The following is a 53,044-nucleotide window of genomic DNA, read 5'->3' as shown; positions in this document are numbered from 1 at the left end:
ACCAGCGATGCCCATCTGGCCGCCTTGGCCATTGAGCACAACTGCACGCTCTGCTCGGCCGACAGCGACTTCCTCCGCTTTCCAGGCCTGCGCTACCGCAATCCGTTGCGCTGAGGCCCAGCCCTCACATGCCGGTGATGCAGTAGCCGGCATCCACGTAGATCACCTGGCCGGTGATGCCGGAGGCCAGCGGGCTGGCCAGGAAGGCGGCGGTACTGCCCACCTCCTCCTGGGTGACCGTGCGCTGCAGGGGAGCCTTGGCCTCCACGTTGTGGATCATGTCGAGGATGCCGCCGATGGCGCTGCTGGCCAGGGTGCGGATCGGGCCGGCGCTGATCGCATTGACGCGCACTTGCTTTTCCGGGCCCAGCTCGGCGGCCAGGTAGCGCACCGAGGCCTCCAGGGCCGCCTTGGCCACGCCCATCACGTTGTAGTTGGGGATGGCCCGCTCAGCCCCCAGATAGCTGAGCGTGATCACGCTGCCGCCTTCGTTGAACAGGGGCTTGGCCCAGCGGCAAAGCGGCGCCAGGGAGTAGGCGCTCACCTCCAGGGCCCGGGCGAAGCCCTCGGGGCTGATGGCGGAGTAGTCGCCGATCAGTTCGTCCTTGCCGGCGAAGGCCAGGCAGTGCACCAGCACATCGATCGAACCCCACTGCTGCTTCACCCGGTTGAACACGGCCTCGATCTGGGCCGGCTCCTGCACGTTGAGGGGCTCAAACAGGGTGGGTGCAAGCGGAGCGGTGAGTTCGCGCACCTTGCCTTCGAAGCGGCCTTTCTCATCCGGCAGGTAGGTGACGCCCAGCTCAGCGCCGGCGGCATGCAGCTGTTGGGCGATGCCCCAGGCGATCGACTTGTTGTTGGCAATACCCGTGACCAGGGCCTTCTTGCCGCGCAGATCGAGGAGCATGGGAGAAATGGCCAGGAGCCGAAGTGATGCGATCGGGGGATTCTCTCCCACCCGGGGATCTGCCCCGCCAGTTCGCCAGCCGCGCCGAGCTGGAAACCACCCTGCGGCAGCTGTTTCCTGAGGCCCCTGGCGGGTTGAGCCCGATCCCAGGTGGGCGCCGGGCGGCTGAAACGGCGCTCGCCGCCATCGATCCGCTGGCCTATGGCCGTAGCCGCAACCACCTCGATGGGGCTGTGACGCGCCTCTCGCCCTGGATCCGCCACGGCGTGCTCAGCCTGGTGGAGGTGCGCGAGGCGGTGTTTGCCTGGCTGGAGCGCAGCGGCCAGCCTCCGGCAGCGGCCCAAAAATTAATCAATGAGCTGGGTTGGCGCGACTATTGGCAACGGCTCTGGCGCCAGCTGGGCGATGGCATCTGGCATGACCGCGAACCGCTCAAGACCGGCCATGCCCCCGAGCGCTACGCCGCCGCGCTGCCGGCCGACCTGCTCGAGGCCCGCACCGGCCTGGCCTGCATCGACGGCTTCGCCCACGAGCTGCACGCCACCGGCTGGCTGCACAACCATGCCCGGATGTGGCTGGCCAGCTACGTGGTGCATTGGCGCCGGGTGCGCTGGCAGGCCGGCGCCCGTTGGTTTCTGCAACACCTGCTCGATGGCGACCCCGCCAGCAACAACCTCAGCTGGCAGTGGGTGGCCAGCAGCTTCAGCAGCAAGCCCTACCTGTTCAACCGCGACAACCTGGAGCGCTTCAGCTCCGGGCGCTACTGCCGCACCTGCGTTGCCGCCACAGACGGCACCTGCCCGTTTGACGCCAGCTACGAGCAGCTGCAGGCCCAGTTGCTGGCGGTCGAATCGGGTTCTGAATCGGAGATCGCGCCGTGAATCCCGTGCTCTGGATTCATGGCGAGGCCCTGGGGCCGGCCAATCCAGCTCTGCTGGCCCATCCGGGGGCGCCGGCGGTGTTTGTGTTTGATCGGCAGCTGATCGCCCAGGCGGGCCTCAGCCTCAAGCGCCTGGGCTTTCTGTATGAGTGCCTGCTGGAGCTGCCGGTGACCCTGCGCCACGGCGATGTGGCCGAGGAGGTGCTGGCCTTCGCCCGTCGCCATGGGGCCGATGGCGTGGTGACCAGCGCTGGCGTGGATCCGCGTTTCGCCCTGCTGTGTGATCGGATCGCCGCCCAGCTGCCGCTGCAGGTGCTGGAGCCCGAGCCCTTCGTGGCGTTGCCGGAGCCGGTCGATCTGCGCCGTTTCAGTCGCTACTGGCGCCGGGCTGAGCCGGTGCTGTGGGCGCGGACTGAAGCAGGCGCTCCTCCTGCTCGAGCACGGCGTTGGGATCGCTGAGCAGGTCGGGCTCCTCCAGCAGCGGATAGGTCTCCGGCTTGACCTCGCCGGCATTGCGGGGGGGCTCCACCCAGCTGAAGCTGCTGCGGGGTGCCCGCGCACGGCAGAGGGCTTCGCTCTGCTGGCGCAGGGCGCGGTGCACATCGGCGCGGGCCACGGCCTCGAAGAACTCCTGGCGCGGGGCTAGGCCCGAGCTGAACGGCGCCGTGCCGTTGCCGTTGAAGAGCCGGGCCGTATCGACGCTCCAGCGGGGCTGGCAGCGGCCGCTCTGGCGCGTGTCGGTGTCGAGCCAGATGTGCAGGCCGTAGCCATCGGGTTGGCTCACCACGGCCAGGCCGTCGTTGGGCACCACCCGCTGCAGGGGGTAGATCGCCCAGCTCGCGTGGCGGTGGGCCGGCACGCAGGCGCTCAGCAGGGCAGCGCCGAGGGCGATGGCAAGGGCAGGACGTCTCCGGAATGGGGTCAAAATTGCTGGCACATGGCGGAGCCGCAGGAATCATGGCCCTCACCCCCTCCACGATGCTGCCGCTGGGCACACCGTTGCCGCTCGAGTTGATCCGCTCTGAACTGGCCGCCGGCAGCACCCAGCAGGTGAGCGGCAGCCCTCTGGATCTTCAGGCGCTGGCGGGTCGGCCGGTGCTGGTGCTGTTTCTCTGTGCCCACTGTCCGTTTGTGAAGCAGATCGAGCCGGAGCTGACCCGGCTGGCGGGCGAGCACGCGGGAGGCGCGGGCGTCTCCGGGTTGCAGCTGATCGGCATCTCCAGCAACAGCACCCTCACCCATCCCCAGGAGGGCCCAGAGGGTCTGCGGGCTCAGGCCGCTGCCCATCACTGGAGCTTCCCGTACCTGTTCGACGCCGACCAGGCCCTGGCCCGGGCTTTTCAGGCCGCCTGCACGCCCGATCTGTTTCTGTTTGGCGCCGACCATCGCCTCGCCTATCGCGGCCAGTTGGACGACAGCCGACCTGGCAATGACCTGCCTTGCAATGGCCGCGACCTGCGGGCTGCCATCGCCGCCGTGCTGGCCGGCGATCCGGTGCCTGGGGAGCAGCGGCCGGCCATCGGCTGCAACATCAAGTGGCATCCTGAGCGCGGGCCGGTGGTGCGGGCGACTTAAGTTGCTCCGATGCAAGTGCCTCCGTTCAGCCTCAGCGAGCAGATCCATGAGCTGGGTGCGGCTCTCGATCAGGCCGTTCTGGAGGTGTTGCGCAGTGGTCAGTACATCGGTGGCGCCACGATTGGCCGCTTTGAAGATGACTTCGCGAGGGCCTGTGGCGTGCCCCACGCCATTGGCTGCAACAGCGGCACCGATGCCCTGATCCTGGCCCTGCGCGGCCTGGGCATCGGCCCCGGGGATGAGGTGATCACGGCCTCGTTCAGCTTTTTTGCCACCGCCGAAGCAATCAGCGCCGTGGGCGCCACGCCGATGTTTGTGGATGTGGAGGAGAGCAGCTACCTGATCGATCTCGATCAGCTCGAAGCGGCCATCAACCCCGCTACCAAGGCGCTGCTGCCGGTGCACCTGTTCGGCCGCCCGGTGGATATGGAGCGGGTGTGCGCCATCGCCGAGCGCCATGGCCTCCGGGTGATCGAAGATTGCGCCCAGGCCACCGGGGCCAGCTGGGCCGGTCGGCCGGTGGGCAGCTGGGGCGATGCCGGCTGCTTCAGCTTTTTCCCCACCAAGAACCTCGGCGCCGCCGGCGATGGCGGGGCGGTCACCTGCCGCGATGCCGGCCTGGCCCAGTCCATCCGCGAGCTGGCCGTGCATGGCATGCCGCGCCGCTACCTGCACACAGCCCTGGGCTACAACAGCCGCCTCGATTCCATCCAGGCTGCCGTTCTCAACGTCAAGCTGCCCCACCTGCCGCGCTGGGTGGAGCGCCGCGGCGCCATCGCCCGCCACTACCGCGATCACTTGGTGGCCCTGGGTGGGGTGGCGTTGCCGGAAGCCGGACCCGCCGGCCACAGCTGGAACCAGTTCGTGCTGCGCGTGCCCCAATGCCCCGGCGCCCGCGCCTGCGAAGGGGCTTCTGCGGCCTGCGTGCCCTCCCCTGATAGTGCCAGTTTTGGCCTGCCCGAGGCCTGCTGCCGCGACTGGCTCAAGCAGCAGCTGCAGGATGCCGGCGTCAGCACGATCATTTACTACCCCATCCCGATCCACCGTCAGCCGGCCTACGCCGATCTGGGTTATGGCGCGGGATCCCTGCCGATCACCGAACGCCTCTGCACGGAGGTGCTCAGCCTGCCGATCTTCCCCGAGCTCACTGACGAGCAGCAGCAGCGGGTGATCGCGGTGCTGCGCAGCGTCGTGGCTCAGCCCTTGATCGTGGCGTAGAGGGCCTTGAAGCGGGCCTGCTGGAGTTTGTGGTTCACCAGGGGTGCTGGGTAGCCGCGGCGTTCCAGCGGTGCAATCTCGCCGCTGATCAGGTCGCGGCTGCTCACGTGCTTGAGCTCCGGCAGCCAGGTGCGGATGTAGCTGGCGTCGGCATCGAACTTGGCCGCCTGGGTCGCCGGGTTGAAGATGCGCAGCGGCTTGGGGTCCATGCCGCTGCTGGCGCTCCACTGCCAGCCGCCGTTGTTGGCGGCCAGGTCGCCATCCACCAGGCGTGCCATGAAGGCCGCCTCGCCCCAGCGCCAGTCGCAGATCAGGTCCTTCACCAGGAAGGAGGCCACGATCATGCGGCAGCGGTTGTGCATCCAGCCGCTTTCGTTGAGCTGGCGCATGGCGGCGTCGATGATCGGCATCCCGGTGAGACCGTCGCGCCAGGCCTCAAACCAGGCGTCGTTGTTGTCCCAGGGGAAGGCGCGCCATTGGGGCCGGTAGGGGCCGCCTGCCAACTCCGGGAAGTGAAACAGCGCCTGTTGGTAAAACTCGCGCCAGGCCAGCTCCTGCTCCCACACCTGAATCGACTGGCGCTCCTCCTCGCTGCGGGCCAGCGGACGGGCCTGCTGGGCGGCGGCCCAGGCCTGGCGCGGGCTGAGCGTGCCGAACTTGAGGGCGGCGCTGAGGCCTGAGGTGCCTGCCTCGCCGGGGATGTTGCGGCCTGGTTCGTAGCTCAGCAGGGGAGTCTGGCGGCCATCCCCATCGCAGAAGGCCTGGAGCTGCTGCTGGGCAGCGTGTTCGCCGGGGCGGCAGGGGCAGAGTTCGGCGCCGGAGAAGCCGTGCTCCAGATCCGTTCGCCGCGATGGCAGTCGCGGAAGCGGTTGAGCCGTGGCTTCAGATAAGCCTGCTGTCCGGTCACAACCGCACCAAGTTCTCACTGAGCAGCTCACGAAACGCCGCCACCGTGTCCACCAGCCCCTCCGCCAGTGAAATCCGCGCCCGCCAGCCCAGGTTCGCCATCCGGCCCACATCCAACTGCTTCTTGGGCGTGCCATCGGGCTTGGTCATGTCCCAGCTGATCTGTCCCTTGAAGCCTGTGGCTGCCGCCACCTGCTCCGCCAGCTCGCGGATGGTCAAGTCCACACCCGTGCCCACGTTCAGAAACTGCAGCTCATCAGGTCCCGGCTGCCAGTGCTCCAAGGCAAACACGCAGGCCTCGCCCAGGTCGTCCACATGCAGGAATTCCCGCAGCGGCGTGCCCGTGCCCCAGCAAGTGACGCTATCCGCATGGGCCTCTGCGGCCTCATGGAAGCGACCGATCAGCGCCGGCAGCACATGGCTGTTGGTTGGATGATAGTTATCCCCCGGCCCATACAGGTTGGTGGGCATCAGGCTGATCGCATCAAAGCCGTGCTGACGGCGCAGCGCCTCGCACAGCTTGATGCCGGTGATCTTGGCGATCGCATACCACTCATTCGTGGGCTCCAGGGCACCGGTGAGCAGGGCCTCCTCGCGAATCGGCTGCTCGGCAAACTTCGGGTAGATGCAGCTGCTGCCTAGAAACAGCAGCCGCCGTACGCCGCTGCGCCAGGCCGTTTCGATTACATGGGTCTGGATCTTGAGGTTGTCCAGCAGAAAATCGGCTGGGTAGCTGCTGTTGGCCTGGATGCCGCCCACCTTCGCAGCCGCCAGCACCACCACCGTGGGCTCGTGCTCTGCAAACCAGCGCTGCACCGCCTGCGCATCGAGCAGATCCAGCTCCTGGCGGCTGGCGGTGAGGATCTGGTTGTAACCCGCCCGTTGCAGGGCGCGGCAGATCGCGCTGCCGGCCATGCCGCGGTGGCCGGCCACGAAGATGCGGTCGGCAGGGGTGATCAAGGGAATGATGGGGGTCATCGCTTCCTCCAGAGACAACGGCCCACCCGTTGCACGTGGGCCTCAAGGTCGGCTGGAAGTTCATGTTGCAGGGCCAGATCCACCCGCCAGGGCAGCAACAGGTCGTCCACGTCGGCCATCAGGCGCAAGCGGCCGCCATGGCTGAGCTGCGGGGCGTCCAGGCAGAGATCGATGTCGGAGCCCTGCTGATGCCGCCCCATCGCCCGCGAACCAAACAGCCACACCGCCTGCAGCTGCGGCTGGGATGTCAACAGCTGAATCAACCGCTGCTCGGCCTGGGCAGAGATGCCGGGGATGGACCTCATGGCGCCTCCTGCAGCAGACGCTGCTCCAGCGTGGAGCGCAGCTGCTGAAAGCAGGGCAGGTAGCAACCGATGATCTGAGCCGCAATGGCATCCGCTGTGGCGCGGTTGTAGGTGTGGCTGGTGAGATTGCGGTCTTGAAGCATCAGCATCCAGGCCTCGCCCTGCTCGATTAGGCCCAGACGGAAGGCTTCGCGCAGGGTGTCGCGCGATCCCAGCAAGGAGGCATCACCCTGGCTGCGCAGCAGATCGCGCAAGGTGTTCCAAGCCAGTTCGTAGGTGTATTCAAACGCCTTGATCAGCCCCTGCTGCTCGCGTTCATTCAACGCCGGAGGCTCCAGGAAATCCTCCAGGCGCTGCAGTGCCTTGCGGTAATTGCTGAAGCGCTGCTGCCAGCGGACGTCCTCCGCCATCAGCCCACGCCAGATGCGTTGGTGGGTGGGTTCTCCATCGAGCCCACCACGTTGAAGCCCTTCAGGCGCAGGATCGCCTCCTTGCGGGCTTCCTCCCGATCGGCCTCCACCATTTCGGCTACTAGTTCCTCCAGGGTGGTGGTTGGCGTCCAGCCCAGCTTCTCGCGGGCCTTAGTGGGATCACCCAGCAGGGTTTCGACTTCGGCTGGGCGGAAATAGCGCGGATCGATTCGCACCACCACTTCACCAGTGCTGCGCCGCCCCAGCTCTTCTATGCCGCCGCCCTGCCATTCGATTGCACCCCAGCCCAGCTCAGCGGCCGCCAGCTCAATGAAGCGGCGCACCGATTCCTGCCGGCCCGTGGCGATCACGAAATCTTCCGGGATTCCGGGCTGCTGCAGCATCCGCCACTGCATCTCCACATAGTCGCGGGCATGACCCCAGTCGCGCAGCGAATCGAGGTTGCCCATGTAGAGGCAATCCTCCAATCCCTCATTGATGCGGGCCAGGCCGCGGGTGATCTTGCGGGTCACGAAGGTTTCACCTCGCCGCGGTGATTCGTGGTTGAACAGGATGCCGTTGCAGGCATACATGCCGTAGGCCTCGCGGTAGTTCACCGTAATCCAGTAGGCATAGAGCTTGGCCACGCCGTAGGGGCTGCGCGGGTAGAAGGGCGTGGTTTCCTTCTGGGGGATCTCCTGCACCAAGCCGTAGAGCTCGGAGGTGCTGGCCTGATAGATGCGGGTTTTGGCGCTGAGCCCGAGCATCCGGACGGCCTCGAGGATCCGCAGGGTGCCGAGGGCATCGGAGTTGGCTGTGTATTCGGGAGCCTCGAAACTCACCGCCACATGGCTCTGGGCGCCGAGGTTATAGATCTCATCGGGCTGCACCTGCTGGATGATCCGGATCAGGTTGGTGCTGTCCGTCAGATCCCCGTAGTGGAGCACCAGCCGGGGGTCGCTCTCGTGCGGGTCTTGATAGAGGTGGTCGATGCGAGCGGTATTGAAGCTGCTGGCGCGCCGCTTGATGCCATGCACCGCATAGCCCTTCTCCAGTAGGAGCTCGGCGAGGTAGGAGCCGTCTTGGCCAGTAATACCCGTGATCAGCGCGGTTTTCATGAACGCGTTTTGCTGGTGATTAGTATTGCAATGAAACGTCTGTTGAGCTCTTCATCACCCCTTAGATCGTGGCGTAGAGGGCCTTGAAGCGGGCCTGCTGGAGTTTGTGGTTCACCAGTGGAGCCGGGTAGCCGCGGCGCTCCAGTGGGGCGATCTCCCCACTGATCAGGTCGCGGGTGGCCACATGGCGCAGCTCCGGCAGCCAGGTGCGGATGTAGGTGCCATCGGCATCGAATTTGGAGGCCTGGGTGGCCGGGTTGAAGATGCGCAGGGGTTTGGGGTCCATGCCACTGCTGGCGCTCCACTGCCAGCCGCCGTTGTTGGCAGCCAGATCGCCATCCACCAGGCGTGCCATGAAAGCCGCCTCGCCCCAGCGCCAGTCGCAGATCAGGTCTTTCACCAGGAAGGAGGCCACGATCATGCGGCAGCGGTTGTGCATCCAGCCGCTTTCGTTGAGTTGGCGCATGGCGGCGTCGATGATCGGCATCCCGGTGAGACCGTCGCGCCAGGCCTCAAACCAGGCGTCGTTGTTGTCCCAGGGGAAGGCGCGCCATTGGGGCCGGTAGGGGCCGCCTGCCAACTCCGGGAAGTGAAACAGCGCCTGTTGGTAAAACTCGCGCCAGGCCAGCTCCTGCTCCCACACCTGGATTGAGTGCAGCTCCTCCTCGCTGCGGGCCAGCGGACGGGCCTGCTGGGCGGCGGCCCAGGCCTGGCGGGGGCTGAGCGTGCCGAACTTGAGGGCGGCACTGAGCCCTGAGGTGCCCGCTTCGCCGGGGATGTTGCGGCCTGGTTCGTAGCTCAGCAGGGGAGTCTGGCGGCCATCCCCATCGCAGAAGGCCTGGAGCTGCTGCTGGGCAGCGTGTTCGCCGGGGCGGCAGGGGCAGAGCTCAGCACCTCCAAATCCGTGCTCTAAAAAACCGTGCTCCAGCTCGGGGCTCACCAGTGGCAGCCCTTTGAGCTGGGTGGACTCGCAATCCATCAGGGCGCTCGGCGCCGGCAGGGGATCCAGGCCACCCGAGGCTGCTGATCCGAGGGCGCTCGCCTCCTCCACCCAGCGGCGCCAACTGCGCCAGTAGGGCCCGTACACCCGGTAAGGGTCGCCAGCGCCGGTTTTGATGGCCTCCGGTGCCACCAGGAGCTGGTCCCAATCGGCCAGCACCTTGCGCCCATCCGCCTGCAGCGCCCGCGCCACCCGCCGGTCGCGCTCGCGGCCGAAGGGTTCCACGTCCCGGTTCCAGGCCACCACTTCTGCGCCCAGGCCAGCGGCCAGGCGGGGTAATAGCTCGGCGGGGTCGCCGTTCAGGATCACCAGCCGGCTGCCGGCCTTCTGCCAGGCTTGCTGCAGCTCCCGCAGGCTCTCAGACAGAAACCACAGCCGCGCAGGCGCCATGCTCGGCTCCGACAGGATGGCGGGATCCAGCACGAACACCCCCGTCACCGCTGGAGTAGCGGTGACGGCCGCCGCCAGGCCCCGGTTGTCGGCCAGGCGCAGATCGCGGCGATGCCAAAACAGCCAGCGCTCCGGAGCCATTAGATCCCCAGCAGTTGCTTGGCCCGCAGCCAGGCGGTGACGCTCTTGCCATCGAGGTATTCGTCGCCGCTGGCCAGGGCCGCATCCAGTTCGTCGGGCTCCATCAGCAGCACCTCCAGGTCCTCATCGTCGTCGCCGGCGGGGGGCTCGGCCAGGGGGCTGAGGTCGCGGGCCAGAAACAGGTGGATCACCTCGTCGGAGTAGCCCGGGCAGGGCAGCATCGCGCCCAGGGGATCCCAGCGGCTGGCGCTGTAGCCGGCCTCCTCCTGCAGCTCCCGCTGCATGGTGCTGAGGGGGTCTTCGCCGTCATCGAGGGTGCCGGCAGGAAATTCCAGCAGGCGGGTGGCCACGGCGAAGCGGTATTGGCGCAGCACCACCACCCGGCCGTCCTCGAGCACGGGCACCGCCAGGGAGGCGCCGGGATGGCGGATCAGGCCGAAGCTGCCCACCACGCCCATCGGCAGCTCGACGCGGTTGACCTCGAAGCGGATCTTGCGGGCGTCCAGGGCGGCAGTGGTTTCCAGGTGGCGCGCAGGCTCGGGAGCGGGGAGGGGCGCCATGGGCGAGCGGTGGCTGCAGCAGTGCCATCAGCATCGCGCAGGGATAGCGCGCGGGGTGGTTTTCGCTGGCCGTATTGGCGGGTCGCCGTCTGATCCAGCCCTGCCCGGTCGGGATTTTGTCCTGTCCTGGCCTGTCCGAAATATGGTCACACTTGTGACTACATGGCTAACACTCGGAACAAGCGGTTCCTGGTAGCCCATGGATGCAGAGGTTATGGATGCACCAGTTCAAGTCAGCCTGCGGGATGCCAAGGCCCAGCTCTCGCGCTTGGCGGATGCTGCCCATCAGGGCGAAACCGTGCTCCTCACCAAACACGGTCGGCCCTGGGCGCGGTTGGTGCCTCTGGAGGCTGGCCCGGTGCCGCGGCGGTGCCCTGGGCGGTTGCTGCGGGAGGGGCTCGAGGTGGATCCCTACGGCCTGGTGCCCGGCGCCCGGTTTGCCCGGCCATGACCCCGCGATCGCCAGCTTCAGGCTTTCTGCTCGATACCCATGCGCTGCAGTGGTGGTGGTGTTCGCCCCGATTGCTTTCGGAGCCCGTGCTGGAGGTGCTGCGCGATCCCGCCCAGCGGGTGGTGGTGAGTGCGGCCAGTTGGTTTGAGTTGGCGGAGGCCCATCGGGCAGGTCAGCTGCCGGGTTTGGAGGTGGCCCTGGAGCGCTTTCCCCAGTTGCTGGAGGCCGATGGCCTGGGTTACCTGCCGGTGTGGCCCAATCACCTGCAACGGGCTGGCAGGGCTGCCCAGTCTCCGGTTGATCCAGGCTGCGTGGATCGGGTGGATGCCCTGTTGGTGGCCCAGGCCGAGCTGGAGAACCTGCTGCTGATCAGCCTGGACGCGGGTCTGCTTCGGCTGGGGGCTCGTCTGTTCTGGTGAGCCAAGCGGCTCCCAGCTGCTCGGGCCAGCCGGGTTGGCCGGCCAGGGCTACAGCCGTGCAGTTGGGGCCTGGGGCCGTGGCCTCCAGGGCCGCACCCAGGGCCGCCAGTGGGGCCAGCACGAAGTCCCGTTCCTGCCAGCGGGGATGGGGCAGCTGCAAGCGGGGGGTGTGGCAGCGCAGATCCCCCCACCAGAGCAGGTCGAGGTCGAGGCTGCGGGGTCCCCAGCGTTCCTGGCGCTCCCGGCCGAAGTGTTGCTCCAGTTCCTGCAAGTGCCCCAGCAGGTCCTCGGCAGCATCTGCGGTGGCCTCTGGGGCGGCGTCGGCAGTCACGCTTGCGCCCTCCACCAGCACGACGGCATTGACGTAGTTGGGTTGGCCGGGGGGGCCACCCACAGCTTGGGTTTCAAACAGCGGAGACCAGCGGAAGGCAGTCGTCTCTCCTGGGCGCCGCAGATCCTGGCTCCATCCCCGCACGCTCGCTTCCAGCAAAGGCCGCACCGCGATCAGGGTGGCGATTGGGTTGCCGCAGCGGCTGGGCAGGTTGGCGCCGAGGGCGATGGCCAGGCTCGGCGTGGCACCGCCGCCGGTCTGATCAGCGAGACTGGCTCTCACGTGAATCGGCTCTGGGCCCCTCCATGGTTGCAAGCGAATCGGTTGCAAGCGGATCGCCCACCACCAGTGATGCCGCGGCCCGTGCCTTCCCCCTGGCGGCGATCACCGGCCACGGCACCCTCAAGCTGGCCCTGCTGCTGGCTGCGGTCGATCCCGGCCTGGGCGGGGTCGTGATCGCCGGAGGGCGTGGCACCGGCAAGTCGGTGCTGGCCAGGGGTTTGCACGCCCTGCTGCCGCCGATCGATGTGCTCGATGTGGGCGGTACGGCCCTCAACATCGATCCCCAGCGCCCCGACGACTGGGACGCCGCCACCTGTGCACGCCTCACCGAGCTGGGCGCCGACCCCACCGGCGCCGATGCCAACGCCCTGCTGCCCACCACAGTGGTACCGGCGCCGTTCGTGCAGGTGCCTCTGGGCATCACCGAAGACCGGCTGGTGGGCTCCGTGGATGTGACCGCCTCGCTGGCCAGCGGCCAGGCGGTGTTCCAGCCGGGCTTGCTGGCGGAAGCCCACCGGGGCGTGCTCTATGTGGACGAGCTCAACCTGCTCGACGACAACATCACCAACCTGCTCCTGGCGGCGGTGGGCTCGGGCGAAAACCGGATCGAGCGGGAGGGCCTGAGCCTGTCGCACCCCTGCCGCTGCCTCCTGATCGCCACCTACAACCCCGAGGAGGGGGCCGTGCGCGATCACCTGCTGGATCGCTTCGCCATCGCGCTGTCAGCCAACCAGGTGCTGGAGCTGGATCAGCGGGTGGAGATCACCCGCAGCGCCATGGCCCAGGCCGAATCGAGCCAGGCCTTCCGGCAGAAGTGGCAGGACGACACCGATGCCCTGGCCACCCAGCTGCTGCTGGCGCGTCAGTGGCTGCCCGATGTGCACATCTCCCGCGAGCAGATGGCCTACCTGGTGAACGAGGCCCTGCGGGGCGGTGTGGAGGGACACCGCAGTGAGCTCTATGCGGTGCGGGTGGCCAGGGCCCATGCGGCCCTCAGCGGCCGCGATCGGGTCGAGGCCGACGACCTCCAGGTGGCGGTGCGGCTGGTGATCGCGCCGCGGGCGCTGCAGCTGCCGCCCCCCGATCCCGATCAGCCGATGGAGCCGCCGCCACCCCCCCCACCGCAGGGCGAGCAGCCGCCGGAGGAGCCGGAGCCGCCCGAAAATGAGCAGGATCCGGACGAACCGGACCAGGACGACACCGAGGACGAACAAGAGGACGAACAAGAGGACGACACCCCCGAAGACCAGGCGCCTCCCCAGGTGCCGGAGGAGTTTTTGCTGGATCCCGAGGCCATCGCCATCGACCCCGACCTGCTGCTGTTCTCCTCGGCCAAGGCCAAGACCGGCGGCAGCGGCAGCCGGGCGGTGGTGTTTAGCGATTCGCGCGGCCGCTACGTCAAGCCGATGCTGCCGAGGGGCCCGGTGAAGCGCATCGCTGTGGATGCCACGCTTCGGGCTGCGGCGCCTTATCAGAAATCCCGCCGTGAGCGCGAACCGCACCGCACCGTGATCGTCCAGGACGGCGACCTGCGGGCCAAGCAGCTGCAGCGCAAGGCTGGTGCCCTGGTGATCTTCCTGGTGGATGCCAGCGGCTCGATGGCCCTCAACCGCATGCAGAGCGCCAAGGGGGCCGTGATCCGGTTGCTCACCGAGGCCTATGAAAACCGTGATGAGGTGGCCTTGATCCCCTTCCGCGGTGAGCAGGCCGAGGTGCTGCTGCCCCCCACCCGTTCGATCACCGCCGCCCGCCGGCGGCTGGAATCCATGCCCTGTGGCGGTGGTTCACCCCTGGCCCACGGCCTTTCCCAGGCCGCCCGCGTGGGGGCCAACGCTCTGGCCACCGGTGATCTGGGCCAGGTGGTCGTGGTGGCGATCACCGATGGCCGCGGCAACGTGCCCCTCAGCCGCTCCCTGGGGCAACCGCAGCTGGAGGGCGAGGAGCCGGTGGACCTCAAGGAGGAGGTGAAGCAGGTGGCCAGCAAGTACCGGGCCCTGGGCATCAAGCTGCTGGTGATCGACACCGAGCGCAAGTTCATCGGCAGCGGCATGGGCAAGGACCTGGCCGAGGCCGCCGGTGGCAAATACGTACAACTGCCCAAGGCCAGCGATCAGGCCATCGCCGCCATCGCCATGGAGGCGATCAGCGGGGTGTAGTGGCCTTCTCTCGTGCCGCTTTGTCGCGGGCGGCACCGGTCTGGGCGGGGTAGAGCTCTTCGAAGAATTTGCCCAGCCCCACGGCCACGCTGCGGATGCCGTCCATGAAGCGGGGGTCGTCGGTCAGCTTGGTCACATCACCGCCCACGGCATTCCATTTGGCGGTGAGCTGCTCGGCATTGCTGACGGTGGACTGGAGCTCGTGCAGGGTTTTCGGGTTGTCGAGGGCGGCGATGACGCGGCGCAGGTGGGCGGTGCTGCTGTTCAGATTGGTGATGGTCGGTTGGGCCGCTTTCACCGTGGTTTCCAGCTCCCGGGCCAGGGCCTGGCCGTCCTTCATGAAGTCCGAGGTGTCCTTGGCGGTGCGGTCGAAGCTGCTGGTGGCAGTCGACACCTTGCTCAGCAGCTGCATCTGGTCGGCTTGCACCAGCAGCTTGTGCATCAGGGTGGTGACGCTGGTGAGGCTCGGCCCCTGCAGTCCTGTGATCGTGGAGCCATTGCACAGGGCCAGGCTGGGATTGCAGGCCTTGGAGCGCGGATTCGGAGCGCTCGGAGGCATCGGTTTGCCGCTGCTGACCAGGGACACCTGCGCGTCCCCGCCCAGGAGGGACGCCTCGCCGATCTGGGCGAAGGCCGGCCGAGCCAGCTTGAGGTCGGGATGGTTGATTTCCAGCTCGGCGACCACGGCCTGCGGGGTGACCCGCACCTTCCGCACGCTGCCAACCAGCACTCCTCGATAGACGACCGGTGAGCGCTCGGCCAAGCCCGCGGCTTCATCGAAGTTGGCCTTCACGGTCCAGTTCTGACGGCCCAGGGAGATGCCGCGTAGCCAGAAGGACAGTCCCATGGCACTGGCAATGGCCGCCAGCAGGGAGAAGCCAACGATCGCCTCACGAATACTGCGGCGCATGGACCTAAGACTCCGCCGGCTGCATCGGTCCGCGCAGGCTACCGCTCCTGAACTGCACCACGTAAGGATCGCTGCAATGGCGGTAGTCCTCAACCGTGCCACTCCAGCGAAACTGTCCGTCGTAAAGCAGCACCACCCGCTCGGCTGAGCGTTCGATGGTGCTGTGCACGTGGCTGACCACCACCGACGTGGCCTGCGCCACATCGGTGGTGCGCACGATCAGATCTTCAATCCGGGTGCAGGCCACCGGATCGAGGCCGGCGGTGGGTTCATCGAACAACAGCAGCGGCATCTGATCGCTGGCTTTGCGCGGATCGTTGATCAGGGCCCTAGCAAAGCTGACCCGTTTCTGCATGCCGCCGCTGAGCTCCCCGGGCAGTTGCTCTTCGGTGCCATGCAGCCCGACGGCATCGAGGGCGGCGCCCACCCGGTCGCGAATCTCCCGTTCGCTGAGGCGGCCGAAGCGATACAGCAGGAAGCCGACGTTTTCGCGCACGGTCAGCGAACCCAGCAGAGCAGGGTTCTGAAACACCAGGCGCACATCGGGAGGGTTGCGCTGATCAAGGCGCAGGTAGGTCTGGGGAACGCCGTAGAGGCTGAGCTGGCCGCTGCTGGGCAACTGCAGCCCGGCCAGCAGCCGCAGGATCGTGGATTTGCCGGCTCCAGACGGACCCACCACCACCAGGCGTTCCCCCGGCGCGATCTGCAGGTTCACCCCGTCCAGCACCCGCCGGCTGCCCCAGCGCACGCTGAGGTTGTCCATCACAGCCAGCGGCGGGGCCTGGAGCGGTGCTGAGGAAGCCAGGGGCGGCGCGGCAAAGCTGGATCCCATCCTGACCCTTTCCGCCCGCGAACAGCCTCCGTAAAGTTCAGCCAGTTGCGGCAGCGTCCTCCCTCGCCCTTTGCCCCCCCCCGCTCCAGCCTCCCGATTGCGGCCCTCCCGCCGACCGCTGCCGAAACCGGGCTGGTTGGGCCGCGGCGATCTGCGCCAGAAGGATCTGATGAGCCGCTCCAGGCGGGCGGCCCGCTGGTTGCAGCCCGGGTTGGTGGTGAAGCGTTGGGTGCTCACCTCCGGCCTGGGCTTGCTGGTGGCCCTGCTGGGGGCAGCGGTGTGGGCCGATCTGCAGCCGATCTACTGGATGCTCTCGAGCATCCAGTGGCTGCTGGCCCAGGTCACCGGGGTGCTGCCCCGCAAGATCACCGGCCCCCTGGTGCTGCTGGTTGGAGCCCTCTTGATCTGGCTCGGCCAGAGCCGCAGTTTTGGCTCGATCCAGCAGGCCCTGGCCCCGGAAAAGGACACCTTGCTGGTGGATGCCCTGCTGGCCCAGCGGCGCCTCAACCGGGGGCCCAGCATCGTTGCGATCGGGGGTGGCACCGGCCTCTCCACCCTGCTCAGCGGCCTGAAGCGCTACAGCAGCAACCTCACCGCCATCGTCACGGTGGCGGATGACGGCGGCAGCAGTGGGGTGCTGCGCCGGGAGCTCGGGGTGCAGCCGCCCGGCGACATCCGCAACTGCCTGGCCGCCCTGGCCAGGGAGGAGCCTCTGCTCACGCGTTTGTTCCAATACCGCTTCAAGGCTGGCAGCGGGCTGGAGGGGCACAGCTTCGGCAATCTGTTTCTCTCGGCATTGACGGCGATCACCGGCAACCTGGAGTCGGCGATCACGGCCAGCAGCCGGGTGCTGGCCGTGCAGGGGCAGGTGGTGCCAGCCACCAATGCCGACGTGCGCCTCTGGGCGGAGCTCGAAAACGGTGAGCGCATTGAAGGTGAATCGAAGATTGGCCATGCCGCCAGCCCGATCGTGCGGTTGGGTTGCATCCCGGAGCGGCCCCCAGCCCTGCCCAGGGCCCTGGAGGCCATTGCCAACGCCGATCTGATCGTGCTGGGCCCCGGCAGCCTTTACACCTCGCTGCTGCCCAACCTGTTGGTGCCCGCATTGGTCGAGGCCATCCGCCGCAGCAAGGCCCCCCGCCTCTACATCTGCAATCTGATGACCCAACCCGGTGAAACCGATGGGCTCGACGTGGAGGGGCATGTGCGGGCCATCGAGGCCCAGCTCGCCAGCCTCGGCGTGGATGAACGCCTGTTCACGGCGGTGTTGGCCCAGGAGGATCTGGGTGATTCCGCCCTCGTGGCCCACTACCGCCATCAGGGGGCCGAGCCCGTGACCTGCGACGCGCGCCAGCTGCGCCGCCAGGGGTACGACGTCACCCTGGCCCCACTTCAGGGGGCCAAGCCCACCGCCACCCTGCGCCACGACCCCCGTAGCGTTGCCCTGGCGGTCATGCGCTTCTTCCGCAAGCACCAGCGCGGCGCCTGAACAAACGCCTTCAGTAAGCGTCCTGCATTTCGTAAAAGTCGGGCTGCACGTAGTCCTTGCGCAGCGGGAAGCCCTTCCAGTCTTCGGGCATCAGCAAGCGCTTGGGGTGGGGGTGGCCGGCGAATTGGATGCCGTACATGTCGAAGGTTTCCCGTTCCTGCCAGTCGGCGCCACGAAACAGCCCGTAGAGGGTGGGAATGGTGAGCTCGCCGTTGCGCTCCAGGAACACCTTGAGCCGCACCTCTTCAGGGCTTTGATCGGCAGCCACCACGCCGGCGCTGGAGTGATCGGCCAGGGCTGCCAGTTTCACCAGGTGGTAGAAGCACACCAGCCGGCCGCCCGGCCCTTCGTCGTAGCCGCCCTGGCATTGCAAGTAGTCGAAGCCCTGGGTTTTGAGGGCGGTGGCGATCACGGGCAGAAACGCCGCTTCCACCCCGATCATCTCGACGCCCAGGTGGTCGCTGCCGAGGGCCAGCTGCTCAAAACCCTGGCTGGCCAGCCACTGGCCCACGGGGCCCGGTGTTGGGCTGTCAAGCGCTCCGCTGTCGCTGGCGTCGGTCTGGGGGGTGGGGGTGTCTGCAGGCATGGCGGGCGCGCTCAGGCGTTGGCTTGGGCAGGGATGGCGGTTGCCGGGGCGGGCATGGGCAGGGCGCTGGCAGCCGCCAGGGCCTGCTTCTGGGTTTCGGCCGCCAGATACTGACCGTTAACGATGGGGGCCACGGCCTTCATCTGGTGAGAGACGGTGCAGTAACGGTGTATCTGCTGCACGTTGCCACGCTCTGCCAGGGCCTCATTGCCCACCTTCTTGCGCAGCTTGATCACAGCATCGAAGATCGCCTCAGGCCGCGGCGGGCAGCCGGGCAGGTAGAGGTCCACCGGGATCAGCTTGTCCACGCCGCGCACGGCTGTGGTGGAGTCGGCGGAAAACATGCCGCCGGTGATCGTGCAGGCCCCCATGGCGATCACATACTTGGGCTCTGGCATCTGTTCGTAGAGACGCACCAGGGCTGGCCCCATCTTCATCGTCACGGTGCCTGCCACGATCAGCAGGTCGGCTTGGCGCGGGCTGGAGCGCGGCACCAGGCCGAAGCGGTCGAAGTCGAAGCGAGAGCCGAGCAGCGCCGCAAATTCGATGAAGCAGCAAGCGGTGCCGTAGAGCAGCGGCCAGAGGCTGCTGAGCCGAGACCAGTTGTGCAGATCGTCGAGGGTGGTGAGGATCACGTTCTCGGACAGATCCGAGGTGACCGTGGGAGCACCCACCGGATTGCAGCTGGCAGCGCGCAGATCCTTGAGGGCGTCGATGGAGAGGCTTTCGATTGATGGGGTGTTGGTCACGGGATCAGCTCCACTCGAGGGCGCCCTTGCGCCAGGCATAGGCCAGCGCCACCACCAGGATGGCAATAAAGACGAGGGCTTCGATGAAGGCCAGCAGGCCGAGCCGGTGGAACGCCACGGCCCAGGGATACAGGAACACGGTCTCAACGTCGAAGATGACGAAGACCAGGGCAAACATGTAGTAGCGGATGTTGAACTGAATCCAAGCGCCGCCGATCGGCTCCATGCCGGACTCATAGGTGAGCTCCCGCTCGCCCATGCGGCTCTTCGGCGAGAGCAGCTTGTTGGCCACCAACGCCAACACGGGCACCACTGCTGAGATCAGCAGGAAGCCCAGAAAGGCGTCGTAGCCGGAGAGCACAAACACGCGAGCCAGGCCAAGCTGTAGCGCAGTCTGGCATCCGCGCCCGCAGCCCCGTCGATAAACTGCACCCACCACCTGAGGCCCAGGGATGAGCTCCACGTCCACACCTGAGCTCACGCCTGAGCCCCCACCCGAGCCCGCAACCGAGCCCACACCCGAGGCCCAGAGCGAAACCGGTGGCGCACCGGAGCCAGATCCGGTGGCCAAAGTTGATTCGGCCACCGAGCTGGACGTTGATCCAGCCACCCACCGTTTCGAGTGCCGCAGCTGCGGTTTCGTTTATGACCCGGCTGAAGGGGTGCGCAAGCTCGCGATTGAGCCCGGCACGCCCTTTGTGGAGCTGGATCCGATCGCGTTCCGCTGCCCGGTGTGCCGCAGTCGGGTCGGGGCCTTCAAGGACATTGGCCCGCGCAACAAGCCCAGTGGCTTCGAGGAGAACCTCAATTTCGGCCTGGGCGTCAACCGGCTCACCCCCGGCCAGAAGAATGTGTTGATCTTCGGGGGCTTTGCTTTGGCTTTCGCCTTCTTCCTCTCCCTCTACTCCCTGCGCTGATGACTGGCTCACCCTTGCCCCGTCTGCTCCAGGCCGTGCTGCGGCCCCTGCTCAGCCTGGTGCTGGTGGTGGGCCTTGGCTTCGGTCTCTCCGGTTGTGTCACCACGGGATTGCCCGTGGCCGCGTCCAGCCCTTGGCAGCCGGTGCCCTTGGCCACCAAGGCCAACCCTCTCGATGTGGCCTTCACCGACGACCGCCATGGCTTCCTGGTGGGCAGCAACCGTCTGATTCTGGAAACCAACGACGGTGGTGCCAGTTGGGAGGAGCGGGCCCTGGATCTGCCGGAGGAGGAAAACTTCCGTCTGATCAGCATCGACTTCCGCGGCGACGAGGGTTGGATCGCCGGTCAGCCCGGGCTGCTGCTCCACACCACCGACGGTGGTCAGAACTGGAGCCGCCTGTTTCTCGACACCAAGCTGCCCGGTGAGCCTTACCTGATCACGGGTCTGGGCACCAACCAGGCAGAGCTGGCCACCAATGTTGGTGCCGTTTATGAAACCCGTGATGGCGGCATCAACTGGCAGTCCGAGGTGGAGGATGCCGCCGGTGCCGTGCGGGAGCTGCGCCGCTTCAACGATGGCCGCTACGTGAGCGTCAGCAGCCTGGGCAATTTCTTTTCCACCTGGGATCCCGGCCAGGGCACCTGGCAACCCCACCAGCGCATGAGCAGCCAGCGGCTGCAGTCGATGGGCTTCCAGCCCGATGGCTCGCTGTGGATGCTGGCCCGCGGCGCCCAGATCCGTTTCAATCCCGACGCCAGCAATGTGGAGGACTGGGGCAAGGCCGTGATCCCCATCACCAACGGCTACGGCTACCTCGACATGGCCTGGGCGCCTGATGGCTCGATCTGGACCGGTGGCGGCAGCGGCACCCTGCTGGTGTCCGGCGACGGTGGCAAGAGCTGGCAGAAGGACCCAGTGGGCGCCCAGCAGCCCTCCAACTTCACTCGCATCAGCTTCAGTCCCGATGGCAAGGGCTTCGTGCTGGGCGAGCGGGGCTCCCTGCTGCGCTGGGTGGGCTGAGGCCGATGGCCTGCCGCCTGCTCGGTCGCCAACTTCTGTAACCAAGCGCGCTTCCGCCTCCCATCCACCCAAGCCCGACCCCTAGGATCTCTGGGCTGAACGCTTGTCGCTATGGCTGCCGGCTCAACAGGAGAACGCCCGTTCTTCGAAATCATCACGAGCATTCGTTACTGGGTGATCCATGCGGTCACCCTGCCCTCCATTTTCTTGGCCGGCTTTCTGTTCGTGTCCACGGGCCTGGCTTATGACGCCTTTGGCACGCCCCGCCCCGATGCCTACTTCCAGGCCCAAGAAAGCAAGGCTCCAGTCGTGAGCCAGCGTTATGAGGGCAAGAGCCAGCTTGATCTGCGCCTGCAATAAGCCATGACCCAGACACCCATTTCCACCACGCCGCGCAACTACCCGATCTTCACGGTCCGGTGGTTGTCGGTTCATGCTCTCGGCATCCCCACGGTCTTCTTCCTGGGCGCCCTGGCGGCCATGCAATTCGTTCGCCGCTGAGCCGGTCACTCCCTATCAGCCATGCAACGCTCCCCCAATCCCAACAACCTGCCGGTTGAACTCAACCGCACCAGTTTGTTTCTCGGGCTGCTGTTCGTGTTCACGATCGGCATTCTGTTCTCGAGCTACTTCTTCAACTAAGTCCTCTTCACGTCACCAGGAGAGCCCCCGATGAGCGGCAAGAAATCCAACCTGCCTGACGGCCGGATTCCGGATCGCCTCCCCGACGGTCGCCCGGCTGTGGCCTGGCGCTCCCGCTGGACCGAAGGGGTGTTGCCCCTGTGGCTCGTGGCCACCGCCGGCGGCATGGCTGTGATCTTTGTGGTGGGTCTGTTCTTCTACGGCTCCTACGTGGGTGTCGGTTCCGCCTGAGTCCGGGCAGGTTTGTTTAGGGGTGCCCCCGTTGGCTCGTCTTGTGGCGGCCTTCGGGGGTTTTTGATGGAACGGCTCTGCGGAGCGTGGTACTGCGAAGACGCTGGGGTCACCGGTTTGGCGAAGAAGCGAACCCTGCTCAACAATCGGCTCCTGGCCACGGTCGCGGGGTTCCTTCTCAATGCCTATGGGGAGGTGTTTCGCCTCAGCTCACGGATCCAGATCCAGGCCCATCCCGAGGTGGATCGGCTGGTCAAGGAGCAGGGCATCGCCGTGATTTACGCCCTCTGGCATCGCCATGCCTTTTTTGTGCCGCTGTTGCGCAGCTATGGCGGCAGGTCTATGGCGGTGCTGCTGAGCACCCATCGGGATGCCCAGATCGTTGCGGTGGCGGTGCGGCTGCGGGGCCTCGCGGTGGTGTCCGGCTCATCGACCCGCGGCGGCCTCAAGGCCTACCGCCTGCTGCGGCGCTTGCTGGAGCAGCGCCAGTCGGTCTGCATCACACCGGACGGGCCCAAGGGGCCGCCGGAGTCGGTGAAGAGCGGGGTGATCCACTTGGCCCAGCAATCGGGCTGCGCGATCGTGCCGGTGTCGGTGTTCTGTTCCCGCGCCCATCGGCTGCGCTCCTGGGATCGCTCGGTGTTGCCCCTGCCCTTCGCGCGGGTGGTGCTGCAGTTGGGCGAGCCTCTATTTCCGCCATCGGGCTTGGCGGAGGGGCAGGCCCTGTTGGCGGGGCGGTTGCACGCGACCGCTGCGCTGGTCGGTGAGGGATCGCCATGACTGGTCGCGGCTGGTTGCTGCTTGGCGGTTATCGGCTGCTGGCCCTGGCGCTCACCCCCGTCTGGCTGGCCCTGTTGCTGATGCGGCTGGTGCAGGGCAAGGAGGATCCACGGCGGCTGGTCGAGCGCCTGGGCTGGCCGACGCGGCGGCGGCCTCCGGGGCCCTTGGTGTGGTTTCACTGCGCCAGCGTCGGCGAGCTCAACAGCCTGCTGCCGGTCTTGCGGCAGCTGGGCCCCCTGCCGGTTGTGTTGGTCACCACGGTGACGCGCACCTCGGCGGCCCTCGCGGCCCGGGTGTTGCCCGCCGGGGTGATCCACCAATACGTGCCCATCGACCACTGGCTGGCGATGCTGCTGTTTCGCAGCTATTGGCGCCCCCGGCTTGGCGTGCTGGCGGAGGCGGAGCTCTGGCCTGAGCTCATGCTGGCGATGCCCCATCTCCTGTTGATCAACGCCCGCATGAGCGAGCGCTCCTATCAGCGCCACCGCCGCCATCCCTGGTATGCCGCGTGGTTGCTGGCTGCTGTGGAGATGTGCCTGGCCCAATCGCAGGCTGATGCGGAGCGGTTTAGGCGCCTGGGTGTTTGCGATGCCCGTGCCCTGGGATCCACCAAGCTCGATGCCGAACCGCTGCCGGTTAATGCGGTCCATCTGAGCCGATTGCGCCAGGCTTTTGCCGGCCGCCTGGTGTTGCTGCTGGCCAGCAGTCACCCCGGCGAAGAGCAGCAGTGGTTGGAGGCGTGGGCTGGCTGCGACGCTGCGGCCCGGCCCGTGGCGCTGCTGCTGGCACCACGCCATCCCCAGCGGGCCCTCGGGGTGCGAGAGCAGGCTGCCGCCTTGGGGTTCACGGTGGCCCTGTGGAGTGAGCTGTTGGCAGGAGCGACCCCGCTCCACCCGGATGTGGTGGTGGCGGATGTGATCGGGGAGATGGGCGTCTGGATTCGTGCGGCGACTGTGGTGGTGATGGGCGGCAGTTTCCATCCGATGGGCAGGCCCCACGGCGGCCAGAATCCCCTCGAACCCGTTGCCCTGGGGCGCCCGGTGTTGTGTGGCCCTGATATGGCCAATTTTTCCGATCTGATCGAGCCGTTGATCGAGGCCGGTTGCTTGCAGCAGCACCCCGACATGGCAACGACCTTGGCGGCGGCCTTGGCACTGCTTGCGTCGGCGCCGCGGCCTGTTCGCCCCCAGCTGCGGGGGCCGTCCCAGCTGGTGGCGTCGTTGGTACGGGATCGATGCCGCTGACCACTCCCCGTTTCTGGTATCAAAGCCGCCGCGGTTGGCAGGCCTGGTTGCTGTTGCCGCTGGGTTGGCTCTACGGCGCCGCCGTCGGGCTGCACCGCCGCAGCACCCGCTCCTGGCGGTGCGGTGTGCCGGTGCTGTCGATTGGCAATCTCACCCTGGGGGGAACGGGCAAGACGCCGCTCGGGATCGCCCTGGCCCAGGGACTGGCCGCGCGTGGCTGGCGGGTGGCGGTGTTGCTGCGGGGGTACGGAGCCCGGCGCCGCCAGGCGTGTTTGGTCACCGCCGCCAGTCGCTTCGAAGAGGTGGGCGATGAGGCCCTCGAATACGGCCAGAGCCTGGGCGAAGACGTGGTGTGGGTGGGTTCCAACCGCCGTCAGAGCGCCAAGCTGGCCGTGGCCGCCGGCGCCGATTTGATCCTGCTCGACGATGGCCTGCAGCATTGGCCTCTGGCCCGGGATCTTGATGTCTCGGTGTTGGATGCCCGCCACGGCCTTGGCAACCGTTGGGTGTTTCCGGCGGGTCCCCTGCGCGAGCCGCTCCGCCAGTTGGCCCGGGCCGATGTGTTGGTGCTGACCGGATCTGCTGGCCCGCTGGCCTCGCCGGCTGCGTCGCAGCTTGCCCCACCAGGTTGGCCTGCGGGTAAACCCTGGTTTGCGGTGCGCTTCTGCCTGGAGCCGCCGGCCCATCTGTTGGACTCCCGTCTGCTGGCCTTCTGCGGCATCGGGTTGCCGGAGAAATTCTTTGCGGCCCTGCGGGCCTGCGGCCTGCAGGTGGTGGCCACGGAATCCTTCCCAGATCACCACGTCTATGCTGAATCAGATCTGCAGCGCCTGTTGGATTTGGCCCACGCCAATGGCGCCCGCTTGGTCACCACCGTCAAGGATGGGCAACGATTGCCGCCCCGTTTCCGCGATGGCGTGAGCCTTGTGCCTTTGAGGGTTGAGCCGGCCAGCCTCGAGCCGTTGCTGCTTTGGCTCGATCGACGCCTAGCACCCCTCGCCGGGCGGTTGCACCATGGTTGAGGTGGTCCCGAAGCGGGTCTTGCTTGTGGCTGGAGAGGCCTCCGGCGACCTCCACGGAGGTTTTCTGGTTCAGGAGTTGCAGCGCCAGTTGCCTGGTGTGGAGATTGCCGGTGTCGGCGGCGATCACCTGCGCGCCCGTGGCATCGACATCCTGGCGGATGTGCGCCTGCTCTCGGCAGCAGGATTGGTGGAGATCATCAGCAGCCTGCGCCGTCACCACCGGGTGATGGAGCTGCTCAAGCACCAGATGGACCATCAGCGCCCGGATGTGGTGGTGTTGATCGATTACCCGGGCTTCAATCTGTTTGTGGCCAAGGAAGCCAAGAAGCGCGGCATCCCAGTGTTTTTCTACATCGCGCCCCAGGTGTGGGCGTGGGGCAAAGGCCGCGCCAAAAAGATGGAGCGGTTGATCGAGCGCCTGGCCGTGATCTTCCCGTTTGAAGAGGCGATCTTCAATGCCCATGGCCGGGATTTCGCCCGCTATGTCGGCCATCCGCTGGTGGATGAGCTGCATGTCAGCGGTACCCGCGAGCAGATTCGCCATCGCCATGGCCTCGCGCCCGATCAGTCCCTGCTGGTGTTGATGCCTGGCAGCCGGCGGGCCGAGGTGCGGCTGCTGCTGCCTGCGATGCTGCAGGCCGCCCAGCAGCTCAAACGCGACGGTTGGCAGGTGGTGCTGCTCAAGGCTTCCACGATCGATCGCTCCTATCTGGAGCAGGTCAGTGGCAACCGGGCACTGCCCGTTCCCTTGATCGAGGCAGATGCCTACAACCTCCTGCATGCCGCCGATGCTGGCGTGATCGCTTCTGGCACCGCGACGCTGGAGGCGGCTTTGCTGGGCTGCCCCCACGTGATCCTCTATCGCTTCTCGCTGCTCACCTATCTGATCGCCAAACTTGTCATTGGCCGGCGCATTCTTGGTTTGCCTAATGTGATCCTCGGCCGCCAGCTCTTCCCGGAGCTGATTCAACGCGATGTCACGGCAGCCAACATTGTCCGGTCGGTGCAGCGCATTCGGGATGACCGGGTGTTGTTTGATCAGGCTGTGAAGGAGCTGCAGGCTGCGATGGGGTCTCCCGGGGCATCTCGTAGAGCGGCTGCGGAGTTGGTGGATTTGATGCGATGAAGACGGGAATCTATGCGCGTTTGGCGGCCTATGGGCGCCGCCATCTGTGGCCAGCCTTTTCTTTGGCCCTGTTCTTTAATTTTCTCTATGGTGCCTCCACGGGCTTTGTGCCCCTGGTGATTCGCTATCTGTTTGATGATATTTTGCCGTCAAGTGATCGCGACCGTCTGTATATGGCGCCGGTTGTGATTGTGGTGGTGATTCTGCTCAGAGCGGTTTCCCAGTATTTGGGCTCCTATCTCACCGAATGCGTTGGTCAGTCGATTACGGCCGATCTGCGTCACGATCTTGCTGAGCGCGTTCTCGATCTGCCCCAGTCTTACGTGGATCGCAATCCTTCAACGGTTTTGGTGTCGCGGGTTCTCACCGATGTGACGCTCGTCAAAACCGGAATTGTGGATGGCTTTTCATCGATGTTCAAGGACGGTCTAACCCTGACCGTGTTGGTTTCCGTTGCCTTTTATCAGGACTGGTTCTTGTCGTTGATTGCATTCATTTTGTTTCCTGTTGCGATTGCTCCGATTCTCAATTCGTCTAAAAAAGTAAGGCGCCACTCCAGTCAAGGGCAGCTCAGTTTGGCGCGTTTGGCCTCCTTTTTGCAGGAGTCGGTGGTTGGGTTGCGCGTTGTCAAAATCTTTGGCATGCAGGCCTACGAGCTGGAGCGCTTTGATGAGGAAAATCAATCAGTGTTGCGGGCTGCTCTCAAGACCACGCGTGCCAAGCTGGCCAATCAGCCCTTGATGGAAATCCTGGGCGCGATGGGGTTCAGCGCGGTGCTGGTATACGGCGGTGAAAATGTGATCGCAGGCACCCGAACGACGGGTAACTTCTTCGCCTTCCTCACTTCTCTCTACTTGTGCTATGCCCCCTTTAAGGGGATTGCCCGTTCCAATTCCACCCTGCAGCAGGGTGTCTCGGCGGCTAAGGATCTGTTTGGCATTTTGGATACCCAGCCTGATCCCCAGGAAGCTGCGCAGCCCTGGGAGCTGGGTGGTGTCTCGAAAGGTCTCAAGGCTGCCCATGTGTGCTTTGGTTATGACGATGAGCAGGTGATTGACGATCTCAATTTGGAGGTTCCCTGCGGGCGCACGGTGGCACTGGTGGGCTCGAGTGGCGGCGGTAAAAGTACAATCATCGATCTGTTCTGCCGATTTTATGATCCCTGTTCGGGGGTGATCAGCATTGATGGAGTTGACCTTCGGGATCTATCGCTTCAGTCGTTGCGCCGCTTGATTTCGGTGGTGGACCAGAACACGTTTCTGTTTAACGATACGGTTGCCAGCAATATTGCCTATGGGTTGGCGACTGCTTCTGCGGGCCAGATTGAGCAGGCTGCTCGGGCGGCCAATGCCCACGATTTTATTTCCCAGCTACCGGATGGTTATGCCACGGTGATCGGTGAAAACGGCACCATGCTGTCGGGTGGTCAGCGCCAGCGGATTGCGATTGCCCGCGCCCTGATCAAAAACGCACCCATTCTGTTCCTTGATGAAGCCACTTCCGCGCTCGATTCGGCTTCGGAGCAGGTGGTGCAGCAGGCCTTGGATCGGCTGATGGCCAATCGCACCACTTTGGTGGTGGCCCACCGTCTATCCACGGTGGTGAATGCCGATTGCATCTGCGTCATTTCTGCCGGACGCGTTGTTGAGTCGGGCAGCCACGCCGAGCTGCTGGCTCGCGGTGGATGCTATGCCGACCTATTTTTGACTCAATTCGCTAGCGCTGAAGCGGGATCTCCTGGATGACCACCACCACCTCCCCGCAGCCGACAGGCCATCAGGCCGCCTACGCCCGTCACGACTGGTCCAGCGCCTTTCGCAACGTGGGAGTTGAACTCACGGATGTGCCTCTGGTTGCAGCGCGGGGCAGCATTCCCGCTGACCTGGCTGGCACCCTCTACCGCAACGGGCCCGGACGCCTGGAGCGAGGTGGCCGCTGGGTGCATCATCCCTTCGATGGCGACGGGATGATTGCAGCATTTCGGTTTGATGCCGGACAGGCCTATCTGACCAATCGTTTTGTTCGCACCGAAGGTTGGTTGGCTGAAGAGGATGCCGGCAAGTTTGTCTACCGGGGGGTGTTCGGCACCCAGAAACCCGGCGGCCCTCTGGCCAATGCTTTTGATCTGCGGCTCAAGAACATCGCCAACACCCATGTGGTGCAGCTCGGCGATCAGCTGCTGGCGCTCTGGGAAGCGGCTGAGCCCCATGCCCTCGATCCCCGCAGCCTGGAGACCCGGGAACTGTTGCGACTGTCCGGGGTGCTCAAGCCCGGTGAGGCGTTCAGCGCCCATCCCCATTTTGATCCCGGGCACCATGGCGAACCCCGCATGGTCACCTTTGGCGTCAAGGCCGGACCCACCAGCACCATCCGGCTGATGGAGTTTGCGACAGAGGATCAGCCTGGTGGCGTGCGGGCCGGTGATTTGGTGGCCGACAGCCGCCACGGCTTCAAGGGCTTCGCCTTCCTTCACGATTTCGCCATCACCCCCAGTTGGGCGGTGTTCCTGCAGAACGCTGTGGCGTTCAACCCCCTGCCGTTCGTGCTCGGTCAGAAGGGTGCGGCCCAATGTCTGGCGTCCAAGCCCGGTGAAGCGGGTCAGTTCTGGCTGGTGCCGCGCCAAGGCGGCCACCATGCCGGTGCCAGCCCGGTTCTGGTGCCAGCACCCGAGGGGTTTGTGTTTCACCACCTCAATGCTTTCGAAGATGCGGCGACCGGCGAGGTGGTGGTGGATTCGATCTACTACGACGATTTCCCGTCGATCGGCCCCGAGGTGGATTTTCGTGAGATCGACTTTGGTGCGATTCCAGAAGGACAGCTGCGGCGTTGCCGGATTGATCCCCGCACCGGTGCCGTGCAGAGCGAGTGGCTGGAGCAGCGCTGCTGTGAGTTCGCCATGGTGAACCCCGCACGCCAGGGACTGGAGGCCCGTTTTGCCTGGATGGCGGTGGCCGAGCGGGAGCGGGGCAACGATCCCCTGCAGGCCATTGAGAAGCTTGATCTGCACACCGGCGAGCGGCTGGTCTGGAGTGCGGCCCCCCGCGGGTTCGTTACGGAGCCGGTGATGGTGCCCCGCTCTGCCCCTGCCGAAGAGCACTCTGCCGAAGACAGTGGTTGGGTGCTGGTGCCGGTGTGGAACGGCGCCCGCTGCGCCACGGATCTGGTCATCCTCAACGCTGCCGATATGAGCGAACAGGCGGTGCTGGAGTTGCCCCTGGCCATTCCCTACGGCCTGCACGGCAGTTGGGCCCCCGGCGGCTGATCAACGCCCGAGCAGTTGTCGCAGGGCCGGTTCGAGTTTGGCGAAGGCCCGGCCGCGATGTCCCAGCTTGGCTTTGAGGTTTGACGGCATCTCCGCAAAGGTGAGGCCTGCTTCCGGCACCAGGAACACCGGGTCGTAGCCGAATCCTCCCGTGCCCCGCGGCGCCTTGAGAATCACCCCCGGGCAGCGGCCTTCCACCTCCAGGCGGATGGTGCCGTTCGGGTCGGCCAGGGCCAGGGCGGCGGCGAAATGGGCCTGGCGGCTGTGGTTGGTGCTGGTGGCCTCGGCCTGCTCCAGTTCGCGCAGCAGCCGGGTAATGCGGGCGCTGTCGCTGTCGGCGTAGCGGGCGGAGTGCACGCCGGGGGCGCCGCCGAGGGCGTCGACGCTGAGGCCGGAGTCGTCGGCCAGGGCCCACGCGCCGCTCGCTCTGGCAACGGCACTGGCCTTGAGGCGCGCGTTCTCGGCAAAGGTGGCGCCCGTTTCCTCCACCTCCAGCCCCTCGGGCTGGGGGTGGATCTCCAGGCCCAGGCCAGCCAGCAAGTGGCCGAATTCACGCACTTTGCCGGCGTTGCCGCTGGCGATCACCAAACGGGTCATGGCTCAGGCCGCCTCCGCCAGCGCCCGTGCCCAGCCCAGCACCTCAGCCACGCGGGCCTCACTGGGGGCTTCGCAGTAGAGGCGTAGTAGCGGCTCGGTGCCGGAGAAGCGCAGCATCAGCCAGTGGCTGGGGCCCAGGCGCAGCTTCACGCCATCGGTGGTGATCACCTCCAGCACGGGGCTGCCGGCGACCGCGCTGGGGGGTGCGGCGGCCAGCTTGGCCTCCAGTCGCCGCCGGGCTTCCATATCGGGCAGGCGCAGGTCGAGCCGGTCGTAGGCGGCGGCACCGCCGCAGCGCTGCTGCAGGGCATCGATCCGCTCGCCCAGGGGCACCCCACCCTCCACCAGCGCTTCGATCAGCAGCAGGGCCGCGAAGGGTGCATCGCGCTCGGGCAGGTGCATGCCGAAGCCCACACCGCCTGATTCCTCGCCGCCCACCAGCACCTCGCTCGCCAGCATTTCGGCGGCGATGTATTTGAAGCCCACGGGCTTCTCCAGCACCCGGCGGCCCAGGCCTTCGGCCACCAGCTGCATCAGGTCGGAGCCGCTCACGGTTTTGACCACAGAGCCCGGCAGCTGGCGGGCCCGGGCCAGGTGGTCGATGAACAGGGGCATCAGCAGCTGGGTGCTGCAGAAGCGGCCGCGCTCATCCACCGCGGCGATGCGGTCGCCGTCGCCGTCGAACACGATCCCCACCGCTGGTCGGCCAGCGGCCGTGCTGGCCTGCACCGCGGCGATCAACTCGCCTAGGTAGGGGGCGAGGGGTTCGGGTGGGTTGCCCCCAAACAACGGATCCCGCTGCGCCCGAATTTCGCGGATGGCGCCACTCGCCGTGGCTCGCTCGCCCAGCAGGGCCGGCAGCACCCCGGCCGCCGAGCCGTGCATCGGGTCGACGATCACCGTCAGCCCCAGGCGCTCGAGCCCTTCGGCCAGGGCGGTGGTGTTCACCTTGGCCTGGAGCCCTGCCACGTAAGCGTTCAGGGCCGCAAGCCGCCGCACCTCACCCGGAATCGGCACACTGATGCCGCCGGCGGCCAGCCGGGTTTCGACGCGGTGGGTGAAGTCGCCCTCCACCGAGCCGCCGAAGGGGCCCTTGATCTTCAGACCCAGCCATTCCGGTGGGTTGTGGCTGGCGGTGATCACCAGGGCGCCGAGGGCCTGGCGTTGCACCACTGCCCAACTGGAGGCCGGTGTGGGGGTGGGGGTGTCGCAGAGCAGGGGTTCGAGGCCACAGCCCCGCACGGCGCTGCAGATCGCTTCGGCCAGTTCAGGGGCCAGGAAGCGGCGGTCGTAGCCGATCACCACTTCGCGGCTCTCCAGGCCCTGCGGGGCGGAATGAGCCAGCTCCTGGGCCGAGGCCGCAGCCACCGGCAGCAGGCGCTCCATGGTGATGTCGACCCCGAGGATGCCGCGCCAGCCATCGGTGCCGAAGGCGATCGGACTGGCCGCCAGGGGCAGGGGGGCTGAGGCCATGGGGGCGGAAACGCCGAGCTGGGTCGATTCTGCTGTGCCGCCGGCGCTCCAGCCCTAGCGTTTGCGCTGGTGGATGCTCTCCTTGACGCCCCAGCCCCCAACGTCGCAGCCCCTGACGCCAGCTCCCCTGACCGATCGCCTGCTGCGCAGCTGGTTGCGCTGCCGGCGTCGTGCCTGGCTCGATCGGTTTGGCGAGCCAGGAGAGCGTCAGTGGAATGCCCACCGCGCCCTGGCCCTGAGCGACCAGCTGCGCAGTTTTCAAACCCTGCTCCCCCAGCGCCCCGGCCATGGCGAGGCGGCCTGCGCCGACGGGGCGCCTGGGGTGGTGGGCTTGCGCCTGCGGGGACGCGGCCCCCAGGGACTGCAGGTCGAATCCCATCCAGCCCTGCTGGAGCGCATTGAGGGCCAGAGCCGTTGGGGCGAGTTCGCCTACCGGCCGGTGCTGGCCCGTCAGGGGCGGCGGCTGACCCGCGAAGCTCGGGTGGTGCTGGCCCTGTGGGGGCGCTTGTTGGCCGAGCACCAGCAGGCCCCGGTGCCCCATGGCCTGGTGCTGGCGGGTGAGGGCCGGGCCCTGCAGCGGGAGCGCCTGGCCCTCGGTGGTGGCCTGCAGCACCAGCTCGATGAAAGCCTGCAGCGCTTGGCCGCCGACCTCGACCCGGCCACGCCCCCTCCGCTGGTGAGTGATCGCAAGAAGTGCACCCTGTGCAGCTGGCGGGGTCTCTGCGATCAGGAGGCCGCAGCGATGGGACACCTCAGCGAGGTGAGCGGCATCGGTGGCAAGCGCCGCGAGATGTTGCTGGAGCAGGGGGTGACCAGCCTGGCGGCCCTGGCAGGCCGGGACCCGGAGCAGCTGGCCGAGGCGCTCTCTGTGTATGGCGAGCAACACCGCGAGATTGCCGCTGAGCTGGTGGACCAGGCCCGGGTGCAGGCCTCAGGAATCCCCGAGCCGCTGGGGGAGGGGTCGGCCTTGCCTGAGCTCGCCGGTGCCCCTGGGGTGTTGCTCTACGACATCGAATCCGATCCCGATGCCCGCGATGATTTCCTGCACGGCTTCCTGGTGCTGGAGCGCGATGGGGCCGGCGGTTGGAACGAGGCCGGGGCCCGGTATCAGCCGCTGCTGGCCCTGCAGGAGCACGGCGAGCAGCGGCTGTGGCAGCGCCTGCAGCGGTTGCTCGTGCGCTACCCCGGTTGGCCGGTGCTGCACTACGGCGAAACCGAGGTGATTGGACTGGTGCGCCTGGCCCAGCGCCAGGGGGCCACTGAGGCCGAGGTGCAGCAGTTGCGCGGGCGGATGCTGGACGTGCATGCCCGACTGCGCCGCCACTGGCGGCTGCCGGTGAGCAGCTATGGGCTCAAGGCGGTGGCTGGTTGGCTGGGCTTTGCCTGGAGCCAGAAGGGCGTTGATGGGGCCCGCTGCCTGCTCTGGTGGCGCCAGTGGCGGCACTGGCACCGGGACGCCGGACGCCGGGGCCAGGCCAGTCGCCTCCAGCTGCAGCGGATTTTTCTCTACAACCGCGACGACAGCCTGGCCACCTGGGCGGTGGTGCGCTGGTTGTTGGCCCAGGACTGACGCTGGAGAGCTGACGCGTCAGCCCTGACGGCCGGCCCCGACGGGCGGATCCACGAAGGCCGGTGGTTTCGATAGGTGCAGCGCCGGGGCCTGGGAGCCCTCACCGGCACGGAGCTCGGAATCCTGCAGGGCCTGGCGACGCACCAGGGCCAACCCGATCCACATCCCATCCTCAAGGGCCAGGGCCGAGGTGATCTGGCCCGCCCGGCTGCTGCCGGAAGTGCCTGAAGAGCCGTTGTTGGCCCCCTCCAGCCGGAACAGGGCCGTGCCCTGGGCCGGCGCCGCTGCGGACCCCTCGGGCGCGGGCCCGTGCCAGCGCCGCAGCTGCTGTTTGACCCCGTCGTAGGTGGCGAGCTTGGCCAGGGTTTCCTGGCCCACATAGCAGCCCTTGCTCAGGCTCACCCGATCGGCCAGCCCCGCTTCAAAGGGGTTGGTGTCGTCGTTGATTTCCCCTGGGGCAGCCGGCCAGCCCTGCTGGAGGCGCCAGTGCTCCTGCTCCAGCGCCGTGAGTGGCGTGCGCTCGGCCAGCCACGGGGGCAGCTCCGCCCCCGCTAGCAGCACCAGCTGCCGGCCCAGCAGCCAGCCGTTGCCGTTCTCCCGGGCCTGCCACTGGCCAGCTGGGGCCTGGGGCAGGGCCGTGAGGGCGTCCCCCAGCGGCGTGATCCAGCGCGCTGGTGTTACGGGGCCGAGCCGCACCTGATCGGCGGGGAACAGCACCCGGTCGAGACTGTGCCAAACGGCTTCGGCATCGCCGCTGCTCAGCAGCAGCCAGGCACCGCTGTCATCCACCAGCACCTCGGCCAGGGCCCGCAGGCGGCCGGTAGCGGTGATGCAGCAGGTGGGGATCCAGCTGCCGGGAGTGCTGCTTTCGATGGCGGCACTGGTTTGGCCATGCAGGAAGCGTTGTGTATCAGCCCCATCGAGTCGAATCAGGCTGGTGGCTTGCTCCCAGCGACGCGGCCCGGCTGGTTGCCAACTCCAGGGGTCGGGGCTCATGACGCGGCCTGACTGGCGGCGATGGCCGAAGCGGCAGCGGCCACCTCCTCGAGCAGAAACAGGCTGCGCAGCTCCAGGCCGGCGGCGGTCATGGCTTCCAGGCCCCCTTCCTGGCGATCCACGATCGTGACCACCCGTTCCACCTGAAAGCCCGCCTCCCGGAGCTGGTGCACGGCCTTGAGCGAGGAGCCGCCGGTGGTCACCACATCCTCCAGAACGGTGATGGCGCTACCGGGCTCCGGCAGCGGCCCCTCCAGCCAGGCGCCCGTGCCGTGGCCCTTGGCCTCCTTGCGCACGATCAGGGCATCGAGCCCGCGGCCCCCCAGGGCGGCCCGCATCGCCACGGCGCTCACCAGCGGGTCGGCTCCGAGGGTGAGGCCGGCCACGGCCCGCGCTTCCGGCTCCACCTGCTCCAGCATCAAGGCCCCCAGCAGGGCCAGCCCGGTGCCGCTGAGGCTGACGGGCTTGCAGTTGACGTAGTGGTGACTGGTGCGTCCCGACGCCAGGGTGAAGTTGCCGTGGCGATAGGCCTTGGTGGCGAGTAAAGGCAGCAGCGCGATCCGCATCTCGGCGGGTGAGGCCGCCAGGAACGTTGCAGCCGGGGAAACGGTCGACAAGAGCTGGTGCAGACGCAATTGGTTGTCTAGTTTGCGGCCAACATGACGACAACCGCTGCTGGGATGACTTAATCCATGGCGAACATCTCTCTCACCAAGATCATTCGGGCTGCGGCTGCCAGCTCGGCAGTGGCTGCTGTGCTGATCGCTCCAGCCTGGGCGGGGCCGGTGGTGTGCACCACCACCCTTGAGGCCCCTGTGGTTGGTGGCCGGCCGAGGGGTGGCGATGCCACGGGGCCGGTGGAGGTGACCCGCTGCGGCGTGGTGCAGACCACGCCCGAGCTGATGGAGAGGCGGTTTTACAGCTACACCGCGCCCTACGCCCGCGGCGTCAGCCTCACCAACCAGATCACCGATTTGTTCGGAATTGCCATGGGGGGTGGCGATGGAACCAAGGTGATGGGCTTCGGCTTCCCCGACCAGACGATCATCTGGGACGGCACCGCCGTGGAGAACACCTATCAGGTGCTGCTGGAGCAGCAGAGCGACCCCATGCCTTGGCGCACGGGAGATGTGTCCAATGGCTATTCCGGCAGCCTCGGATCCGGCGCTGGTGGTTCGGGGGGTGCGGCTGCCCAGGGCACTGGCTGGCAGGACGGGGGCGCGAGCTACGGCGCGCCGGTGCGGGGCCTCTGGTAAGTCTGGGTGAACGGGCTTCGGCCCATGGGGGGGTCTAGCAATCTGGTGAATGCAGCGAACTCATAATTCGCCTTAGCCGGGTTCGATCCCCGGGACCCCCATCCATCACCCATCCCGACAGCCAGCCCGATTCGGTGGCTGCTTCTATCCTCGGCACATTGATGGCTCCCCTGGTGGGGCTTCCCGTGATCCAACTCCTGGCGTTGGCCATCCTGCTGGCCCTGCTGGCCTTCTTTGCCGCTGGGGAATTCGCCCTGATTCGCCTGCGGCCAAGCCGGGTGCAGCAGTTGCAGGAGTCCGGCGAGCCCGGGGCCCAGGCCGTGGCGAAATTGCAGCACCGGCTGCGGCGGGTGCTCGTGGCCACCCAGTTGGGCGCGGCCCTGGCCCTGGTCGCCCTGGGTTGGGCGGGGCGCGGTCTGGCCGAGCGGTTGGGGGTCTGGCTGGGAAGCCAGAACGGGATGGGTACCACTCCCCAGGGATGGCTGGATGCGGGCGTTTTTCTGCTGTTGGTGTTGCTGGCAACCGTGCTGGGCGGGCTGCTGCCCAAGGCCTGGGTGTTGCACCGGCCGGAGGTCTCAGCCCTGCGGCTGGCACCCCTGCTGGATTCCGTGATCCGTAGCCTGGCCCCGTTGCTGTCGTTGCTGGAGCGCTTCAGCGGCACCCTGTTGCGTCTGTTGGGGCTCCCCCGCAACTGGGATGAGCTGGTGCCGGTGCTCTCCGCTGGAGAGCTCGAAACCCTGATTGAAACCGGCAGTGTCACGGGTCTGATGCCCGATGAACGCAACATCCTGGAGGGGGTGTTTTCGTTGCGCGACACCCTGGTGCGTGAAGTGATGGTGCCGCGCTCCGGCATGGTCACCCTGCCGCTGGATGTGAGCTTTGCGGAGCTGATGCGGGAAGTGCACGACACGGCCCATGCCCGCTTTCCGGTGATCGGCAGCTCCCTTGACGACGTGCGTGGCCTGCTGGACCTGCGGCGTCTGGCCGATCCGATGGCCCGGGGCCTGCTTAGTGCCGACACGCCCCTGGCCCCTTACATCACCCCGGTGGCCCGGGTGCAGGAGAGCACCCCCCTGGCCGAGCTGTTGCCGCTGATTCGCAGTGGTCAGCCCCTGCTGGTGGTGGTGGACGAGCACGGCGGCACCGAGGGCCTGGTGACCGTGGTCGACCTCACCAGTGAGATCGTTGGAGATGAGGACGATTCCCTCGAGGCGGCTCAGGATCTGCAGCAACTGGGCGAGGGCTGCTGGTCGGTGGCGGGTGATCTCGAGATCTTTGAACTCAACCGGCAGCTGGGCCTGCAGTTGCCCGAGGCGGAAGGCCATCACACCCTGGCGGGCTTCCTGTTGGAGCGTCTCCAGCACATCCCTGCCCCGGGCGAGGGCCTGCGCTGGAAGGGGCATCAGTTTCGGGTGTTGGCCATGGATGGGCCCCGCATCGAACGGGTGCAGATCGAGCGCCCGGTGGCGGAGCCGATCCCTGATAATGCGCCCAGCCGTGAGCCCCAGCCATGAACCCTGTGCGCGTGGGTGTCATCGGCATCGGCAACATGGGCTGGCACCACGCCCGGGTGCTGAGCCTGATCAAGGATGCCCAGTTGGTCGGCGTGGCCGACCCGGATGCGGTCCGCGGTGAGCTGGCGACCCAGCAGTTCGGCTGTCGCTGGTTCCCGTCCTATGAGGCGATGCTGCCGGAGGTGGACGCGGTCTGCATTGCCGTGCCCACCCTGCTGCATCACCGGGTGGGCCTGGCCTGCCTCAAGGCGGGCGTGCACGTGCTGATCGAGAAGCCGATTGCCGCCAGCCAGGAGGAAGCCTCGGAGTTGATCCAGGCGGCCGAAGCGGCCGGGCGGCTGCTGCAGGTGGGCCACATTGAGCGGTTCAACCCCGCCTTCCGCGAGTTGGTGAAGGTGGTGGCCAATGAGGAGGTGGTGGTGCTGGAGGCCCGGCGCCACAGTCCCAACGCCGATCGGGCCAACGACGTGTCGGTGGTGCTCGACCTGATGATCCACGACATCGATCTGGTGCTGGAACTGGCCGGGGCCCCGGTGATTCGGTTGGCGGCCGCCGGCGGGCGCAGCGCTGAAGGTCCGATCGATTACGTCAACGCCACCCTGGCCTTTGCCAACGGGGTGGTGGCGAGCCTCACGGCCAGCAAGATGGCCCACCGCAAGATCCGCAGCCTCTCGGCCCACTGCCGGAGCAGCCTGGTGGAAACCGACTTTCTCAACCGCACCCTGCACATTCACCGCCGTGCCCATGAATCGGTGAGCGCCGACCATGGCGAGTTGGTGTATCGCTCCGATGGCGTGATCGAGGAGGTGAGCACCACGTCCATCGAGCCCCTCTACGCCGAGCTTGAGCACTTTCTGCAGTGTGTGCGCGGCGTGGACACTCCTGCGGTGGGTGGTTTGCAGGCCTCCCGGGCCCTGCTGCTCGCCGATCTGATCGAGCAGTGTGTGGAGCAGCCCAACCTCTGCATGAGTCTTGAGGTGCCGATCTAGGTCGCTTTGGCTGGGTCGGTGAGCTGGCGTAGGGCTTCGAGTTGCCAGCGGCGGCAGTCGCCAGGCGACGCCAGGTAGAAGGCATCCCAGGCTTCCGCCTTGTGCAGGCCGTACTGCTCTGCTGCGATGTCGGGATGGCGTTGTTGCCAGCCCACCCGCACGGCATGCCCGATCACCACGTCCAGCACCAGGTCGTCGTCAAACACCACCTCGGGGTTGGCGCCCACGAACGCGATCAAGGTGATCAGGGTTTCGGTGCAGAGCTGGCGGTAGTCGGGGGCTTCGATTTTGCTCAGCAGGTGATCGACGAGGGCGGCGAAGTTGCGTTCGCCGGGGGTCTTTTCGCTCAGCAGCGGCGCACTGTCGAGGCGGTTGCGCTTCTCGAGTTTGTCGCCGATCACGATGCCGCGGCAGTGGTGCAGCAGATCCCAGATGCCGGGGTAGAAATCGCGGGGTACACGGCCCAGGGCCCCAAGCCGCAGTCGGTGTTGCAACCAGCAGCCCTCCTTCGGCAGTTCCTCAAGCGGATCGGGCACGTCCCAGCGCACCCGGCCGCTCACATGCAATTGCTCCTTGCGCTGCAGGGCGGCCTTGGCGTGCTCCAGGTCGGCCAGCACCGCCCGCAGGCGGCGTTGGATGGCGTGGGGAGGCTGGTCGCAGAGGGCCTCAAAGGCATCGATCGGGCTTCGATCGGTTTCGGTGGCCAGTTCACTGGTGAGCAGCAGCAGCAGTTGACCCAGTTGCAGGGTGAGGCTGCCGCTGAGCAGCGCTGGCTCGTGGCGGGCCAGGCCATCGAGGGCGAGCAGCAGCTCCTGCTGCAGCATCCATTCCCGGCCGTCTTCACCGCTGAAGCGCTTGATCATGGCGGCGATGCTGGCGCTGCCCTGGGGTTCGCTGATGCGGGAGTCGCTGGTGTAGTTGCGCCCCACCACCACCTGCTTCTGGCGCACCAGCAGGTCGGTGAGGGCGTCCTCCAGCTGGGGATGCACCAGATCGAGGGCCCCGGCGACGCGCCGCACCACGTTCCAGTCGGCTTCGGCCAGGGCCCGGCGGTACACCTCTTCCAGCAGCGCCTGCAGGCGCACCGGCTGGTTGCCGGCGGGCCCCTGCAGGCGTGAATCGGGGCCCAGGCGACGCACCAGCTGTTCGAGCACTTCGCCCTGCTCTTCCAGAGAGGAACTGCGCCAGAGCCGTTCGGCGAGGTCGCCGATGCTGATGTCCTGGCGCTCGAGGTCCTGCTCTTCGCGGGCCGACAGCGGCGCCTGGCTGGTGCTGGCCCGCAGCAGGGTGGGGGCCGGGGGCTGGGGCAGCGTTGCCAGGCCCGCCTGGGGTGGTAGCTCCACCCAGCTGCCCTGGTCCAGCAGGTCCGTCAGGCTGCCCAGTTGCACCGGCACGCCGTCCAGTAGGCCAGTCTGCAACTCCCTCCCTAGCCGCAGAAAGGCCTCCGGGTTGGCCTGGAAGGCCCCTTCGGCCACCGGGATCAGCAGCAAGGGCGCGCCGCTGCCCCGCCAGTGGCGCTGCAGCAGCCGCAGCTCGGCTATCACGGCATCCACCAGTTGTTCCGGATCGTCGGCGAGGTAGAAGGTGTCCTCCTCCAGCACGGCCGGCAGGAAGGCCAGCCTGGTGTCGCCCTGGCGGTAGAGCCGGGCCGTGGCCATGGTTTCCATCCGCACTGGCGGGTGGCCGCTCAGCCCTAGGGCCGGGTTGGCGCCCACCTGGGCCATGCGCTGGGCCAGCTCCTGGGAGCTGCCGATCCGTATGGCCGTGGCGTGCTCAGCGCCGTGGGCCAGCGGCAGGCCAGCGGCTTGCAGGGCCGCGGCGATGCCGGCATGGGCCGGCACCAGGGCCACCAGCACCTGGTCGGCCCCGAAGGGGCTGGGCCGGCGGCGGCCGATGGGGTCGAGGTCGTCCGGGCTGATCAGCCCGTGCAGCAGCAGGTCGGCGAGCCAGGTGAGGCTCTGGGTCCAGAGCAGCGGCACGTTGGGATTGGCCACCCGGGGCTGGCTGCCCGGCTGGCGCCGTTCGGCCTCGATCGCCTTCTCGGGCACCAGATAGAGCTCGGGAAGCAGCGCTCCCCCCTCCTGCTCCAGGCTCACCTCCGCCAGGCGCTGCCGCCACTGACGGGCCTCATCCCAGCGCTCCTCGCAACAGGCGGTGACCAGCTCGTAGGCCCAGAACAGGGGCCACTCGCATTCGATGTGCTCGAACTGGGCCAGCTCCTCCCGCTCGTAGTGCAGGCGGGTGTGGTCTTCGACCACGGTCTGGTGGCCATCGCGGCGGAAGCGCTTGTAGCCGTATGTGCCGCCTAGCTCGGCGCGGATCTTGGCGCGGGTGCGCTCCGCCAGCTGGGGATCTTCCACCGCCCAGGCGGGGTAGCCGATCACCGAAAGACAGGCGCTGTCCACCTCCTTGCTGGCCGACTCGCGCGGCAGTAGGCCGCGCAGCGCCCGCCGCAGCCGCACGATGGCGTCGTGGGGGATCACCAGGCAGCAGCTTCCATCGCCGTGGGGGCCGTAGAGATCAAGGCCTTCGAGGGCTTCCAGGGCCGCCTTCACCAGGCCGATGGAACTGGCATTGCGCTCCGGCAGGCCGTGGTTGCCCTTGTCACCGCGCTCCCAGATGCCGTAGTCGGCCACGCGGTAGGCGCGAGCCACGTAGTACACCAGGTTTTGCACGAAGTCGCATTCGTGGCTGCTCTGCACCACCACCAGCCCCGAGCGGGTCAGCTGAGCCAGCTGCAACAGAAACAGCGCCGTGGCGTCGAGCTGCAGATGCCCCCAGCCGTCGTCGGCCACCACGGGGCCACCGCTGGCTGTGTCGAACTTGGCGTGGATGGCGTGCAGCCGGTGCAGGCTGTGCTTGAACCGCTCCACCTTCGGGGCCTGGCGCAGCATGGCATTGAGCAGGCCGCGCATCAGCTGCAGCACCCGCCCTTCGAGCTCATAGACCCGACGGCTCGGTCCCCGCAGCCGGCGATGGGCGAGGGCCAGTCCCCAGACGCATTGAATCGAGTAGATGCAGTCGCGAACCCAGGCGTCGGCGTAATTGCCGTGCACGGTGTGGGCTGTGCTGGCGGGCAGGAGGCCCGTGATCGGGTGCTGCCGGCTCAGCACCACCCGATCGATCTGCTGATCGAGCTCCTGCAGCACGGCCCAGGCTTCGGCAGGATGGGCACCGATCGCTTCTGTTGAGGCGCTCGTTCCTGTGATTGGCCCCGAGGTTGGCAGGGATTGCGCCATGGGTGCACCAGTGCCAGTGGCATGCCAGCCCCCAATTCTCCACCCCCACCCCCCCCGCCCCTATGGCAGCAACGGCAACCGAACCACAGCGCACCAGCGTTCTGGGGGTTCCGGTGGATGTCTGCGCCGACGTGGGCGAAGCGGCCCTGGCCCTGTGGCAGCGGGGCGGCGGCCAGATCGTCACCCTCAATGCCGAAATGACGATGGCGGCCAAGGCCGACCCTGCCCTGGGCGCGGCAGTTGCTTCGGCGGCCTTGGTGATTCCCGACGGTGCGGGGGTGGTGTGGGCCCTGGGCCGCCAGGGTTTCCGGGTGCGCCGCAGTCCCGGCATTGAGCTGGCCCGCAACCTGCTGGCCCATGCCGCTGCCCACGGCTGGAGGGTGGCCCTGGTGGGCGGCTCGCCGGCGGTGATGGAGCAGCTCACCGCCCGCCTGCGCCAGGAGCTCCCCGGGCTGCAGCTGGTGCTCAGCGCCCACGGCTACCAAAGCACCGAGGCTTGGCCGGGCCTGGAGCAGCAGCTGGTCGGCGCCCGGCCTGATCTGGTGTTGGTGGCCCTCGGCGTGCCGCGGCAGGAAACCTGGATTCAGCAGCTGCCGGGGCGCCGGGGTGGTCTCTGGATGGGCGTGGGCGGCAGCTTTGACGTTTGGGCAGGGGTCAAAAAAAGAGCCCCCAGCTGGATGGGAGCTCTACAGATCGAGTGGCTGTACCGCTTGGTGCAGGAGCCGAGCCGCTGGCGGCGCATGCTGGCTCTGCCGGCCTTTGCCTTGGCGGTGCTGAGGCAGGGTTAAGGCCCGTTGGCTCGGCGGAAACCCACCGCTCAGCGGAAACCCACAGAGGCCTGCCACACGAAGGCCAGCAGCAGGAAAAACAGGGGGATGATCGGCAGGATGTCCACCAGGGGGCCGAAGGCCTGGTAGGCCTCGGGGAGCTGGGCCAGGGTCTGCAGGGTGTAGGCGGCCATCCCGGAAATCACTGCGCGTGAGGCGGACGCTACCACGTGTGGGCGGCTGGGGAATCGGCGTCCCACGGAGCGAAATCCTCTGCAAAACAGCCGTCCTGGATCGCCCGGCCCATGGCGCTGCTGAAGCGCCCCAGCTGGGTGATGTTGTGCAGGCTCAACAGGATCTTGCCCAGCAGCTCCTCGCTCTTGATCAGATGGTGCAGGTAGGCCCGGGTGTGGTTCCGGCAGGCCGGGCAGGGGCAGCTGGCATCCATGGGGGTGTGGTCGTGGCGGAAGCGGGCGTTCTTGAGGTTCCAGCGCTCGCCGCCCACCAGGGCAGCGCCGTGGCGCCCCAGCCGGGTGGGGATCACACAATCAAACAAGTCGAAACCATTGGCCACCGCGATCGCCATCTCCCGCAGGGTGCCCACGCCCATCAGGTAGTGGGGCTTTTCCTGCGGTAGCAGCGGCCCCAGCTGGCGCACGATCCGGTGCATCTCTTCGGTGGGCTCGCCCACGCTCACGCCGCCCACGGCGATGCCAGGCAGGTCCAGGGAGGCCACCATCCGCGCCGATTCCTGGCGCAGATGGGGGAAGCAGCCGCCCTGCACGATGCCGAACAGGGCCTGATCGGGCTTGGTGTGGCTGGCGATGCAGCGCTCCAGCCAGCTGTGGGTGCGGCGGCAGGCGGCGGCCACATCCGCTTCGCTGGCGGGGTAGGGCGGGCATTGGTCGAAGGCCATGGCCACGTCGGCCCCCAGAGCCATCTGGATCGCCATCGAGCGCTCGGGGGTGAGCTCGATCCGGGCCCCGTCGCGGGGGGAGCGGAACACCACGCCGTGGTCGTTGATCGTGTTGATGTCGCCCAGGCTGAACACCTGGAAGCCGCCGGAATCGGTGAGCATCGGGCCGTCCCAGCCCATGAAGCGGTGCAGGCCGCCGGCGTCGGCCACGATCGCCTCGCCCGGCTGCAGATGCAGGTGATAGGTGTTGGAGAGCACCATCTGGGCGCCGGTGGCGCGCAGTTGATCCGCCGTGACCCCCTTCACCGTGGCCAGGGTGCCCACCGGCATGAACCGGGGCGTGGTCACCACGCCATGGGGCGTGTGGAAGCAGCCGCAGCGGGCCCGGGTGCGTTGGCAGCGGGCCGTGATGGCGAAGGAAAAGGCGGGTGGGAAGCTGATTGCGCCGAACCGGTGCTGTTCTGACGCTAGGTGTCGCTTGCCGAAGCCTTTCTCTGGGTGGATTCCTGGCTGGCTCGCCGATCTGGCGGGGGCCTGGGTGTTTTATTCCGTGCTGCCGGCCTGGCCCGGGGTGCCGCTGCGCTTTGAGCGCATCGCCCGCTTTGGTCCCCTGATCGGTCTGGTGCTGGGCGGGCTGCAGGCCCTGTTCTGGGGGCTGTCGGCGGGCTGGTTGCCGCTCGGGGCCCAGGTGGCCGTGGTGCTGGCCCTCGGGTTGATCCTCACCGGTGGCCTGCACGTGGATGGGGCGATGGACACCGCTGATGGGCTGGGCGCTGGCCCCCGGGCCCTGGAGGCGATGGCGGACAGCCGTGTGGGCGCTTCAGGGGTGCAGGCCCTGGCCGTGCTGCTGCTGCTGCGGGCGGCGGGTCTGCTGTGCCTGGCAGCCGCCGCGCCACCGGCCCTGCTCTGGGCTGCCTTCTGGGGCCGGGTGGCCCCCCTTGTGGCCATCCAGTGGTTCCCCTATCTGCGAAAGCAGGGCAGCGCTGGTTTTCACCGGCAGCACTGGCGGGGGCTGGCAGCGGAACTGGCGCCGGCGCTGCTGGTGCTGCTGCTGGCGCTGGTGCTGTGGGGTTGGCTTGGCGGCTCCCCTCCGCAGGTGATCGGCCTGGTGCCGGCGCTGCTGGTCCCTCTCTGGCTGGGGCGCCGTCTCGGGGGCCACAGCGGCGACAGTTACGGCGCCTGCGTGGAGTGGGCCGAAAGCCTGGCGCTGCTGCTCAGTGGTCTGGGGCTGCGGCTCCTGGCAGCCTGAGGCAAAAGGCATTGCCCTGCGGTGGCAGCTCCGGCGCCACGGCGGCGGGTGGTACCACCAGGTTGAGTTCGCCGCCAAGGCTGCGGGCCAGGTCTCGGCCCAGGGCCAGTCCCAGCCCCGTGCCCGGCAGATTCTGACCATCACGCCCCCGAACGCCCCGCTCGAAGATCGTCTCCCGTTCTTCGGGCACAATCGGCGCGCCGCCGTCCCAGACTGCCAGTTGCCAGGCACCTCCCGCGAGGGGCTGGCAGTGCAGGCCAATGGCGCTGCCGGCGGGGCTGTATCGGAAGGCGTTTTCCAGCAGGTTGGCCAGGATTTCGGCCACAGCGCCGCTGTCGCCGTGCCAGTCGGGCATGCGGGCAGGCGGCTGCCAGGGGCGACCCTGCAGGGCGGCGGTGGCGGAGGCCCGCTGCAGCAGTGGCTCCAGCCAATCTGGCAGGGGTTGGCCCTCCGGTCCCACCAGCCCTGGCGGAAGCAGCAGGGGCTGGGCCGCCTCGCCGGAGACCACCGGTGTCGTGCTGCGGCCCAGCTGGCTGAGGGCATCGACGTAGCGGTTGAGCTGGCGCTCCTCGGCCAGCAATCCCTCCACCAGGGGGCGGTTCTGGCCGTCCTGGTCCAGGCGCCGCAGCAACAGCTGGCCAAAGGTGCGCAGGGCGGCCAGGGGGTTGCGCAGTTGGTGAAGCAACAGGCCCAGCTCCGCCTCCTGTTGCTTCAGGGTCTGCTGCAGCCGCTGTTGTTCCAGGTCGAGGCAGAGAGCTTCGGTGAGACACAGGGCTACGGCCTGCAGTCGCTGGCCAAGGGTGTCGGGCCACGGCAGCGTGCTGGTTTCCACCTGGATGGCCCCCAGCAGCACGTTGTGGTGACGCAGCGGCAGCCAGCGCCGTTGTTCGGCCGGCAAGCGCAGCGGGCTGCCTGCCTCCACGGCCGGGAGGGCTCGGCCATCGCTGGGCCACTGGCCAATGGGAACCAGGCTTGGGGCGCTGCCGTTGCCGGGCTGGGTGACATACACCACCAGCGACTGCAGATCACCCCGGTCGGCGAACTGGGCCAACTGAAAGCGAAGCAGGCTCAAAAACCTTTCGGAGACTTGCATCTGAGCCAATCAACCGCCGCCCTGCCGAAAAAATTTCAAAAGGGCGTGGGAAAACCGAGAAAAAGTCTTAAGATCTTTGGTATCGACCAATACGACGCGGTCCGCAAGCGGGCAGCGGCTCAACGTCGTGACGCCCACACACCTTTGTTGCCCTTTCCGGTAATTGAGGCTACAGCAGAGACAGATCCGACTTTTTGCCGATCCTTGCTCTCTGTTGTTCGCAACCCGAATGGGCGGGTTGCGGTGTCACTGACCTTTTGGGCCGGCTGACTCTTCCGGGCATCAGAACGTTTGGACGTCGTCCGTGCTGCCGGTTTTCCGGCTGCCTGGGCGGGCTGAGTCACGGACCCTGCGCATGTTTTGCGCTCCCATGGTCCGTTCCCCTCCGGTTTCTCCTCGTCCCCTCACTTCTCCCCCCGCGGGAGCCGCTCAATGTCCAAGAAGCGCAAGCGGATCAGCCGTCGCCGGCTCGCCGGCCAGCGGGTACTGGCCCATGTCCCCACCTTCAACCTGGAAACGGGTTCCCACAAGCCGGTCACAGCGGCCCGCCGCTACATCGCCGAGGAGCTGCTGGTGCCCCCCGCGATCCTCAACGTGCGCCGCAACGAGCACACCACCGATCGCTTCTTCTGGGGCGAGAAGGGCCTGTTCAGTGCCCAGTACGCCGAAGAAAATCATTTCCTGTTCCCTTCGCTGCGTTCGATCGTCGATCGCATCGGTGAAGACGTTCTGTTCGAAGGCATCGAAGCCCTCGCCGCCGATGACTGGGAGGAAATGGAAGAGTACGAATACGCCTTCGTCTGACAGGCGATCTCCTCAGGCCGGCCACTGGCCGGCCAGGTAATGGCGCAGGGCTGGAAACAGGCTGGTGTCGATGGTGTGACCACCGGCAAAGCCGATCAGGTCAGTCTCAATTCCACCTTGGCGCAGTTGCTCCTGCAGCGCTTCGCTCGCCCCATAGGGCACCACCGGATCCTGTTCGCCATGGGTGAGCAGGATCTTTTTGATGGTCTGTGCGCCGGGCTGCCAATCCGGATGGGGATAGCCGCTGCAGCTGATCAGTCCGGCCAGGGGCAGACCTGCTCCGGATGTGCTCACATCCAGGGCCATGGCAGCCCCCTGGGAGAAGCCCAGCAGCACCGTCTGCTCCAGGGGCACCTCGGAGGCAAGCTGCTCCAGCCGTTGGCGCAGATGGGTCCGGGCCGCGGGCAGCTGGGGCCAGTTCGGCTGCTGCAGGTCGTACCACTGGCGGCCGCTGCCGCCCGGGTGGGGCAGGGGTGCCCGCAGCGCCACCACGCTTACCGCGGGCTCCACCAGTAGCTCAGCCAGGTCGAGCAGGTCATCGGCGTCGGCGCCCCAGCCGTGCAGCAGCACCAGCCGCCGCTCGCTCTGGTGAGGGCCCAGCCGGATCAGGTTGTCGCTGGCGGGGCTGCTGGGGGCGGTCATGGCGCGGGTGCTGCTGCTGCGTAGGTTGGCTCCAGACCAACATCCTTGGCAGCCATGGCCCCCACGGCCCTACTCAGCGTCTCCAACAAGGAGGGATTGGAGCCCCTGGCCCAGGGGCTGCTGGAGGCCGGCTACGCCTTGATTTCCAGTGGCGGCACCGCGGCTGCGCTCCAGGCCGCCGGGTTGCCCGTCACCAAGGTGGCGGAGCACACCGGGGCCCCTGAGATTCTGGGGGGACGGGTGAAGACCCTGCACCCCCGCATCCACGGCGGCATCCTGGCCAAGCGGGCTGAGCCCGGCCATCAGGCGGATCTGGCGGCCCAGGGCATCGCCCCGATTGATGTGGTGGTGGTCAACCTCTACCCCTTCCGCGAGACCGTGGCCGATCCGGCGGTGGCGTTCGACACCGCGATCGAAAACATCGACATCGGCGGGCCAGCCATGGTGCGGGCGGCCGCCAAGAACCATGCCGATGTGGCGGTGCTCACCAGCCCCAGCCAGTACGGCTCCTTTCTCGAGGCCCTGCGGGCTGGCGCCCTGACCCCAGCCCTGCGCCGCCGCCTGGCGCTGGAAGCCTTTCAGCACACCGCCAGTTACGACGCGGCGATCAGCACTTGGCTGGCCGCCCGTCTGGAGGCAGACGCTGCGGAGGAGGCGGCTGCTGCTGAGGGGGCGGCGCCCCTGCGACTCGAGCTGCCCGCTCGCCAGAGCCTGCGCTACGGCGAAAACCCCCATCAACAGGCCACCTGGCACAGCGAGCCCGCTGCCGGCTGGGGCGCCGCTGACCAATTGCAGGGCAAGGAGCTCAGTTACAACAACCTGATCGATCTCGACGCGGCCCTCGCCACGGTGCGGGAGTTTGGCTACGGCCCTGGAGCCGAGCCGGCCGCCGTGGTGGTCAAGCACACCAATCCCTGCGGGGTGGCCACAGGCCGCGATGGCGCCGATGCCCTCACCCGGGCCCTGGATGCCGATCGGCTCTCGGCCTTTGGCGGCATTGTGGCGCTCAACCGCCCGGTGGATCTGGGGGCCGCGGAGCAGCTCGGCAGCCTGTTTCTTGAGTGCGTGGTGGCGCCGGGCTTTGATGCTGCGGCCCGGGAGCGGCTGGCTTCCCGCACCAATCTGCGGCTGCTGGAGCTGGCCCCCGAAGCGATCGCGCGGGCCTCGCGGCGGCAGCTGCGCAGCCTGCTCGGCGGTGTGTTGGTGCAGGCACTCGACGACCAACTGGTGGAGGAGAGCGCTTGGCAGGTGGTGAGCGAGCGCCAGCCCACCAGCACGGAATTGAACGACCTGCGCTTTGCCTGGAAGCTGGTGCGCCACGTGCGCTCCAATGCCATCACCGTGGCCCGGGATGGCCAGAGCCTGGGCATCGGCGCCGGCCAGATGAACCGGGTGGGCTCAGCCCGGCTGGCCCTGGAGGCAGCCGGCGACAAAGCCCGCGGTGCGGTGCTGGCCAGTGATGGCTTCTTCCCCTTCGACGACACCGTGCGCCTGGCCGCAGGCCATGGCATCAAAGCCGTGATCCAGCCTGGCGGCAGCGTGCGCGATGCCGACTCGATTGCGGCCTGCAATGCTCTGGGCCTGGCGATGGTGGTCACCGGCCAGCGCCATTTCCTCCACTGAAGTCCCCCGGTGGGCGGGGTGAGCTGTAGCTTCGCTCCGACACCGCTCTGCCCAGCTCCCGGTTTTCATCGCCGGTGCCCATCGCCAGCCCCCTCCGACGCCATGCCTGAAGCGCTCGCTTACAACCTCAACTTTCTCCATCCCCTGCTGATGGGTGGTCTGCTGGCCCTGTCGGGCTACGGGATGTTCCTAGGTATCAAGGCCAAGAAAACCCGCACCGCCGACGCTGAAACCCGCAAGACCCTGATCAAGGGCCAGTTCGCCAAGCGCCATTTCCAGATCGGCAGCCTGATCCTGGTGCTGATGGTGCTGGGCACCTTCGGCGGCATGGCCGTCACCTACCTGAACAACGGCAAGTTGTTTGTGGGGCCCCACCTGCTGGTGGGCATCGGCATGACCTGCCTGATCGCCCTGGCCGTGGCGCTCACCCCGTTGATGCAGCAGGGCAACCTGATTGCCCGCAAGGCCCATGTGGGCCTGAATATGGCGATGATGACCCTGTTTCTCTGGCAGGCCGTGAGCGGACTGCAGATCCTCAACAAGATCTGGGAGAACAGACCCGCCTGAGCCTTCAGTCCGCCTGAGCCCTCAGAACTGGGCGTACCGCCGGGGCGGGCAGTCGAGGTTGTGGCTGGCGTGAAAGTCTTCCTGCACCTTCCAGGTGAGTTTCCGGGAGATCTGTCGCACGATCTGCTTCAGCAGGTGGTCGCCGCTCGACTGCACCAGCCCGTCGGGCAGCAGGGTGATCACCCCTGGCAGGCGGATCCAGACGCAGAGGTCGAGTTCCCAGCGCACCAGGGTCAGCGGCCGAGAATCGTCGGCCTCGTCGAGGCGCAGTGAGGCGTTGAACTCGACGTCGTAGAGACCGTCCAGGGCGGGATCGCCGCCGTGGTTCGGCACCGTGAGGATTCGGTAGAGCCCCTGGTCCTGGGGCAGCAGTTCCAGGCCGATGGTGGGCTCCACTTCAAAGCCGAAGTTGCCAAAGGTGCCAAGCGTCAGGGCGTAGCCCTGGCAGCCCAGGGGCTGCACGGTCATCGGCGCAGCGCAGCGACGGAACCAGCCCTCGTGGTGATCCAGGTAGTGGGCGACCACGGGCGCGCTGGCCCGCATTTCCATCACGTCGGCGAAGGCACTGGCGTAGCGCCGCACCCGGGAATCATCGCTGTGGCGCAGCAATGGGGACGCGCTCACGGCTCTCGTCGCCGGGCTGTCGTCGGCCGGAGTCAGGTCCATGTCCAGCGGTGCGGTCGACAACAGCAAAGACAACAGCGGCAACTCCTGGCGATGGACCCGCCGAAGACGGATCCGCTCGATCTTTAATCAATGTAAAGCCACTGCAGCGACCTTTCGGGGCCTGCTGTGACACCCGGACACCCACGGGCCGGACTCACGCGGCGCAGAGTTCGATCAGCCGCTCAATGACGTCTTCCACCACCCGATCTGGGGTGGAGGCTCCGGAGGTGATGCCCACCCGGATCGGGCCCTCGGGCAGGAAGGGCAGCTCAGTTTCCAATTCGCCGCCTAGGGGCATGTGCTCGATCCGGTTGCCGGGCCCGATGCGCTCAGGGGTGTCGATGTGGAAGGAGCGGATGCCCCGGCTGACGGCGATCTCCTGCAGGTGGGTGGTGTTGGAGGAGTTGTAGCCCCCGATCACGACCATCAGATCCAGCGGTTCATCCACCAGGGCGAAGATGGCGTCCTGGCGCTCCTGGGTGGCGTCGCAGATGGTGTTGAAGGCCAGGAAGTGCTCGTTGAGCTCGGTGGGGCCGAAGCGCTGCAGCATGGTGCGCTCGAACAGGCGGCCAATCTCCTCGGTTTCACTCTTGAGCATGGTGGTCTGGTTGGCCACCCCCACCCGGATCAGGTCGCGGTCGGGATCGAAGCCGGGGGAGCAGGCTTTGGCGAAGCGCTCCATGAAGGCCTCACGATCCCCCTTGCCGAGGATGTAGTCGCTCACCATCTGGGCCTCGGCCAGGTCGAGCACCACCAGGTAGGTGCCGGCGAAGCTGCTGGTGGCCAGGGTTTCCTCGTGCTTCACCTTGCCGTGAATGATCGAGGTGAAGGCGTGCTTCTTGTGCTTCTCCACCGTGTTCCACACCTTGGAGACCCAGGGGCAGGTGGTGTCGACGATGTGACAGCCGCGCTCATTGAGCAGTTGCATCTCCTGAACGGTGGCGCCGAAGGCCGGCAGGATCACCACATCGCCGCTGGCCACCTCGGAGAAGTCCTTCACGCCGTCTTCCACGGAGATGAACAGCACGTTCATCTCGCGCAGGTGATCGTTCACCGAGGGGTTGTGGATGATTTCATTGGTGATCCAGATCCGCTCGGTGGGGTAGTGGCGGCGGGTTTCGTAGGCCATGGCCACGGCTCGCTCCACCCCCCAGCAGAAGCCAAAGGCTTCGGCCAGCCGCACGGTGAGCCGACCGCGCTGCAGGGTGTAGCCGTTGTCGCGCAGTTTGGCGATCAGATCGCTTTGATACGCCTTCTCCAGGCTGCCGGCCACCTCGTCGCCCAGGCCGAAGCCGCGGCGGTTGTAGCGCTCCGAGTGGTGCAGGGAGCGTTTGAAGGCGCGGGTATCCACAACAGCCGGAGCTTGGTGCTCCGACTCTATGGGCGGCCGGCGGGGCCTTGTCGTTCCACGCTGGCCAGCCCCTGCCAGCTCACCGTGCTGGCCGTGAAGCAGTAACGGCAGGGCAGCACCTCCACGCCGGCGTCCAGGGCCTGGCGAAACAGGACGCCGTAGCGCGGATCGGCCGCGTCGCCAGGGGCAAAGCGCGTCACGTCGCTGCGGCTCAGGCAGGGCACCAGCACGGCCCGGCTCGCGGGCAGCAGGGCCATCAACTCCAAGAGATGTTTCTGGCCCCGCTCGGTCACGGTGTCGGGGAACAGGCCCAACTCGCCATGGGTCCAGGTGGTGTTCTTGACCTCCAGGTAGATCGGTCGGGGATCGGCGGCGCCATCGGCCGGGGTGAGCAGCAGGTCGATGCGGCTGCGGCGCCCTTCGCCGTAGGGCACCTCCGCCCGAATGCTTGCGATCGGGCCCAGCCAGGGCTCCAGGCAGCCGGCTTCGATCGTGGCCCGCACCAGCCGGTTGGGCAGGGCTGTATTGATGCCCACCCAGATCGGCTCTCCCGCGGCGCCCTGCACCTCGGCCTGCTCCCAGGTCCAGGCCAGCTTGCGGCTCGGCGAGGGGGCATGGCGCAGCCGCACCCGGCCGCCGGGATGGAGCACGCCGGTCATGGGACCGGTGTTGGGGCAGTGGGCCGTCACCACCTCGCCGTTCTCCAGCTCCACATCGGCCAGGAAGCGTTTGTACCGCTTCACCAGGGTGCCCTCCACAAGCGGGTCGAGGCTGAGCACGGGGGTGGCCATGGCGGGTGGGCTGGGTTGCAGCGGTGCAAGCCAGCCATACTGCCGCTCAACTCCCAGGGCCCAGGGCCCCTCTGGATGGCGAAGTCCCTGCGGCGCATTGCCCTGATCGTGGCGGTGGCCACCGCCCTCAGCAAGGTGGCGGGCTTGGTGCGCCAGCAGGTGATCGCCGCCGCCTTTGGCGTGGGCATTGCTTACGACGCCTACAACTACGCCTATGTGCTGCCCGGCTTTCTGCTGATCCTGCTGGGTGGGATCAATGGTCCTTTCCACAGCGCCATGGTGAGCGTGCTGGCGCGCCGGCCCCGTGCCGAGGGTGCCCACGTGCTGGCCGCGATCAACACCCTGGTGGGTGCGGCGCTGATTGGCGTCACCGTGCTGCTGTTCGTTTTTGCCGATCCGCTGATCACCCTGGTGGGCCCGGGTCTCGATGCTGTGCGCCACGAGGTGGCGGTGCTGGAGCTGCGCTGGATGGCGCCGATGGCCTTGTTTGCCGGTTTGATCGGTTTGGGTTTCGGGGCGCTGAATGCCGCCGATGAGTTTTGGTTGCCTTCGGTGAGCCCGCTGCTCTCCAGCGTGGCGGTGATCGCCGGGCTGGGGATCCTGTGGTGGCAGCTGGGCCCGGCGATCGCCTTGCCCCAATACGCCATGGTGGGCGGCGCCGTGCTGGCCGGCACCACGCTGCTGGGGGCGGTGTTCCAGTGGCTGATTCAGCTGCCGGCCCTGGCCAAGCAGGGGTTGCACAGGTTTCAGCTGGTGTGGGACTGGAAGCACCCCGGCGTGCAGGAGGTGTTGCAGGTGATGGGCCCAGCCACGCTTTCTTCGGGCATGTTGCAGATCAATGTGTTCACTGATCTGTTCTTCGCTTCGGGAATCGTGGGGGCGGCTGCGGGCCTGGGCTACGCCAACCTGCTGGTGCAGACGCCCCTGGGTCTGCTCTCCAACGCCCTGCTGGTGCCCCTGCTGCCCGTGTTCGCCCGGCTCACGGCTCCGGCCGATCGCCCTGATCTGATCGGCCGCATCCGCCAGGGCTTGATGCTCTCCAGTGCCTCGATGCTGCCCCTGGGGGCCCTGATGGTGGCCCTGGCCGGTCCGATCGTGGCGCTGATCTACGAGCGGGGGGCTTTCAACGCCAGCGCGGCCGCCCTGGTGGGCGGGCTGCTGATGGCCTACGGCGTGGGCATGCCGGCCTATCTGGGGCGGGATGTGCTGGTGCGGGTGTTTTACGCCCTGGGCGATGGCACCACGCCTTTCCGCTTCTCGGTGGCTGGCATCGGCCTGAATGTGATCTTCGACTGGCTGCTGGTGGGTGGGCCCACCCCCTGGGGGCTGCAGCTGCCCGCCCTCAACTTCGGCGCGCCGGGCCTGGTGCTGGCCACGGTGGCGGTGAACCTGATCACTTGCGGCGGGCTGCTGCTGGCCCTGCAGCGGCGGCTGGGCGGGCTGCCATTGCGGCTGTGGGGCCGCGACAGCCTGCTGCTGCTGGGATCAGCTCTGCTGGCGGGACTGGCGGCCTGGGCTCTGGCGATCGGGGTGGCCTGGCCGCAGCACCTCTGGGGCCTGCTGCTGGAGTGCGGCTTTGCCGGAGGCCTGGGGCTGCTGGTCTATGGCCTGCTGGCCAGCTGGGCTGGGGTGCCTGAGGTGAGCGATTTGATGGCCCAGCTGCGCGGCAGGCTTCCGCGGCTTGGCGCGCCGCGCTAGGGATCCAGGCGGACCTCCCGCTCGGCCCGCACCTGCACGGGGATTTCCAGGTGCGAACGGCCCTGCATCTGGGGCCCATCCACCGAAAAGATGCGGGCTTCGATCCCGAACTCCTTGAAGGCGGTTTCGAGCTCCTGGATCAGGGCCTTCTCCACCTGGGCCTCGGCATCCACCACCTTGCCGATCAGGCGCCCGCCCAGGCGACCCATGCGTTGGCGCACCACGTCGCGGGCGTTGGTGACCTCAATGACCAGCACAGCCCGCCGCCAGGTGGCGCAACCTTATCGGCAAAACGGCTCCAGCACCTCTTCGAGATCGCGCAGCTGGCCGGCCGGCACCAACCGCGCCAGGGGCAGACGCGTCGGCCCGCCACCGATGGGCACCTGCACCGCTTCAAGCGCCTG

Annotated in this window: 59 protein-coding genes, 1 tRNA gene and 1 pseudogene (2 of these 61 cut by a window edge); 32 read left to right on the top strand and 29 right to left on the bottom strand. The window is 67.3% G+C overall.

All coding sequences use genetic code 11. From position 1 onward, the window contains the following. Positions 1-114, top strand: partial view of a type II toxin-antitoxin system VapC family toxin gene (locus KBY70_RS07910; RefSeq protein ID WP_094559091.1) — the end only. It extends 315 nt beyond the left edge of the window; 114 of the gene's 429 nt are visible here — the last part of the coding sequence; its start codon lies off the left edge, out of view; the stop codon is at positions 112-114. A 10-nt stretch (positions 115-124) separates the two neighbouring features. Here the strand turns inward: KBY70_RS07910 and fabI are convergent, their stop codons facing one another. After that, positions 125-907, bottom strand: coding sequence for an enoyl-ACP reductase FabI (gene fabI / locus KBY70_RS07905; RefSeq protein WP_254988038.1), 783 nt, complete (start codon positions 905-907; stop codon positions 125-127). 26 nt (positions 908-933) lie between these two features. Between fabI and KBY70_RS07900 the strand changes: the two genes are divergently transcribed. Next, positions 934-1,788, top strand: coding sequence for an FAD-binding domain-containing protein (locus tag KBY70_RS07900; protein ID WP_254988037.1), 855 nt, complete (start codon positions 934-936; stop codon positions 1,786-1,788). Beyond that, a complete protein-coding gene (locus tag KBY70_RS07895) occupies positions 1,785-2,246 on the top strand; it encodes a hypothetical protein (RefSeq protein WP_094559094.1) in 462 nt (153 codons plus the stop codon). Before KBY70_RS07900 ends, KBY70_RS07895 begins: the two co-directional genes overlap by 4 nt. Here KBY70_RS07895 and KBY70_RS07890 read toward each other — a convergent pair. Further along, positions 2,155-2,712 carry a hypothetical protein gene (locus tag KBY70_RS07890; RefSeq protein WP_254988036.1) on the bottom strand — a complete coding sequence of 186 codons (558 nt, stop codon included), beginning with the start codon at positions 2,710-2,712 and terminating at the stop codon, positions 2,155-2,157. The genes KBY70_RS07895 and KBY70_RS07890 overlap by 92 nt on opposite strands. 32 nt (positions 2,713-2,744) lie before the next feature. On the opposite strand from KBY70_RS07890, the gene KBY70_RS07885 reads away from it, so the two are divergent. After that, a complete protein-coding gene (locus KBY70_RS07885) occupies positions 2,745-3,362 on the top strand; it encodes a thioredoxin family protein (protein ID WP_254988035.1) in 618 nt (205 codons plus the stop codon). Between the two features lie 9 nt (positions 3,363-3,371). After that, the gene (locus KBY70_RS07880) at positions 3,372-4,580 is read left to right on the top strand and encodes a DegT/DnrJ/EryC1/StrS family aminotransferase (protein WP_254988034.1); all 1,209 of its coding nucleotides are present in this window, start codon (positions 3,372-3,374) and stop codon (positions 4,578-4,580) included. Here the strand turns inward: KBY70_RS07880 and KBY70_RS07875 are convergent. The 7 genes and pseudogenes from KBY70_RS07875 to KBY70_RS07845 form a co-directional block, all read right to left on the bottom strand. After that, positions 4,559-5,428, bottom strand: a pseudogene (locus KBY70_RS07875) (FAD-binding domain-containing protein); the annotation flags it as partial. The gene KBY70_RS07880 and the pseudogene KBY70_RS07875 overlap by 22 nt on opposite strands. A 55-nt stretch (positions 5,429-5,483) precedes the next feature. Beyond that, on the bottom strand, positions 5,484-6,464 hold the full coding sequence (locus tag KBY70_RS07870; protein WP_254988033.1) for a GDP-L-fucose synthase family protein: 981 nt from the start codon (positions 6,462-6,464) through the stop codon (positions 5,484-5,486). Then, a complete protein-coding gene (locus tag KBY70_RS07865; RefSeq protein ID WP_254988032.1) occupies positions 6,461-6,769 on the bottom strand; it encodes a nucleotidyltransferase domain-containing protein in 309 nt (102 codons plus the stop codon). The genes KBY70_RS07870 and KBY70_RS07865 overlap by 4 nt, the downstream gene beginning before the upstream one ends. After that, on the bottom strand, positions 6,766-7,179 hold the full coding sequence (locus KBY70_RS07860) for a nucleotidyltransferase substrate binding protein (protein ID WP_254988031.1): 414 nt from the start codon (positions 7,177-7,179) through the stop codon (positions 6,766-6,768). Before KBY70_RS07860 ends, KBY70_RS07865 begins: the two co-directional genes overlap by 4 nt. Continuing rightward, positions 7,179-8,297 (bottom strand): GDP-mannose 4,6-dehydratase, encoded by a 1,119-nt coding sequence (gmd, locus tag KBY70_RS07855; protein ID WP_254988030.1) that lies wholly within the window; start codon positions 8,295-8,297, stop codon positions 7,179-7,181. The genes KBY70_RS07860 and gmd overlap by 1 nt, the downstream gene beginning before the upstream one ends. Positions 8,298-8,358: 61 nt before the next feature. Beyond that, complete coding sequence (locus tag KBY70_RS07850; RefSeq protein WP_254988029.1) at positions 8,359-9,828, bottom strand: FAD-binding domain-containing protein; 1,470 nt, start codon at positions 9,826-9,828, stop codon at positions 8,359-8,361. Beyond that, on the bottom strand, positions 9,828-10,388 hold the full coding sequence (locus KBY70_RS07845) for an NUDIX hydrolase (protein WP_254988027.1): 561 nt from the start codon (positions 10,386-10,388) through the stop codon (positions 9,828-9,830). Before KBY70_RS07845 ends, KBY70_RS07850 begins: the two co-directional genes overlap by 1 nt. A gap of 199 nt (positions 10,389-10,587) precedes the next feature. Here KBY70_RS07845 and KBY70_RS07840 point away from each other — a divergent pair, with 199 nt between their 5' ends. After that, positions 10,588-10,839, top strand: a complete 252-nt coding sequence (locus KBY70_RS07840; RefSeq protein ID WP_254988026.1) for a type II toxin-antitoxin system Phd/YefM family antitoxin — start codon at positions 10,588-10,590, stop codon at positions 10,837-10,839. Then, positions 10,836-11,258, top strand: a complete 423-nt coding sequence (locus tag KBY70_RS07835; protein WP_254988025.1) for a type II toxin-antitoxin system VapC family toxin — start codon at positions 10,836-10,838, stop codon at positions 11,256-11,258. Before KBY70_RS07840 ends, KBY70_RS07835 begins: the two co-directional genes overlap by 4 nt. Here KBY70_RS07835 and folK read toward each other — a convergent pair. Then, positions 11,209-11,871 carry a 2-amino-4-hydroxy-6-hydroxymethyldihydropteridine diphosphokinase gene (gene folK, locus KBY70_RS07830; RefSeq protein WP_254988024.1) on the bottom strand — a complete coding sequence of 221 codons (663 nt, stop codon included), beginning with the start codon at positions 11,869-11,871 and terminating at the stop codon, positions 11,209-11,211. The genes KBY70_RS07835 and folK overlap by 50 nt on opposite strands. 23 nt (positions 11,872-11,894) lie before the next feature. Between folK and bchD the strand changes: the two genes are divergently transcribed. Further along, a complete protein-coding gene (bchD, locus tag KBY70_RS07825) occupies positions 11,895-14,027 on the top strand; it encodes a magnesium chelatase ATPase subunit D (protein WP_254988023.1) in 2,133 nt (710 codons plus the stop codon). On the opposite strand, the gene KBY70_RS07820 is transcribed toward bchD, so the two are convergent. After that, positions 14,014-14,937 carry an MlaD family protein gene (locus KBY70_RS07820; protein WP_254988022.1) on the bottom strand — a complete coding sequence of 308 codons (924 nt, stop codon included), beginning with the start codon at positions 14,935-14,937 and terminating at the stop codon, positions 14,014-14,016. The genes bchD and KBY70_RS07820 overlap by 14 nt on opposite strands. Before the next feature lie 4 nt (positions 14,938-14,941). Next, positions 14,942-15,700 (bottom strand): ABC transporter ATP-binding protein, encoded by a 759-nt coding sequence (locus tag KBY70_RS07815; RefSeq protein WP_409996035.1) that lies wholly within the window; start codon positions 15,698-15,700, stop codon positions 14,942-14,944. Between the two features lie 238 nt (positions 15,701-15,938). Between KBY70_RS07815 and yvcK the strand changes: the two genes are divergently transcribed. Next, positions 15,939-17,258 (top strand): uridine diphosphate-N-acetylglucosamine-binding protein YvcK, encoded by a 1,320-nt coding sequence (yvcK, locus tag KBY70_RS07810; protein WP_254988052.1) that lies wholly within the window; start codon positions 15,939-15,941, stop codon positions 17,256-17,258. 10 nt (positions 17,259-17,268) lie between these two features. Here yvcK and KBY70_RS07805 read toward each other — a convergent pair whose 3' ends face one another. The 3 genes from KBY70_RS07805 to ndhC are packed head-to-tail and all read right to left on the bottom strand — an operon-like array spanning position 17,269 to position 18,960. Further along, positions 17,269-17,844, bottom strand: coding sequence for an NAD(P)H-quinone oxidoreductase subunit J (locus KBY70_RS07805; RefSeq protein WP_094559104.1), 576 nt, complete (start codon positions 17,842-17,844; stop codon positions 17,269-17,271). An 11-nt stretch (positions 17,845-17,855) separates the two neighbouring features. Further along, complete coding sequence (locus KBY70_RS07800; RefSeq protein ID WP_094559105.1) at positions 17,856-18,632, bottom strand: NADH dehydrogenase subunit K; 777 nt, start codon at positions 18,630-18,632, stop codon at positions 17,856-17,858. Then, on the bottom strand, positions 18,598-18,960 hold the full coding sequence (gene ndhC, locus KBY70_RS07795) for a photosynthetic/respiratory NAD(P)H-quinone oxidoreductase subunit C (protein WP_094559106.1): 363 nt from the start codon (positions 18,958-18,960) through the stop codon (positions 18,598-18,600). The genes KBY70_RS07800 and ndhC overlap by 35 nt, the downstream gene beginning before the upstream one ends. 85 nt (positions 18,961-19,045) lie before the next feature. Between ndhC and KBY70_RS07790 the strand changes: the two genes are divergently transcribed. The 12 genes from KBY70_RS07790 (at position 19,046) to KBY70_RS07735 (ending at position 28,839) form a co-directional block, all read left to right on the top strand. After that, positions 19,046-19,510: a rubredoxin gene (locus KBY70_RS07790; protein WP_254988020.1), complete on the top strand. Its 465-nt coding sequence runs from the start codon at positions 19,046-19,048 to the stop codon at positions 19,508-19,510. Further along, complete coding sequence (locus tag KBY70_RS07785) at positions 19,510-20,532, top strand: photosynthesis system II assembly factor Ycf48 (RefSeq protein ID WP_254988019.1); 1,023 nt, start codon at positions 19,510-19,512, stop codon at positions 20,530-20,532. Before KBY70_RS07790 ends, KBY70_RS07785 begins: the two co-directional genes overlap by 1 nt. Before the next feature lie 111 nt (positions 20,533-20,643). Continuing rightward, positions 20,644-20,892: a cytochrome b559 subunit alpha gene (gene psbE / locus KBY70_RS07780; protein ID WP_094559109.1), complete on the top strand. Its 249-nt coding sequence runs from the start codon at positions 20,644-20,646 to the stop codon at positions 20,890-20,892. Between the two features lie 3 nt (positions 20,893-20,895). Then, on the top strand, positions 20,896-21,033 hold the full coding sequence (psbF, locus tag KBY70_RS07775; protein WP_094559110.1) for a cytochrome b559 subunit beta: 138 nt from the start codon (positions 20,896-20,898) through the stop codon (positions 21,031-21,033). A 21-nt stretch (positions 21,034-21,054) separates the two neighbouring features. Further along, entirely contained in the window at positions 21,055-21,174 is a 120-nt protein-coding gene (locus tag KBY70_RS07770; RefSeq protein ID WP_094559111.1) for a photosystem II reaction center protein L, read from the top strand. Positions 21,175-21,204: 30 nt separating this feature from the next. Next, a complete protein-coding gene (locus KBY70_RS07765) occupies positions 21,205-21,405 on the top strand; it encodes a photosystem II reaction center protein J (protein WP_094559112.1) in 201 nt (66 codons plus the stop codon). A 117-nt stretch (positions 21,406-21,522) separates the two neighbouring features. Then, complete coding sequence (locus KBY70_RS07760; RefSeq protein ID WP_158217014.1) at positions 21,523-22,185, top strand: lysophospholipid acyltransferase family protein; 663 nt, start codon at positions 21,523-21,525, stop codon at positions 22,183-22,185. After that, the gene (locus tag KBY70_RS07755) at positions 22,182-23,429 is read left to right on the top strand and encodes a 3-deoxy-D-manno-octulosonic acid transferase (RefSeq protein WP_254988018.1); all 1,248 of its coding nucleotides are present in this window, start codon (positions 22,182-22,184) and stop codon (positions 23,427-23,429) included. Before KBY70_RS07760 ends, KBY70_RS07755 begins: the two co-directional genes overlap by 4 nt. Next, positions 23,420-24,451: a tetraacyldisaccharide 4'-kinase gene (gene lpxK, locus KBY70_RS07750; RefSeq protein ID WP_254988017.1), complete on the top strand. Its 1,032-nt coding sequence runs from the start codon at positions 23,420-23,422 to the stop codon at positions 24,449-24,451. Before KBY70_RS07755 ends, lpxK begins: the two co-directional genes overlap by 10 nt. Further along, the gene (gene lpxB, locus KBY70_RS07745) at positions 24,444-25,577 is read left to right on the top strand and encodes a lipid-A-disaccharide synthase (protein WP_254988016.1); all 1,134 of its coding nucleotides are present in this window, start codon (positions 24,444-24,446) and stop codon (positions 25,575-25,577) included. The genes lpxK and lpxB overlap by 8 nt, the downstream gene beginning before the upstream one ends. Then, positions 25,574-27,322 carry an ABC transporter ATP-binding protein gene (locus KBY70_RS07740; protein ID WP_254988015.1) on the top strand — a complete coding sequence of 583 codons (1,749 nt, stop codon included), beginning with the start codon at positions 25,574-25,576 and terminating at the stop codon, positions 27,320-27,322. Before lpxB ends, KBY70_RS07740 begins: the two co-directional genes overlap by 4 nt. Further along, entirely contained in the window at positions 27,319-28,839 is a 1,521-nt protein-coding gene (locus tag KBY70_RS07735; protein WP_254988014.1) for a carotenoid oxygenase family protein, read from the top strand. Before KBY70_RS07740 ends, KBY70_RS07735 begins: the two co-directional genes overlap by 4 nt. Here the strand turns inward: KBY70_RS07735 and rdgB are convergent, their stop codons facing one another. Both rdgB and KBY70_RS07725 read right to left on the bottom strand, forming a co-directional pair. Continuing rightward, on the bottom strand, positions 28,840-29,436 hold the full coding sequence (gene rdgB, locus KBY70_RS07730) for an RdgB/HAM1 family non-canonical purine NTP pyrophosphatase (RefSeq protein ID WP_254988013.1): 597 nt from the start codon (positions 29,434-29,436) through the stop codon (positions 28,840-28,842). Between the two features lie 3 nt (positions 29,437-29,439). Then, positions 29,440-30,909: a phosphoglucomutase/phosphomannomutase family protein gene (locus tag KBY70_RS07725; RefSeq protein WP_254988012.1), complete on the bottom strand. Its 1,470-nt coding sequence runs from the start codon at positions 30,907-30,909 to the stop codon at positions 29,440-29,442. Between the two features lie 82 nt (positions 30,910-30,991). On the opposite strand from KBY70_RS07725, the gene KBY70_RS07720 reads away from it, so the two are divergent. Beyond that, complete coding sequence (locus tag KBY70_RS07720; protein WP_254988011.1) at positions 30,992-32,479, top strand: TM0106 family RecB-like putative nuclease; 1,488 nt, start codon at positions 30,992-30,994, stop codon at positions 32,477-32,479. An 18-nt stretch (positions 32,480-32,497) separates the two neighbouring features. Here KBY70_RS07720 and KBY70_RS07715 read toward each other — a convergent pair whose 3' ends face one another. Then, positions 32,498-33,475, bottom strand: coding sequence for a YgfZ/GcvT domain-containing protein (locus KBY70_RS07715; protein WP_254988010.1), 978 nt, complete (start codon positions 33,473-33,475; stop codon positions 32,498-32,500). Next, a complete protein-coding gene (gene pyrE, locus KBY70_RS07710; RefSeq protein WP_254988051.1) occupies positions 33,472-34,041 on the bottom strand; it encodes an orotate phosphoribosyltransferase in 570 nt (189 codons plus the stop codon). The genes KBY70_RS07715 and pyrE overlap by 4 nt, the downstream gene beginning before the upstream one ends. A gap of 126 nt (positions 34,042-34,167) precedes the next feature. On the opposite strand from pyrE, the gene KBY70_RS07705 reads away from it, so the two are divergent. The 4 genes from KBY70_RS07705 to KBY70_RS07690 all read left to right on the top strand — a co-directional run bounded on the left by KBY70_RS07705 (position 34,168) and on the right by KBY70_RS07690 (position 37,234). Beyond that, positions 34,168-34,731, top strand: coding sequence for an Occludin/ELL family protein (locus KBY70_RS07705; RefSeq protein ID WP_233128397.1), 564 nt, complete (start codon positions 34,168-34,170; stop codon positions 34,729-34,731). 28 nt (positions 34,732-34,759) lie between these two features. Next, positions 34,760-34,832: transfer RNA gene (locus KBY70_RS07700), tRNA-Ile, on the top strand. 87 nt (positions 34,833-34,919) lie between these two features. Further along, on the top strand, positions 34,920-36,245 hold the full coding sequence (locus KBY70_RS07695) for a hemolysin family protein (RefSeq protein WP_254988050.1): 1,326 nt from the start codon (positions 34,920-34,922) through the stop codon (positions 36,243-36,245). Continuing rightward, positions 36,242-37,234: a Gfo/Idh/MocA family protein gene (locus tag KBY70_RS07690; protein ID WP_254988009.1), complete on the top strand. Its 993-nt coding sequence runs from the start codon at positions 36,242-36,244 to the stop codon at positions 37,232-37,234. The genes KBY70_RS07695 and KBY70_RS07690 overlap by 4 nt, the downstream gene beginning before the upstream one ends. On the opposite strand, the gene KBY70_RS07685 is transcribed toward KBY70_RS07690, so the two are convergent. Then, positions 37,231-40,473: a glycoside hydrolase family 15 protein gene (locus tag KBY70_RS07685; RefSeq protein ID WP_254988008.1), complete on the bottom strand. Its 3,243-nt coding sequence runs from the start codon at positions 40,471-40,473 to the stop codon at positions 37,231-37,233. The two genes, KBY70_RS07690 and KBY70_RS07685, sit on opposite strands and share 4 nt — an antisense overlap. 62 nt (positions 40,474-40,535) lie before the next feature. On the opposite strand from KBY70_RS07685, the gene KBY70_RS07680 reads away from it, so the two are divergent. Further along, positions 40,536-41,261 carry a WecB/TagA/CpsF family glycosyltransferase gene (locus KBY70_RS07680; protein ID WP_254988007.1) on the top strand — a complete coding sequence of 242 codons (726 nt, stop codon included), beginning with the start codon at positions 40,536-40,538 and terminating at the stop codon, positions 41,259-41,261. A 29-nt stretch (positions 41,262-41,290) separates the two neighbouring features. Here the strand turns inward: KBY70_RS07680 and KBY70_RS07675 are convergent, their stop codons facing one another. Beyond that, positions 41,291-41,434, bottom strand: coding sequence for a photosystem II reaction center protein K (locus tag KBY70_RS07675; RefSeq protein ID WP_094559231.1), 144 nt, complete (start codon positions 41,432-41,434; stop codon positions 41,291-41,293). Between the two features lie 29 nt (positions 41,435-41,463). Next, positions 41,464-42,597, bottom strand: coding sequence for a tRNA guanosine(34) transglycosylase Tgt (gene tgt, locus KBY70_RS07670; protein ID WP_254988049.1), 1,134 nt, complete (start codon positions 42,595-42,597; stop codon positions 41,464-41,466). 37 nt (positions 42,598-42,634) lie between these two features. On the opposite strand from tgt, the gene KBY70_RS07665 reads away from it, so the two are divergent. Continuing rightward, positions 42,635-43,405, top strand: a complete 771-nt coding sequence (locus KBY70_RS07665; protein WP_254988006.1) for an adenosylcobinamide-GDP ribazoletransferase — start codon at positions 42,635-42,637, stop codon at positions 43,403-43,405. Here KBY70_RS07665 and KBY70_RS07660 read toward each other — a convergent pair. Further along, entirely contained in the window at positions 43,371-44,456 is a 1,086-nt protein-coding gene (locus KBY70_RS07660) for a HAMP domain-containing sensor histidine kinase (RefSeq protein ID WP_315859704.1), read from the bottom strand. The genes KBY70_RS07665 and KBY70_RS07660 overlap by 35 nt on opposite strands. 474 nt (positions 44,457-44,930) lie before the next feature. Here KBY70_RS07660 and KBY70_RS07655 point away from each other — a divergent pair, with 474 nt between their 5' ends. Then, positions 44,931-45,302 (top strand): DUF3155 domain-containing protein, encoded by a 372-nt coding sequence (locus KBY70_RS07655; protein ID WP_094559128.1) that lies wholly within the window; start codon positions 44,931-44,933, stop codon positions 45,300-45,302. Positions 45,303-45,314: 12 nt separating this feature from the next. On the opposite strand, the gene KBY70_RS07650 is transcribed toward KBY70_RS07655, so the two are convergent. Continuing rightward, positions 45,315-45,944, bottom strand: a complete 630-nt coding sequence (locus tag KBY70_RS07650; protein ID WP_094559129.1) for an alpha/beta hydrolase — start codon at positions 45,942-45,944, stop codon at positions 45,315-45,317. Positions 45,945-45,998: 54 nt separating this feature from the next. Between KBY70_RS07650 and purH the strand changes: the two genes are divergently transcribed. Continuing rightward, complete coding sequence (purH, locus tag KBY70_RS07645; RefSeq protein ID WP_094559130.1) at positions 45,999-47,567, top strand: bifunctional phosphoribosylaminoimidazolecarboxamide formyltransferase/IMP cyclohydrolase; 1,569 nt, start codon at positions 45,999-46,001, stop codon at positions 47,565-47,567. A gap of 102 nt (positions 47,568-47,669) precedes the next feature. Beyond that, positions 47,670-48,134: a DUF4079 domain-containing protein gene (locus KBY70_RS07640; RefSeq protein ID WP_094559131.1), complete on the top strand. Its 465-nt coding sequence runs from the start codon at positions 47,670-47,672 to the stop codon at positions 48,132-48,134. Positions 48,135-48,155: 21 nt separating this feature from the next. Here KBY70_RS07640 and KBY70_RS07635 read toward each other — a convergent pair whose 3' ends face one another. The 3 genes from KBY70_RS07635 to sfsA all read right to left on the bottom strand — a co-directional run bounded on the left by KBY70_RS07635 (position 48,156) and on the right by sfsA (position 50,942). After that, positions 48,156-48,800 (bottom strand): DUF1997 domain-containing protein, encoded by a 645-nt coding sequence (locus KBY70_RS07635; protein ID WP_094559132.1) that lies wholly within the window; start codon positions 48,798-48,800, stop codon positions 48,156-48,158. Between the two features lie 154 nt (positions 48,801-48,954). Then, positions 48,955-50,151, bottom strand: a complete 1,197-nt coding sequence (locus KBY70_RS07630; protein WP_254988003.1) for a 4-hydroxy-3-methylbut-2-enyl diphosphate reductase — start codon at positions 50,149-50,151, stop codon at positions 48,955-48,957. 26 nt (positions 50,152-50,177) lie between these two features. Then, positions 50,178-50,942 (bottom strand): DNA/RNA nuclease SfsA, encoded by a 765-nt coding sequence (gene sfsA / locus KBY70_RS07625; protein WP_094559134.1) that lies wholly within the window; start codon positions 50,940-50,942, stop codon positions 50,178-50,180. Between the two features lie 75 nt (positions 50,943-51,017). Here sfsA and murJ point away from each other — a divergent pair, with 75 nt between their 5' ends. After that, complete coding sequence (gene murJ / locus KBY70_RS07620; RefSeq protein WP_254988002.1) at positions 51,018-52,640, top strand: murein biosynthesis integral membrane protein MurJ; 1,623 nt, start codon at positions 51,018-51,020, stop codon at positions 52,638-52,640. On the opposite strand, the gene KBY70_RS07615 is transcribed toward murJ, so the two are convergent. Next, positions 52,637-52,897 carry a cytochrome-c oxidase gene (locus KBY70_RS07615; RefSeq protein ID WP_254988001.1) on the bottom strand — a complete coding sequence of 87 codons (261 nt, stop codon included), beginning with the start codon at positions 52,895-52,897 and terminating at the stop codon, positions 52,637-52,639. The two genes, murJ and KBY70_RS07615, sit on opposite strands and share 4 nt — an antisense overlap. A gap of 24 nt (positions 52,898-52,921) precedes the next feature. After that, positions 52,922-53,044, bottom strand: partial view of a DUF3181 family protein gene (locus KBY70_RS07610; RefSeq protein ID WP_254988000.1) — the 3' end only. The gene runs 168 nt beyond the window's last position; only the last 123 of its 291 coding nucleotides appear in the window; its start codon lies off the right edge, out of view; the stop codon is at positions 52,922-52,924.

The sequence above is a fragment of the Cyanobium sp. ATX 6E8 genome (assembly GCF_024346335.1).
Classification (GTDB): domain Bacteria; phylum Cyanobacteriota; class Cyanobacteriia; order PCC-6307; family Cyanobiaceae; genus Cyanobium_A.
This window is presented reverse-complemented; position numbering and strand designations above follow the sequence as displayed.

Bases quoted from the DNA above. Each gene is read 5' to 3' on its own strand.
- KBY70_RS07680 (WP_254988007.1), top strand. From the start codon at position 40,536: ATGGCAGCAACGGCAACCGAACCACAGCGCACCAGCGTTCTGGGGGTT.
- gmd (WP_254988030.1), bottom strand. From the start codon at position 8,297: ATGAAAACCGCGCTGATCACGGGTATTACTGGCCAAGACGGCTCCTAC.
- KBY70_RS07735 (WP_254988014.1), top strand. From the start codon at position 27,319: ATGACCACCACCACCTCCCCGCAGCCGACAGGCCATCAGGCCGCCTAC.
- KBY70_RS07820 (WP_254988022.1), bottom strand. From the start codon at position 14,937: ATGCGCCGCAGTATTCGTGAGGCGATCGTTGGCTTCTCCCTGCTGGCG.
- KBY70_RS07900 (WP_254988037.1), top strand. From the start codon at position 934: ATGCGATCGGGGGATTCTCTCCCACCCGGGGATCTGCCCCGCCAGTTC.
- KBY70_RS07860 (WP_254988031.1), bottom strand. From the start codon at position 7,179: ATGGCGGAGGACGTCCGCTGGCAGCAGCGCTTCAGCAATTACCGCAAG.
- KBY70_RS07790 (WP_254988020.1), top strand. From the start codon at position 19,046: ATGAGCTCCACGTCCACACCTGAGCTCACGCCTGAGCCCCCACCCGAG.
- KBY70_RS07650 (WP_094559129.1), bottom strand. From the start codon at position 45,944: ATGACCGCCCCCAGCAGCCCCGCCAGCGACAACCTGATCCGGCTGGGC.
- KBY70_RS07880 (WP_254988034.1), top strand. From the start codon at position 3,372: ATGCAAGTGCCTCCGTTCAGCCTCAGCGAGCAGATCCATGAGCTGGGT.
- sfsA (WP_094559134.1), bottom strand. From the start codon at position 50,942: ATGGCCACCCCCGTGCTCAGCCTCGACCCGCTTGTGGAGGGCACCCTG.
- murJ (WP_254988002.1), top strand. From the start codon at position 51,018: ATGGCGAAGTCCCTGCGGCGCATTGCCCTGATCGTGGCGGTGGCCACC.
- KBY70_RS07870 (WP_254988033.1), bottom strand. From the start codon at position 6,464: ATGACCCCCATCATTCCCTTGATCACCCCTGCCGACCGCATCTTCGTG.
- purH (WP_094559130.1), top strand. From the start codon at position 45,999: ATGGCCCCCACGGCCCTACTCAGCGTCTCCAACAAGGAGGGATTGGAG.
- KBY70_RS07765 (WP_094559112.1), top strand. From the start codon at position 21,205: ATGAGCGGCAAGAAATCCAACCTGCCTGACGGCCGGATTCCGGATCGC.
- KBY70_RS07690 (WP_254988009.1), top strand. From the start codon at position 36,242: ATGAACCCTGTGCGCGTGGGTGTCATCGGCATCGGCAACATGGGCTGG.
- KBY70_RS07675 (WP_094559231.1), bottom strand. From the start codon at position 41,434: ATGGCCGCCTACACCCTGCAGACCCTGGCCCAGCTCCCCGAGGCCTAC.
- KBY70_RS07705 (WP_233128397.1), top strand. From the start codon at position 34,168: ATGGCGAACATCTCTCTCACCAAGATCATTCGGGCTGCGGCTGCCAGC.
- KBY70_RS07685 (WP_254988008.1), bottom strand. From the start codon at position 40,473: ATGGCGCAATCCCTGCCAACCTCGGGGCCAATCACAGGAACGAGCGCC.
- KBY70_RS07845 (WP_254988027.1), bottom strand. From the start codon at position 10,388: ATGGCGCCCCTCCCCGCTCCCGAGCCTGCGCGCCACCTGGAAACCACT.
- KBY70_RS07835 (WP_254988025.1), top strand. From the start codon at position 10,836: ATGACCCCGCGATCGCCAGCTTCAGGCTTTCTGCTCGATACCCATGCG.
- KBY70_RS07655 (WP_094559128.1), top strand. From the start codon at position 44,931: ATGTCCAAGAAGCGCAAGCGGATCAGCCGTCGCCGGCTCGCCGGCCAG.
- KBY70_RS07805 (WP_094559104.1), bottom strand. From the start codon at position 17,844: ATGCCTGCAGACACCCCCACCCCCCAGACCGACGCCAGCGACAGCGGA.
- rdgB (WP_254988013.1), bottom strand. From the start codon at position 29,436: ATGACCCGTTTGGTGATCGCCAGCGGCAACGCCGGCAAAGTGCGTGAA.
- KBY70_RS07850 (WP_254988029.1), bottom strand. From the start codon at position 9,828: ATGGCTCCGGAGCGCTGGCTGTTTTGGCATCGCCGCGATCTGCGCCTG.
- psbE (WP_094559109.1), top strand. From the start codon at position 20,644: ATGGCTGCCGGCTCAACAGGAGAACGCCCGTTCTTCGAAATCATCACG.
- KBY70_RS07740 (WP_254988015.1), top strand. From the start codon at position 25,574: ATGAAGACGGGAATCTATGCGCGTTTGGCGGCCTATGGGCGCCGCCAT.
- psbF (WP_094559110.1), top strand. From the start codon at position 20,896: ATGACCCAGACACCCATTTCCACCACGCCGCGCAACTACCCGATCTTC.
- lpxK (WP_254988017.1), top strand. From the start codon at position 23,420: ATGCCGCTGACCACTCCCCGTTTCTGGTATCAAAGCCGCCGCGGTTGG.
- KBY70_RS07865 (WP_254988032.1), bottom strand. From the start codon at position 6,769: ATGAGGTCCATCCCCGGCATCTCTGCCCAGGCCGAGCAGCGGTTGATT.
- KBY70_RS07770 (WP_094559111.1), top strand. From the start codon at position 21,055: ATGCAACGCTCCCCCAATCCCAACAACCTGCCGGTTGAACTCAACCGC.
- KBY70_RS07715 (WP_254988010.1), bottom strand. From the start codon at position 33,475: ATGAGCCCCGACCCCTGGAGTTGGCAACCAGCCGGGCCGCGTCGCTGG.
- yvcK (WP_254988052.1), top strand. From the start codon at position 15,939: ATGAGCCGCTCCAGGCGGGCGGCCCGCTGGTTGCAGCCCGGGTTGGTG.
- KBY70_RS07640 (WP_094559131.1), top strand. From the start codon at position 47,670: ATGCCTGAAGCGCTCGCTTACAACCTCAACTTTCTCCATCCCCTGCTG.
- KBY70_RS07755 (WP_254988018.1), top strand. From the start codon at position 22,182: ATGACTGGTCGCGGCTGGTTGCTGCTTGGCGGTTATCGGCTGCTGGCC.
- KBY70_RS07815 (WP_409996035.1), bottom strand. From the start codon at position 15,700: ATGGACAACCTCAGCGTGCGCTGGGGCAGCCGGCGGGTGCTGGACGGG.
- fabI (WP_254988038.1), bottom strand. From the start codon at position 907: ATGCTCCTCGATCTGCGCGGCAAGAAGGCCCTGGTCACGGGTATTGCC.
- lpxB (WP_254988016.1), top strand. From the start codon at position 24,444: ATGGTTGAGGTGGTCCCGAAGCGGGTCTTGCTTGTGGCTGGAGAGGCC.
- KBY70_RS07725 (WP_254988012.1), bottom strand. From the start codon at position 30,909: ATGGCCTCAGCCCCCCTGCCCCTGGCGGCCAGTCCGATCGCCTTCGGC.
- KBY70_RS07800 (WP_094559105.1), bottom strand. From the start codon at position 18,632: ATGCCTGGCGCAAGGGCGCCCTCGAGTGGAGCTGATCCCGTGACCAAC.
- bchD (WP_254988023.1), top strand. From the start codon at position 11,895: ATGGTTGCAAGCGAATCGGTTGCAAGCGGATCGCCCACCACCAGTGAT.
- KBY70_RS07635 (WP_094559132.1), bottom strand. From the start codon at position 48,800: ATGGACCTGACTCCGGCCGACGACAGCCCGGCGACGAGAGCCGTGAGC.
- KBY70_RS07840 (WP_254988026.1), top strand. From the start codon at position 10,588: ATGGATGCAGAGGTTATGGATGCACCAGTTCAAGTCAGCCTGCGGGAT.
- pyrE (WP_254988051.1), bottom strand. From the start codon at position 34,041: ATGCGGATCGCGCTGCTGCCTTTACTCGCCACCAAGGCCTATCGCCAC.
- KBY70_RS07885 (WP_254988035.1), top strand. From the start codon at position 2,745: ATGGCCCTCACCCCCTCCACGATGCTGCCGCTGGGCACACCGTTGCCG.
- KBY70_RS07785 (WP_254988019.1), top strand. From the start codon at position 19,510: ATGACTGGCTCACCCTTGCCCCGTCTGCTCCAGGCCGTGCTGCGGCCC.